The organism is Pseudomarimonas arenosa, assembly GCF_014841215.1.
GTDB classification, from domain to species: domain Bacteria; phylum Pseudomonadota; class Gammaproteobacteria; order Xanthomonadales; family Xanthomonadaceae; genus Pseudomarimonas; species Pseudomarimonas arenosa.
Genome location: NZ_JACYTR010000011.1, coordinates 1 through 57,671 on the forward strand (window position 1 = coordinate 1; position 57,671 = coordinate 57,671).

At 62.5% G+C, this 57,671-nt stretch carries 42 protein-coding genes and 1 riboswitch (1 of these 43 running past the window's edge); of the genes, 25 read left to right on the plus strand and 17 right to left on the minus strand.

What is annotated here, in order from left to right; translation table 11 throughout:
- Positions 1 to 821 precede the first annotated feature (821 nt).
- Positions 822 to 1,406 (plus strand): SDR family NAD(P)-dependent oxidoreductase, encoded by a 585-nt coding sequence (locus IFO71_RS07760; RefSeq protein WP_225444480.1) that lies wholly within the window; start codon positions 822 to 824, stop codon positions 1,404 to 1,406.
- 7 nt (positions 1,407 to 1,413) lie between these two features.
- Positions 1,414 to 2,433, plus strand: coding sequence for a helix-turn-helix transcriptional regulator (locus IFO71_RS07765; protein ID WP_192028986.1), 1,020 nt, complete (start codon positions 1,414 to 1,416; stop codon positions 2,431 to 2,433).
- A gap of 97 nt (positions 2,434 to 2,530) precedes the next feature.
- Here IFO71_RS07765 and IFO71_RS07770 read toward each other — a convergent pair whose 3' ends face one another.
- On the minus strand, positions 2,531 to 3,337 hold the full coding sequence (locus IFO71_RS07770; RefSeq protein ID WP_192028987.1) for a methyl-accepting chemotaxis protein: 807 nt from the start codon (positions 3,335 to 3,337) through the stop codon (positions 2,531 to 2,533).
- On the opposite strand from IFO71_RS07770, the gene IFO71_RS07775 reads away from it, so the two are divergent.
- On the plus strand, positions 3,327 to 4,121 hold the full coding sequence (locus tag IFO71_RS07775; protein WP_192028988.1) for a hypothetical protein: 795 nt from the start codon (positions 3,327 to 3,329) through the stop codon (positions 4,119 to 4,121). The two genes, IFO71_RS07770 and IFO71_RS07775, sit on opposite strands and share 11 nt — an antisense overlap.
- 26 nt (positions 4,122 to 4,147) lie before the next feature.
- Here the strand turns inward: IFO71_RS07775 and IFO71_RS07780 are convergent, their stop codons facing one another.
- Positions 4,148 to 4,762: a DUF998 domain-containing protein gene (locus IFO71_RS07780; RefSeq protein WP_192028989.1), complete on the minus strand. Its 615-nt coding sequence runs from the start codon at positions 4,760 to 4,762 to the stop codon at positions 4,148 to 4,150.
- A gap of 224 nt (positions 4,763 to 4,986) precedes the next feature.
- Between IFO71_RS07780 and IFO71_RS07785 the strand changes: the two genes are divergently transcribed.
- From IFO71_RS07785 to IFO71_RS07795, 3 genes are all read left to right on the plus strand, one after another.
- Complete coding sequence (locus IFO71_RS07785) at positions 4,987 to 8,367, plus strand: PQQ-binding-like beta-propeller repeat protein (protein ID WP_192028990.1); 3,381 nt, start codon at positions 4,987 to 4,989, stop codon at positions 8,365 to 8,367.
- 38 nt (positions 8,368 to 8,405) lie between these two features.
- On the plus strand, positions 8,406 to 11,807 hold the full coding sequence (locus IFO71_RS07790) for an outer membrane protein assembly factor BamB family protein (protein WP_192028991.1): 3,402 nt from the start codon (positions 8,406 to 8,408) through the stop codon (positions 11,805 to 11,807).
- A 230-nt stretch (positions 11,808 to 12,037) separates the two neighbouring features.
- Positions 12,038 to 12,775, plus strand: a complete 738-nt coding sequence (locus tag IFO71_RS07795) for a L,D-transpeptidase family protein (RefSeq protein ID WP_192028992.1) — start codon at positions 12,038 to 12,040, stop codon at positions 12,773 to 12,775.
- A gap of 175 nt (positions 12,776 to 12,950) precedes the next feature.
- Here the strand turns inward: IFO71_RS07795 and IFO71_RS07800 are convergent, their stop codons facing one another.
- On the minus strand, positions 12,951 to 14,075 hold the full coding sequence (locus tag IFO71_RS07800; RefSeq protein WP_192028993.1) for an ATP-binding protein: 1,125 nt from the start codon (positions 14,073 to 14,075) through the stop codon (positions 12,951 to 12,953).
- A gap of 91 nt (positions 14,076 to 14,166) precedes the next feature.
- Here IFO71_RS07800 and IFO71_RS07805 point away from each other — a divergent pair, with 91 nt between their 5' ends.
- Entirely contained in the window at positions 14,167 to 15,138 is a 972-nt protein-coding gene (locus IFO71_RS07805) for a GGDEF domain-containing response regulator (RefSeq protein ID WP_192028994.1), read from the plus strand.
- Between the two features lie 68 nt (positions 15,139 to 15,206).
- Here the strand turns inward: IFO71_RS07805 and IFO71_RS07810 are convergent, their stop codons facing one another.
- On the minus strand, positions 15,207 to 15,956 hold the full coding sequence (locus IFO71_RS07810) for a substrate-binding periplasmic protein (RefSeq protein ID WP_192028995.1): 750 nt from the start codon (positions 15,954 to 15,956) through the stop codon (positions 15,207 to 15,209).
- 409 nt (positions 15,957 to 16,365) lie between these two features.
- Between IFO71_RS07810 and IFO71_RS07815 the strand changes: the two genes are divergently transcribed.
- The gene (locus IFO71_RS07815; RefSeq protein ID WP_192028996.1) at positions 16,366 to 20,574 is read left to right on the plus strand and encodes an Ig-like domain-containing protein; all 4,209 of its coding nucleotides are present in this window, start codon (positions 16,366 to 16,368) and stop codon (positions 20,572 to 20,574) included.
- 616 nt (positions 20,575 to 21,190) lie between these two features.
- Here IFO71_RS07815 and IFO71_RS07820 read toward each other — a convergent pair.
- The gene (locus tag IFO71_RS07820; protein WP_192029076.1) at positions 21,191 to 21,862 is read right to left on the minus strand and encodes a Fe2+-dependent dioxygenase; all 672 of its coding nucleotides are present in this window, start codon (positions 21,860 to 21,862) and stop codon (positions 21,191 to 21,193) included.
- A gap of 264 nt (positions 21,863 to 22,126) precedes the next feature.
- Positions 22,127 to 24,274 (minus strand): TonB-dependent receptor, encoded by a 2,148-nt coding sequence (locus IFO71_RS07825; RefSeq protein ID WP_192028997.1) that lies wholly within the window; start codon positions 24,272 to 24,274, stop codon positions 22,127 to 22,129.
- 219 nt (positions 24,275 to 24,493) lie between these two features.
- Here IFO71_RS07825 and IFO71_RS07830 point away from each other — a divergent pair, with 219 nt between their 5' ends.
- From IFO71_RS07830 to IFO71_RS07845, 4 genes are all read left to right on the plus strand, one after another.
- Entirely contained in the window at positions 24,494 to 25,123 is a 630-nt protein-coding gene (locus tag IFO71_RS07830; RefSeq protein WP_192028998.1) for a PepSY-associated TM helix domain-containing protein, read from the plus strand.
- A 22-nt stretch (positions 25,124 to 25,145) separates the two neighbouring features.
- Complete coding sequence (locus IFO71_RS07835) at positions 25,146 to 25,688, plus strand: DUF2271 domain-containing protein (protein WP_425502881.1); 543 nt, start codon at positions 25,146 to 25,148, stop codon at positions 25,686 to 25,688.
- A gap of 153 nt (positions 25,689 to 25,841) precedes the next feature.
- The gene (locus IFO71_RS07840; RefSeq protein WP_192029000.1) at positions 25,842 to 26,648 is read left to right on the plus strand and encodes a DUF4198 domain-containing protein; all 807 of its coding nucleotides are present in this window, start codon (positions 25,842 to 25,844) and stop codon (positions 26,646 to 26,648) included.
- Positions 26,649 to 26,906: 258 nt separating this feature from the next.
- Entirely contained in the window at positions 26,907 to 28,496 is a 1,590-nt protein-coding gene (locus IFO71_RS07845) for a flavodoxin domain-containing protein (protein ID WP_192029001.1), read from the plus strand.
- A 27-nt stretch (positions 28,497 to 28,523) separates the two neighbouring features.
- Here IFO71_RS07845 and IFO71_RS07850 read toward each other — a convergent pair whose 3' ends face one another.
- From IFO71_RS07850 to IFO71_RS07860, 3 genes are all read right to left on the minus strand, one after another.
- Positions 28,524 to 29,195 (minus strand): MFS transporter permease, encoded by a 672-nt coding sequence (locus IFO71_RS07850; RefSeq protein ID WP_192029002.1) that lies wholly within the window; start codon positions 29,193 to 29,195, stop codon positions 28,524 to 28,526.
- 129 nt (positions 29,196 to 29,324) lie between these two features.
- Positions 29,325 to 30,305, minus strand: coding sequence for an aldo/keto reductase (locus IFO71_RS07855; RefSeq protein WP_225444482.1), 981 nt, complete (start codon positions 30,303 to 30,305; stop codon positions 29,325 to 29,327).
- 94 nt (positions 30,306 to 30,399) lie between these two features.
- Positions 30,400 to 30,813, minus strand: a complete 414-nt coding sequence (locus IFO71_RS07860) for a MerR family transcriptional regulator (protein WP_192029003.1) — start codon at positions 30,811 to 30,813, stop codon at positions 30,400 to 30,402.
- Positions 30,814 to 30,854: 41 nt separating this feature from the next.
- Here IFO71_RS07860 and IFO71_RS07865 point away from each other — a divergent pair, with 41 nt between their 5' ends.
- Positions 30,855 to 31,529 carry a cation efflux transmembrane domain-containing protein gene (locus IFO71_RS07865; RefSeq protein WP_192029004.1) on the plus strand — a complete coding sequence of 225 codons (675 nt, stop codon included), beginning with the start codon at positions 30,855 to 30,857 and terminating at the stop codon, positions 31,527 to 31,529.
- Positions 31,526 to 31,894: a DUF3703 domain-containing protein gene (locus IFO71_RS07870; protein ID WP_332309344.1), complete on the plus strand. Its 369-nt coding sequence runs from the start codon at positions 31,526 to 31,528 to the stop codon at positions 31,892 to 31,894. Before IFO71_RS07865 ends, IFO71_RS07870 begins: the two co-directional genes overlap by 4 nt.
- A gap of 20 nt (positions 31,895 to 31,914) precedes the next feature.
- Here IFO71_RS07870 and IFO71_RS07875 read toward each other — a convergent pair whose 3' ends face one another.
- The gene (locus tag IFO71_RS07875; RefSeq protein ID WP_192029005.1) at positions 31,915 to 33,054 is read right to left on the minus strand and encodes a tetratricopeptide repeat protein; all 1,140 of its coding nucleotides are present in this window, start codon (positions 33,052 to 33,054) and stop codon (positions 31,915 to 31,917) included.
- 126 nt (positions 33,055 to 33,180) lie between these two features.
- On the opposite strand from IFO71_RS07875, the gene IFO71_RS07880 reads away from it, so the two are divergent.
- The 3 genes from IFO71_RS07880 to IFO71_RS07890 all read left to right on the plus strand — a co-directional run bounded on the left by IFO71_RS07880 (position 33,181) and on the right by IFO71_RS07890 (position 34,293).
- A complete protein-coding gene (locus IFO71_RS07880) occupies positions 33,181 to 33,675 on the plus strand; it encodes an RDD family protein (protein ID WP_192029006.1) in 495 nt (164 codons plus the stop codon).
- 65 nt (positions 33,676 to 33,740) lie between these two features.
- Complete coding sequence (locus IFO71_RS07885; protein ID WP_192029007.1) at positions 33,741 to 33,944, plus strand: hypothetical protein; 204 nt, start codon at positions 33,741 to 33,743, stop codon at positions 33,942 to 33,944.
- Positions 33,945 to 33,954: 10 nt separating this feature from the next.
- A complete protein-coding gene (locus IFO71_RS07890) occupies positions 33,955 to 34,293 on the plus strand; it encodes a YbjQ family protein (RefSeq protein ID WP_192029008.1) in 339 nt (112 codons plus the stop codon).
- A 55-nt stretch (positions 34,294 to 34,348) separates the two neighbouring features.
- On the opposite strand, the gene IFO71_RS07895 is transcribed toward IFO71_RS07890, so the two are convergent.
- The 4 genes from IFO71_RS07895 to alc all read right to left on the minus strand — a co-directional run bounded on the left by IFO71_RS07895 (position 34,349) and on the right by alc (position 40,288).
- Positions 34,349 to 35,362, minus strand: coding sequence for a ribonucleotide-diphosphate reductase subunit beta (locus tag IFO71_RS07895; RefSeq protein ID WP_192029009.1), 1,014 nt, complete (start codon positions 35,360 to 35,362; stop codon positions 34,349 to 34,351).
- Positions 35,363 to 35,495: 133 nt separating this feature from the next.
- Positions 35,496 to 37,796 carry a ribonucleoside-diphosphate reductase subunit alpha gene (locus IFO71_RS07900; protein ID WP_192029079.1) on the minus strand — a complete coding sequence of 767 codons (2,301 nt, stop codon included), beginning with the start codon at positions 37,794 to 37,796 and terminating at the stop codon, positions 35,496 to 35,498.
- A 370-nt stretch (positions 37,797 to 38,166) separates the two neighbouring features.
- Positions 38,167 to 38,369: riboswitch (cobalamin riboswitch) on the minus strand.
- A 423-nt stretch (positions 38,370 to 38,792) separates the two neighbouring features.
- Positions 38,793 to 39,287, minus strand: a complete 495-nt coding sequence (locus IFO71_RS07905; protein ID WP_192029010.1) for an ureidoglycolate lyase — start codon at positions 39,285 to 39,287, stop codon at positions 38,793 to 38,795.
- Positions 39,284 to 40,288: an allantoicase gene (gene alc, locus IFO71_RS07910; RefSeq protein ID WP_192029011.1), complete on the minus strand. Its 1,005-nt coding sequence runs from the start codon at positions 40,286 to 40,288 to the stop codon at positions 39,284 to 39,286. The genes IFO71_RS07905 and alc overlap by 4 nt, the downstream gene beginning before the upstream one ends.
- 301 nt (positions 40,289 to 40,589) lie before the next feature.
- On the opposite strand from alc, the gene IFO71_RS07915 reads away from it, so the two are divergent.
- From IFO71_RS07915 to IFO71_RS07925, 3 genes are all read left to right on the plus strand, one after another.
- Positions 40,590 to 41,900 carry an autotransporter outer membrane beta-barrel domain-containing protein gene (locus tag IFO71_RS07915; RefSeq protein ID WP_192029012.1) on the plus strand — a complete coding sequence of 437 codons (1,311 nt, stop codon included), beginning with the start codon at positions 40,590 to 40,592 and terminating at the stop codon, positions 41,898 to 41,900.
- A gap of 960 nt (positions 41,901 to 42,860) precedes the next feature.
- A complete protein-coding gene (locus IFO71_RS07920; protein ID WP_192029013.1) occupies positions 42,861 to 43,469 on the plus strand; it encodes a DUF1287 domain-containing protein in 609 nt (202 codons plus the stop codon).
- A 289-nt stretch (positions 43,470 to 43,758) separates the two neighbouring features.
- Positions 43,759 to 45,543, plus strand: a complete 1,785-nt coding sequence (locus IFO71_RS07925) for a S8 family serine peptidase (protein ID WP_225444483.1) — start codon at positions 43,759 to 43,761, stop codon at positions 45,541 to 45,543.
- A gap of 70 nt (positions 45,544 to 45,613) precedes the next feature.
- On the opposite strand, the gene uraD is transcribed toward IFO71_RS07925, so the two are convergent.
- From uraD to IFO71_RS07940, 3 genes are read right to left on the minus strand one after another with little or no spacing between them, the layout of a single operon-like run.
- On the minus strand, positions 45,614 to 46,129 hold the full coding sequence (gene uraD, locus IFO71_RS07930) for a 2-oxo-4-hydroxy-4-carboxy-5-ureidoimidazoline decarboxylase (RefSeq protein WP_192029014.1): 516 nt from the start codon (positions 46,127 to 46,129) through the stop codon (positions 45,614 to 45,616).
- A 28-nt stretch (positions 46,130 to 46,157) separates the two neighbouring features.
- Entirely contained in the window at positions 46,158 to 47,114 is a 957-nt protein-coding gene (puuE, locus tag IFO71_RS07935; RefSeq protein ID WP_192029015.1) for an allantoinase PuuE, read from the minus strand.
- 3 nt (positions 47,115 to 47,117) lie between these two features.
- Positions 47,118 to 49,805 (minus strand): outer membrane protein assembly factor BamB family protein, encoded by a 2,688-nt coding sequence (locus IFO71_RS07940; protein WP_192029016.1) that lies wholly within the window; start codon positions 49,803 to 49,805, stop codon positions 47,118 to 47,120.
- 156 nt (positions 49,806 to 49,961) lie between these two features.
- On the opposite strand from IFO71_RS07940, the gene IFO71_RS07945 reads away from it, so the two are divergent.
- The 5 genes from IFO71_RS07945 to IFO71_RS07965 all read left to right on the plus strand — a co-directional run.
- The gene (locus IFO71_RS07945) at positions 49,962 to 51,725 is read left to right on the plus strand and encodes a tail fiber domain-containing protein (RefSeq protein ID WP_192029017.1); all 1,764 of its coding nucleotides are present in this window, start codon (positions 49,962 to 49,964) and stop codon (positions 51,723 to 51,725) included.
- Positions 51,726 to 52,085: 360 nt separating this feature from the next.
- Positions 52,086 to 53,801 carry a tail fiber domain-containing protein gene (locus IFO71_RS07950; RefSeq protein WP_192029018.1) on the plus strand — a complete coding sequence of 572 codons (1,716 nt, stop codon included), beginning with the start codon at positions 52,086 to 52,088 and terminating at the stop codon, positions 53,799 to 53,801.
- A 180-nt stretch (positions 53,802 to 53,981) separates the two neighbouring features.
- A complete protein-coding gene (locus IFO71_RS07955) occupies positions 53,982 to 55,709 on the plus strand; it encodes a hypothetical protein (protein ID WP_192029019.1) in 1,728 nt (575 codons plus the stop codon).
- Positions 55,664 to 56,422 carry a hypothetical protein gene (locus IFO71_RS07960; RefSeq protein WP_192029020.1) on the plus strand — a complete coding sequence of 253 codons (759 nt, stop codon included), beginning with the start codon at positions 55,664 to 55,666 and terminating at the stop codon, positions 56,420 to 56,422. Before IFO71_RS07955 ends, IFO71_RS07960 begins: the two co-directional genes overlap by 46 nt.
- A 30-nt stretch (positions 56,423 to 56,452) precedes the next feature.
- Positions 56,453 to 57,671, plus strand: the 5' portion of a protein-coding gene (locus tag IFO71_RS07965; protein WP_192029021.1) for a hypothetical protein. 200 nt of this gene lie beyond the right edge of the window; only the first 1,219 of its 1,419 coding nucleotides appear in the window; it begins with the start codon at positions 56,453 to 56,455; its stop codon lies beyond the right edge, outside the window.

Consider the following 57,671-nt stretch of genomic DNA (forward strand, 5'->3'; position numbering starts at 1 on the left):
GCTGCGCCGACCCAGTGCCCCGAACATTCACCTTGAACTTCGTCACCGGCACCCGACGCGCCGCCTCGATGACGAAGTTCACCAGATCATCTTCCGGCACCCACTCGCGCAAGTCGGGAGGTAGCAGTAACGCTTGCGCGTGGTCTACGACGATGAATTTGCTCATGGCAACTTTGTACCATGAGTGCTGATCAAGTCCGACAGGCTGTTAACGCAGCGATTAATCGAACGCGAAGTGTCGCGAGCGGTGGGCGGCACGCCCGCCACTTCAACGTCGCCCCGCAATTCGTAGGGTGGGACTGCGGCCCACCGGCGCAAGACCAAACGTCATCGCAAGAATCAAAGGCCGCGACGGTGGGACACGCCCACCCTACGATAACGCCCAACGTCAACGCCGAGTTCGCAGGGTGAGCCTGCGGCCCACCGGAACAAGACCAAACATCATCGCAAGAGTTGAAGGCCGCGACGGTGGGCGGCGCGCCCACCCTACGGCAACGCCCAACGTCAACGCCGAGTTCGTAGGGTGGGCCTGCGGCCCACCGGCACAAGACCAAACATCATCGCAAGAATCAAAGGCCGCGACGGTGGGCGACACGCCCACCCTACGGCAACGCCCAACGTCAACGCCGAGTTCGTAGGGTGGGCCTGTGGCCCACCGGTACAAGATCAAACATCATCGCAAGAGTTGAAGGCCGCGACGGTGGGCGACACGCCCACCCTACGATAACGCCCAACGTCAACGCCGAGTTCGCAGGGTGAGCCTGCGGCCCACCGGCGCAACATCAGTCAAGGCTCTGACTCACCGGGGGGGGAGCAACCTATTGCAGATCCTGCTAGGTTTGTACGGCGCGATGGAAGACATCGCCATTGACGACGCCCGCTACCAGTTCGAAGTGAATCTGTTCGGCCTGGCCCGCTTGACCCAGCTGCTGTTGCCGGCCATGCGCGCACGCGGTCGCGGCCGAATCATCAACATCTCCTCGATGGGCGGAAAGGTCTACATGCCGCTGGGTAGCTGGTACCACGCCAGCAAGCATGCACTGGAGGGCTGGTCGGACTGCCTGCGACTGGAACTGAAGGCGTTTGGCATTGATGTGGTGGTGATCGAACCCGGCGCCATCGCCACTGAGTTCGGCGATGTGATGGTCGGCCCGATGTTGCAGCGCTCGGGCGACGGTGCCTATGGCCGATTGGCAAACAAGCTGGCCACGGCTACTGGCGAAACCTATGCCAGCAGCAAAGCGTCGCGGCCGCAGGTGATTGTCGATCTGCTGCTGAAAGCGCTGCGTGCGCGACGTCCAGCCACCCGCTATGTCGGCGGCCTTTACGCCAGGCCGATGATATTCATCCGCAAATGGCTTGGCGATCGAATCTTCGACCGCGCAGTGATGTCTATGGTTAAGTAGCTCCACGATGAAGCGGGCTGACGCATTTGCAATTGAACCGGGCTGGCAGCTGCTCTTGCTTGATATCGGCCTGTCGCCGCAGCTGGTGCTCAAACATGCGCAGCTGCCGTCTGACCTGTTCGCTCGGCAGCAGGCCCAGCTCAGTATCGACGACTGTTTTCGCCTCTGGATCAGCGTGGAGACGCTGAGCGCCCAGCTGCCGCGCCCACTGCCACTGTTGATCGGCGACTCGCTCAGTTTCGAGATGTTTTCCCCGCCGCTGGTGGCAGCGGGCTGCAGCCCCAACCTTAACGTCGCCCTTGAGCGTATCGCCCAGTACAAGCGGCTGATCTGTCCGATGCGCATCGAAATTCAGCGCGATGAACAGGAGACCCGATTGCGTCTGCGCTGTGAGGGCTACGACCTTGCCATGCCTACGGTGTTCGTCGCCACCGAGCTGGTGTTCTTCACCCAGCTGGCACGCCTGGCCACGCGTCAGCCAATCGTACCGCGTCGACTATGCATGCCAGCGCTGCCAGACACCCTCGATCCCTACACCAGCTACTTCGGCAGGCGCATCGAACGCGGCGAGTTGCCCGAGCTGGCCTTTGCAGCCAGCGACGCGGCGCGACCGTTCCTCACTGAGAACCCGGCGCTTTGGGATTTCCTGGAGCCCAATCTCAACCAACGCCTTTCCGAACTGCAGCAGTCGGCCAGCTGGCAGCAAAAGGTGGAAAGCGTGCTGATCGAATTGCTGCCCAGCGGAGAGAGCAATGTGCAAAGCGTTGCCAATCGCCTCGCACTCAGCCCGCGCACCCTGCAGAGGCATCTGGCCGACGAAGGCCTGCGCTTTCAACACCTGCTCAATGCTACGCGGGAACGACTGGCTAAACGCTACCTGAGCCAATCGCCCCTGGCGCCAGGCGAGATCGCCTTTCTACTCGGTTTTCGCGACAGCAATTCGTTTCTGCGTGCATTCAAGACCTGGACCGGGGCAACGCCCGGTGAGTTTCGTCGACTCGACTCGAACAGAACCGGCGCCATCTGAATCGGCACTGGTGAATCATCCGACTCCCCGCACACTTTACGGCCACTTTCCGACGCTGGCGCTCACGCGTTGGCCGGGCAATCGGAGTCAGCCAAGCTCAGGTCTTGAATCGGTGAGCCTGATCAAGTAACTGCTGCGCCAGCTGCTGCAAGATCCTACTCGATGCAGCACTTTCTTCAACCAATGCGCTGTTCTGCTGTGTGAACTGATCCATCTGCGAGATGGCCCGATTGATTTCCTCTATCCCCGTTCGCTGCTCAAGACTGCTGGCAGTAATCTCAGCCACCAGCACGTCGACGCGTTCAATCGCCTTGAAGATCTGCTGAAGTTTGCTCTTGGCGAGCTCGGATCGCTCGACACCAGCGCCGACTCGACCATTCGATTCGTCGATCAAGCCGCGAATCTCCTTGGCACTATCGGCACTGCGTTTGGCCAGCGTGCGCACCTCTGCTGCCACCACAGCAAAGCCGCGCCCCTGATCGCCTGCGCGAGCCGCTTCAACTGCGGCGTTGAGTGCCAACAGATTGGTCTGAAACGCAATGCTATCTATCATGCCGATGATCTCGGCAATCCTCTTGCTGCTGTCGGCAATGGAGTGCATGGCCGAGACAACTTCGCCAACCACTTGTCCACCGAGGTGGGCCTCCTCTCGCACGCCACTTGATTGGCGTGAGGTGTCCTGCAGCTTTTCTGAGTTGCTTCGAATCGTCGATGTAACCTCTTCGATGCTGGCAGCAGACTCTTCCAACGAGGCGGCTTGCTGTTCAGTGCGCGAACTCAACTCATCGCTTCCAGAGGACACTTCAGTTGCGGACTCCAGCACACGCTCCGAGACGCTTTGGATGTCGCATACGATTGAGGCCATGGCACTGACTGATTGATTCAGCGCTTGCTTGATCCGCATCGGTGACGCCGTCACCTACCCGACACATCAGTTGGCCAAGCTGCTGGCGAGCAAGCGGCGCGCCGACATGCGCCAGTTACCTGAGGTTGCGCCCTTGTGTGAGGCGGCCCGGAGTCTCAACTATTCGGCCATTGCCGGATTGGTGGCCGATTCCCTCAAGAGGCGTTCGCCAGCCGAATTCTCCGACCATGTGGTACGCCCTTGCGTTATCGAGCTATTTTCCAACACTTGCTCGATGGAAATCAGAGTTCGCGAGCGCCTGTTTATGGCTGTACTCCAGCAAGAGCTTTCCAGCAGGATTGCACAGCCCAAACCGCCGATGGTGGAGCTGCGGGTGTTTGTCGCCACGTTGGCGCCCGAGCGACACAGCATCGGCGCACTGCTCGCACATTTCATCTCCTGTGCCTGTGGGGCAAACTCTCTCGGCTTGGGCGTCGAGCTGTCGATCGAGGATATCGCGCAGTTGAGTCAACGATCACGGCCCCGAGTCCTGGCCCTCAGTTTCGCGAGCGAAATCTCATCTCATCAGCTCTCGGCCGCCACGCATGCGTTGGCAAAGCAACTCCCGTCGGCCACCCGGATTGTCGTTGGCGGGCGCGGGCTCAGCCATCTTGGACCCGTGTCCCTGCCACCGCAGTGCGCTCGAGTGGATTCCTTTGCTGCCTACGCCGACCACCTGCTGCAGCTATTTGAGGCGCAGACTTGCGAGCCAGGTCGAACAGACCAGTGCGATAGGGGAATTCAATCCGAAGACGTTGCGCCGGCTCGACGGTTGCAGCTCTGATATCGAGTGATCGCGCAACCCATAGCTCATTGTTGCCAATTGCTAGCCCGCATCGGCAAGCTCCAGGCCATCCAGGCCAGACAGATCAGGTAGGCGGCAATGGCGATCTTTTGACCAAGGCCGCGCGGCAGGCCGGGCGCGAGTTGGCTGAGCGCCAGCAGGCCAAGGGTGATCATCGCCAAGGGCAGCAGCACTCGGCTGCCTTCGCGCCAGTCGAGTACGCCCTGCAGCAGCAGTCCCAGGCCGGTGGCATAGAACGCAGCACGCGCCGCCCAACCGTGCAGGCGATGCATGTCGGGCGAAACCACATGTTCCGGTGAGCCGCCCGGGAACAGAGCAGTAAGCACAAGACTGATGCTGCCGATCAGGAACAGCAAAGCGGCGACAGCATTTGCGCGATGCTGCCGGTTAAGGCGGGCACACTCCCAGCCCAGCCCGCCGATGGCCAAAGCCAGCAGGCCATAGGCGGTTTGTAGCCAGACCCCGTTCGGACCGGACAGATAGAAGCTCAACGGTGCCTGTAGCCAATCAAACCGTGGGTGCAGGGCCTGCACGAGGATCGCCGTGAGCAGATAGACGGCAGCCGCACTCAGGCCAAGACTGCGCAGCTGCCGCAACCGGCGCCCGGAGCTCGGCCTCATCGAAGCGACATTATTCACAAACTCTACCCATTGTTTGAACTTTTTCTTCACTGACCCGGTCATCCTAGGCAGGCCGACACGCAGTGACAACCAACAACAAGTCAGCTGATTACTAGAGGTCCGGCGAGTACGGGCCAGTACCGGGTTTGCGGGGCTTGCAGTTGGACAAGATGTTCAAGCACCAAGCATCCGGATCAATTTATCGGAGAAACGATATGCGCAACATGACAGCGCGACTCCTGGCAGTCGGCGTGAGCGGCCTCTTGTTGACCACGGCCAGCACAGCGGCCGAATGGAAGTTCCGTCCGCCGGCGGAAATGCTGGACTTCCCCGGCGTCGACCGGGTGCTGGCGCAGGAAGATGGCTATCTGCTAGCTATGCGCTCGCGCAATCTACCCTGGGTTGAACTCAGTCTGGCCGATCAGATCAAGGCCCAACACATCGTTCCGGCAATACTCAATCGGCCGCTGGAGGATGCCCTGATCAACCTCGGCGGAGGACATTTCGCCTATCCGGTGTATCTGGACGCCGATAGCGGCGATTGCCGACTTGACGTGGTGGATACGAGCGGTCGAGCCGTGCTGCAGTCGCGCTTTCCGGCCGACTCCGGTAACTGTCAGTTCGTGGTGGAGGGTGGCAGGCGCGATAGTGCTGGTGGCGTCTGGCTGGCCCGCACCAATACCCGGCAGGCCTGGCGCATACAGGCCGATGGCCGCGCCATCGCACTGCCGATGGTCGATGACAGCGCGCGCGTCTTCGACCTCGCTTCCGCTGCGCAGTCACCATCGGCTTATGCGCTATACCGGCACAGCGAAATCGACACCTTGGCGCGCCTGCAGGAAGGCCGTCTGCTGTGGTCTCAGCCAATCGCCGAGGGCGTGTCGATGCGGCAGGTGCTGAGCCTGCCCGACGATGATGCCATGCTGATCGGCATTCGGATTGGCCCCGATGGGTCGGGCCCCATTGTGCTGGCGCGATACGCCCCCGACGGCAGCCTGCGCTGGCAGCGCGAATACAGCGAAATCAGTTCGGCCGTGTCGGTGGAGCTGCGCGTGTTGAGCGAAGGCCGCTTACTGTTCCGAGCGCTGGAATCGCTCAACGGCCCCAGCCGGCTTGGCACTCTTGATGCCGAGGGCGAACTACTCTGGTCCGATCGAATCAGTGGCGGCGAGTTCCTGCGCTTCGTCGATGACGCCAGCAGCAACCCGCAACTGGCCAGCCCGACCTTTGCCTACGTGTTGCGACCGCCAACCAGCGGCGAGACGCTGCCACGCGATCGAATCCGCCTACTGGATAGTGGCGGTGAGTTGCTGCTCGACACCGATGTCGAGATCAATTCGGCCGCTCGCAGTGCTGTACTGAGAGATGGCTCACTGGTGGTGGCCGACTTCGAGCAAGCGGTCGGCGTACGCGTGCGACACTGGACAGCCCGCGGCGTGCTGATTTCCAACCAGTTGGCCGAAGACCTGTCCCCTTTCACCGAGTTCCACCACCTGCGCTCGGCACTGCTCGGCGATGACAGCCTGCGACTGAGCTACGGTCAGAACAACCTGCTGCTGCTGGAAGCCGTGGACGCCGATGGCAATCTGAAATGGAACGCCGATCTGCAGCCGGAATTCACTATCCGCAATCACCCCAGTTCGTTCTCACTGGCCTCGGAATCAAGCGTGCCATTGGCCAGCAATGCCAACCGCGTCTGCCTCGGCCCGATACGCTACGCCCAACCCTTCTTTCTCGGCGCCTATCCCACGCCGATCGCCATCGCTTGCTACGCGCGCCAGGACGGAGCATTGGCCTATCGCTACGACGAGCTGCCAGGAGTCGTGAGTTTGTATCTCACCCGCGGCCTGCATCTGTCTGCTGAAAATCAGGTTCGGCTGATTGAAAGTGAATGCGGTCAGCCCTGCGCCGACCCCAAACTCAACCTGATCACGATCAGCGCCGACGGAGGCGAAGTGGCCAAGCGCGTGTTGCAGTTTCCAGGCCTGACCAATACCTATCGCCAACCGTATGGTTATGAAGGTGACAATGTGCTGCCGGTGTTCGCCGCCGATGGCAGCTTTGTCATCCTGCTCGGTGCGGCCGGTGGGGCGCTGCAGTGGGCCTCTTTCGACCGCAACGGCCAGCTGATCGCCTCGCAGAACTTTGCTGTGCCTGCACAGAACTTGCTGCGCGCGCAGGCGATCGGGCCAGACAAGCTGGTGCTGCATAGCCTGCAGGGTGAACGCCATCGCCTGCTCGGCCTGGAGGGCCAACAGATTCGCTGGCAGCGTGAATGGTACGCACCTCTGGCGCTGGGCTCGCAGCAGTCAAGCGAGGGCTTTATTCCGGCTCTCCGCTTCGTCACTGCAGATAATCACATCCTGCTGCTGGAACAACGTGTGGAGGAGGGCCGAACCGTGGCTGTCACTTCCCTGCTTGATGCCAGCAGCGGTGCACCCCTGTGGCAGGTCGATGCATCGTTGCCCGAGGGCATGGGCGTGCGCAGTCTGGCTTTGGATGTCGCCGCCGGTCACGCCCTGATCAGCAGCGATCGTCCGGGCGGCAGTGTGCTGGAGCTGCGCTCATTGGCTGATGGCCGCTTGCTCGGCGCGCGCAGCCTCGATTGTCCGGGCAGCCAGGGCTGCGCCATCGAATCCACGTGGGTTGCCGACGACGGCAGTCTGCGGGTGATCGATCAGAGTGCCTGGCTGGCCCGCTACGAATTGGACGACAGTATCGAACCGGCGCGCACCGGGCAGCCGGCGCTGGCCGGCACCTGGTATGAACCGGGCAGCAATGGTCAGGGTCTGTTGGTGGACTACAACGCCAGCCAAGGACAGCTGCTCGGCGCCTGGTTCACCTACGCCGAAGCCGATCTGTTCGACGCCAGCGGCCTGCGCTGGTTTACCTTGCAGGGCAGCCTCGCTGCCAACGCCGGGCGTGCCGAACTTGAAATCTATCGCAATCGGTACGGCGCTTTCGATGACCAGCCGGTCACCCCTGCCGAGCGCGTGGGCAGTGCTGAATTGCAGTTGCGCAATTGCAGCCAGCTGATCCTTAGCTACCGGTTTGATGATGGGGAGTTGGCAGGTCAACGCGGCACCGTCCCGCTCACCCGACTCAGCCCCAATGTGTTCGACTGTGAGAACGCCGATGGCAGCGTAGTGTCGGCGCAACCGGCGTCACCCGCCGCCTCGAGCTTCCAGGCCGGCCAGACCGGCGCCTGGTACACGCCGGCCACCTCCGGCCAGGGCCTGTTGTTCGATATCCGCCCGCCCAGCGCCGATGGCAGCGATCCTGGCGTGTTGCTCGGCGGTTGGTTCACCTACGATGTCGAAGGCCTGGAAGATGACGAGACCGCCCAGCACTGGTTCCTGCTGCAGGGCGATCTGGCCGGCGCCGACAGCAACGGCGCCCAGGTGCCGATCTACCGTTCCACTGGCGGGCGCTTCGATCAACGCGCCACCTCCAATATTCATCGCGTTGGCATCGCCACAGTGCGATTGAACGGCTGCACCAGTGGCGAGCTTAGCTACCAGTTCGATGATAGCGATGTGGCCGGCGAATTCCGCCTGAGACAAGGACAGATGGGTTTGATCAAACTATTGGGTTGCGCTGAGTAATCGCAATGAGGTTGCCAGCCAACAGAATCGGAATAGCCATGAAAACCAGACAAAGAATGGGCGCCAAGAACAGCATGGGCGCGATTGCGTTGAGTTTGATCTACGCCAGTGCGCAGGCCACCGAATGGTCGGCCGCACCGGAGCCCAGCATCAACCATGTCCGCATCGAACGTGTACTGGGCACAGAGCAGGGCTATATCGCCGTACTCGGTGACCAATGGCTGCGCTTCGATCAGAACGATCAGCCACTCTCGCGCCACCGCCTGGCAGCGGATCCGCAGCGACCGGCGGCCTGGGAACTGGTCAATCTCGGCGGCAGCCGGTTTGCCTACCCGCCTTATGGCGGCGAGCAGAATCTTTGTCGCATCGATGTGCTTAACGAAGATGGACAGATCACGCTCGAGTCGGGCTTCAGCATCACCCGCGACCTGTGCTTTGCCGACTTGAATGGCGATGTGCTGGATGGCGGCCAAGGGCTGTATTTGAGCGGCAGTCACGCTGTGCGGGTACAACGCGATGGACGCTCAGCCGCCCTGCCCAGCCTCGATGCCAGCAGCTTGGTGTATGCCACGGCGGCGATGCCGGATTCAGCCTCGGCCTATGTGCTGTACCGCCACAATCGGGTCGACACCATCGCCCGTGTCGATCGCGAGCAGCTGGTGTGGAGCAAGACCTTCGAGGGTGATTCCACCTTCATGCTACGCGCCGTGGTCGCCGCCAATGGCGATGCCTTAGTGGCCGGCGTGCGCCTGGTCGATGGCCAATTCAGCTTTCAGGGCGTGCTGACCGTTGCCCGCTACAGCCCCGAGGGTGAGCTGCGTTGGCAACGCGAGTTTCCCGAACTGCCCTTGGTGACCGAACTGCAGATTCGCTTGCTGGCCGAGGATCGGTTGCTGTTCATGAGCCATGAGCCCTCGCTGCAGGCACCGCACGGCCCAACCACGTTCGGGGTATTGAATGGCGATGGCTCGCTGCGCTGGTCGCGCCTGGAACAATCAGGCATGGTGGCAGCGCTGGTAGACGACGCTGGCGGCAAGCCGCAAACGGCGGCGCCAAACTTTGCCTACTTGCTGTGGCCCAGTTTCGAACACTTCACCTATCCGGAGGTCGTCCGCCTGCTCGATTCGGATGGCAACCAGCTGCTCGAAACCGCCGCCAGTATCGACCCATTCACCCTCAGCACGGTACTGCCCGACGGGTCCTTGGTCATGGGGAGTGTCGACCACGACAGCCTATTCCGTGATATCAATCGCTGGGGCCCGGATGGCGTGTTGCGAAGCAAGTTCACCCTACAGTTGCCGACGCTCGAACGTGAGGAACCATTGACCGCAGCCAGCTTGGGCAACGACAGCGCCAGCGTCGCGCTAGGTGCAGGTCAGGTTGAGGTCAAACTGCTCAATGCCGAAGGCGACTTGCAATGGTCACGGAGCTATCAGCCCGAATCGGGCCATGTGCAAATCATCAGCTCGGCGTTCAGCAAGACGGCGGACTCACAAGCTCGGCTGCTGGGCAATCACGATCGCGTTTGCATCGGGCCGATGCGCTACAAGCGCATCCATGTCATCTTTTCCATCGATACCAGTTCGCATGTGCAGTGCTACTCGCGCGATGACGGCACGCCGGTAGTCGGCCTGAGCCCTGCCCTTCTAGCCGACGATGCCGCCGTGCCTGCCAGCGACTACGCTCTGCTATCCGACAATCGCGTGCTGGCGATCGAAACCGAATGCGCAGGTTGCAGCGAGGCCCAGCTCAAGCGGGTCGAGATCAGTGCCGATGGCCAGAGCGTGCAGCGCCGAACCCTGAGTTTCACTGGACTCGGCAAGCTGGCGCGCAGTGGCGAATTCGCCATCGAAGGGCCCAATGTGCTGGCGCAGTTCGGCAGTGGCGGCGAGATCACCCTGTATGCCGGATCGGTGAATGGCCAGTTGAAACTGGCGCATTACGATGCGCAGGGCGCCTTGCTCGGCCAATTCGCTAGCGGGCTTGCCAGTGGTGTACTGTTACGCAGTGAAACCCTGAGCGATGGCACGCAGCTGGTGCATAGCTGGCACAACCAGAGTCATCGCCTGGCTGCGTTTCACAACGGATCGTTGCGCTGGCTGCGCGAATTCAATGCGCCGCTGGCACATGATGTCCACCCGGCCTCGGGCGCGGTCGGCAACCCGGCATTCGCCTTTCACACCGACGGTGAGCAAATTGCCCTTTTCATCCAGGAGTCGCTGGACGGCGGATTGAGCAGCAGGCTTATGCGACTCGACGCCGGCAGCGGCGATACCCTGTGGCAACAGCAGGATCGCAATGCCGAGAACGCAGGAATGCGTACCCTGCGAGTGAGCCAGACCCTTAACAGCGTGTTGCTGGCTAGCGATCGGCCGCAGGGCGGCGTTCTGCGCGCCTTCTCTCTGCAAGACGGCAAACAGCTTGGCGCGCGCGGATTGGGCTGTGAGGGTCGCGACGACTGCAGAGCGCTACGCATGAGCCTCGCCGCCGACGCCAGCCTGCGCGTCTACGATGCCAGCGGCTGGCTGCTGCGCTACGAACTGGATGATGTGCTGCAACCGGCGGTCACCGCCCAGGCCGGTCTGAGCGGCACCTGGTATGAGCCCGCCACCAATGGTCAAGGCCTGTTGCTCGACTACAACGTCGAGCAGGCCCAACTATTGGCGGCCTGGTTTACCTACGCCGACCCGCTGAGCTTCGACCCCAGCGGATTGCGCTGGTATACCTTGCAGGGCGCCCTGCCCACCGCTGCAGGCAAGGCCGAACTGCAGATCTACCGCAATCAGCACGGTGCTTTCGACAGCGAGCCGATGACCCAGGCCGAACGGGTGGGCAGCGCCGAGCTGCAGCTTCGCCATTGCAGCGAGTTGCTGCTTAGCTATAGGTTTGATGGCGGCGAAGTGGCCGGCCTCAGTGGGGTGGTGCCACTCACCCGACTCAGCCCCAATGTGTTCGACTGTGAGAACGCCGATGGCAGCGTAGTGTCGGCGCAACCGGCGTCACCCGCCGCCTCGAGCTTCCAGGCCGGCCAGACCGGCGCCTGGTACACGCCGGCCACCTCCGGCCAGGGCCTGTTGTTCGATATCCGCCCGCCCAGCGCCGATGGCAGCGATCCTGGCGTGTTGCTCGGCGGTTGGTTCACCTACGATGTCGAAGGCCTGGAAGATGACGAGACCGCCCAGCACTGGTTCCTGCTGCAGGGCGATCTGGCCGGCGCCGACAGCAACGGCGCCCAGGTGCCGATCTACCGTTCCACTGGCGGGCGCTTCGATCAACGCGCCACCTCCAATATTCATCGCGTTGGCATCGCCACAGTGCGATTGAACGGCTGCACCAGTGGCGAGCTTAGCTACCAGTTCGATGATAGCGATGTGGCCGGTGAGTTCGCCGCCCGGCAAGGCAGCATGAGCCTGGTCAAATTGCTGGGTTGTGTGGACTAGCAGGCTGCTGAAAGACCTCCATCCAGCAGGTTTTCAGCGCGCGCCGTCCGTGGCGCGCAAAATCAGGCTGATGAAATGAGTCTCAGCAGCCTGCTAGGGTGGGCGTGTCGCCCACCGGGGCATGCTTCGATGATGCGACAGCGGTGGGCCACACTACGGTTCGGGTAATGGGTGGATAAGGCGCGCCTCCACCAGCTGACTCAGCGCAACGAGTGCGGGATGATGGGCCGATGCGGACGTTCAAACGCCAGCCCGCCCGGATATCCGGGCTGAGGATCGGGTTGCTGATCGGGCTGATCGCCGGGCTGGCGATGGCTGTCGGTGGCTGGTGGCCGGTTGAGGCGCGCGGCTTCACTGTCGAACAGCGGCTGGATCAGTTTGGCGCGGCGGCGCAGGAACGGTTGCAGGTTCACTATCGGGCGGCCGGTGTGCGTTGGCCGGGCGAGCGCGCTGCCCTGCTGGCCTTCAAGGATCAAGCATCGCTTGAACTCCATGTTCAGGATGAGCAGAACCGCTGGCAGTTCGTACGTCGCTATCCGATCCTTGCTGCCAGTGGCGGCCCTGGCCCCAAGCTGCGCGAGGGCGATTATCAGGTGCCAGAGGGCTTTTATCGGGTCAGCTTCCTGAATGCGAACAGTCGTTTCCACGTCTCGTTGCGGCTCGACTATCCCAATGCCTTCGACCGTCAAATGGCGGCGCGCGAAGGCCGCAGCGGCTTGGGCGGCGACATCATGATTCACGGCAGCCGGGTGTCGGTCGGCTGCCTGGCGATGGGCGACCCGACCGCCGAGGAGTTGTTCACCCTGGCGGCAAGCATCGGGATGGACAAACTCGAGGTGTTGATCGCGCCGCAGGATTTTCGCCAGACATCCCTGCCCAGCAGAACCTCACCGGTCTGGCTGCTTGCCCTGTATGAAGACTTACAGCGCTCACTGCAGCGGTTTTTCAGCCCCCCGTCGGAGCAATGAAAGGCCGGCTGCGATGTCGCTTCCAGGATGCTGAGACTCATTTCAGCATCCTTGATCAGCGTATTCGAGCGAAGCTCGACGTCGCCGCGGAGCGGCCGAAACGAGTTCGGACCGGTGCCGAACTCGGCGCGTCTTAAAAGTCCAGGATGGACTTGTTCAGACCTTCCTTAGTGGTTCAGTCGTTACGCACCAGGCTCGGAGGTTCGTCCGGGCATTGCGCAGGAAACTCGAGGTAGAAGGTGGCCCCCTTGTCGCTGGACTGAAATCCGATCTGCCCCGCCATGCCTTCGGTAATTTCTCTGGAAATGGCCAGACCCAGTCCGGAACCACCACGCATTCTCTCGTCCGAACTATCGGCTTGGGCGAACCTCTCGAACACGCGGGGCCGAAACTCCTCGGGAATGCCAGGCCCCTGATCGATCACCTCGATCCGCGCAGTGCCGGCATGCAGGGCTGTTCGGATCTGCACCACGCCGCCCTGCGGAGAAAACTTGGCGGCGTTCGACAACAGGTTGGACAGCACCTGCAGCAAACGCTGCGGGTCGACCTTGAGCAGGATCGGCGCACAGCGCTCCAATACTTCAAACTTCACCTGATAGCACTGGGCATAGCTGGCGTTGGCCTCCAGGGCCGTCCCAAGAAGAGTAGAGAGCTCAACGACCTGCCACTGATACTTGAGCTTGCCGGCCGAGATGCGATCGAGATCGAGCAGGTCATTGACCAGATGCAGCAGCCGCCGTGCATTTTGCCGGGCAATGGTCACCAGCTTTTCCATCGGCGGCGCCAGATCGCCGACCACACCGTTGCCAATCAGATCCAGCGACGCGCTCAGCGAGGTCAGCGGCGTGCGCAGCTCGTGGCTAACCGTGGAAATCAACTCGCGCTTGATCAGCTCGATTCGGTGGCGCTCGGTCTCATCGCGCGCCACCGCATACAGATCTCCTTGCTGATCAGCGCGGGCTCGCCATGACATCCACTTCCAGCTGCCATCCGCGCAGCGATATCGATTCTCGAAGTCGATGGTCAACTCGCCGGCATTCAGCCTCTTGACCTCATCCAAGGTGGCGGCGACATCTTCAGGATGAACAAAATCGATGAATGGCCGTGACAGCAGCTCGCGTTCCGAATAGCCCAGGGTTTCCATGAACGCTGGATTGATCCGCTTGAATCGTCCGTCGGCGCCAGCGACGCAGAGCAGATCAAGTGACAGAAGAAAAAACCGATCGGATTCGCTGCAAATCACCGGGCCTTCCACAACGGGTTGCGCGAGCGGCGGATAGGCATTGCTGGACTGATTCACGCCGCTTCCCTACCGGTCCGCGCCGCTCGGACGCTGAGCCGCCAACATGCGACGAAATCGGCCGTCACGCAAGCCTCACGGAGCGTGCATAATGCGTAGGCCCGCCAAATCGGACATCAACGTGGCCGAAGACCTGCAAGTCGTTGATTTTCCTTTTCCCGAATCGGAGCCTCGTTCGGGCCGAGTGCTGCTGGTTGACGATGACAGCCAACTCACCGAATTGCTGACCCGCATTCTGGGCACCCGTCATGAGGTGCTGATCGCCAGCCGCGGCGAGCAGGCCTTGCAGATGTGTCTACAGCATCGACCGGATCTGCTGTTGTTGGATCTCAGGCTGCCCGACATGGATGGCCTCAGCGTCTGTCGTCAGCTGCGAGCAGGCGAATTCGCTGCAACCCCGATCATCTTCATCACCGCCGGCAGCGAGGAGGAAACCGCCTGCTGGGAAGCCGGCGGCAGTGATTTCGTCTGCAAGCCGATCAATCCGCTGACCTTGATGCATCGAGTCAACGCCCATCTAGCCTTGAAGTTTCAGGCCGATTCGCTGCAGCACCTTGCTTACAAGGACAGCCTCACCGGCATCGCCAACCGACGCTACTTCATCGAGCGGATCGAAGCTGAGTGCGGCAGCGCCTGCCGCGACGGCGACCCTTTGAGTCTGCTGCTGATCGATCTCGACTGTTTCAAGCAGTACAACGATGGCTACGGCCACGTGGCCGGCGATCACAGTCTGGCCCGTACGGCCCGAGCACTGCATGCCTGTCTGAAGCGGCCCAGCGATTTCATCGCCCGTTTCGGCGGCGAGGAGTTCGCTTGCCTGTTGCCCGGCACGCCCGCTCCACAGGCCGAACGGGTCGCCGAACGCATGCAAGCCGCCATCTCGGCCCTGGCCATCGAGCACAAGTACTCAAGCGTCGCCCCCCAGCTCACCCTCAGCATTGGCCTGGCTCAGCTGCATGGGCTGTACGGGGAAACCTCGGTGGAGTTGCTGGAGCGAGCTGATCAAGCGCTGTATAGCGCCAAGGCCGAAGGGCGCAACCGCATAGCGAATGCTGAACGCTGAGACCGATTTCAGCAGCCTTCAAGGCCCCCCCTGCCTATCCACCTACTGGCCCCTTCGACACGCACCACTCAAGGCTTGGGATAGGCGTCGTACTCGTATTCCTGAAACAGCTTGTCCAGCTCGCCGCTAGCATGCAGTTCCGCCATCTTCTTGTCCCAGGCTTCGGCCAGGGCCTTGCCCTTGTCGGTAGGCGCGAAGCCGACGTACAGCGGTTCGATGCGAGCGAGCTTGTGGCGCTCGAAGGGTTCCGGGTCGGCCTTCAGATTTTCCAGCGCGGCATCGATATCCCACTCGTAGTCGAGCAGGAATTCAATCCGGTTCGATTGCAGCATCTTGATCCCGGTTTCGACATCATTGACCTCGGTCAATTTGACCTCGACCGGTAACCTCACCGCGAGGTTGTAGCCACGCACCCAGGCCACCGGCTTGCCGGCAAAGGTCTGCTCTTCATGCCATTCGTGCTTGGCGCTCTTCATCGACAACACGGTGATTTCATCGTGATCGACCGGCCAGGTGCCAAAGTGGTACTTATCCTTGGTCGAGGCGACGTTGTACTCGCCCATGATGGCGTCGGCGCGACCGCCCTGCACCATCGATTCGGCCCGGGTCCAGGGCATCTCGCTATGGGTCACCTGGTAGCCCTGGGCGGTGAAGACCTTGTGCAACAGATCCCAATACATGCCCGAGCCATCGGCTTCGAGCAGGTCTTCCCAGGCGGGGCCGGCCACCACGACGTTCTTGTCGTCCTGGGCCATGAGCTGCGAGGAGATCAGTAGGCAGAGACAGAACAGCAGCCGCGAGATCGGTGAGCGAGCCATGATCAGCTCCTTTCCTGGGGGGGCGTGTCTGCCTGCATTCTGGCAGGTTCATCGCTCAGAGCAAGCAAGTCATTCTGCTCAAGCTGCGGGCCGCAAATCAGCCCTTAACACTCTACTCAGCCACATCGCTGGCTGAGCCTGTCGAAGCCAGCCCGGCGTGCTACCCGCTCACAACCAGCGGCTCCACTGCAAGCCAGGGCGATCGCTCGACGAGCTAGCCCGCCAGATCACCAGGCTTGGCGCGCCGACACTCCCGCAAGATCATCGTAAGCGCAATCCATTGCGCTTTGTATTCCTTCTGTCGGCCCAAGCGCTGCGACCATCGCGACGCTGATGCAAGGCATTTCCAAGCGCAACATACTTCGGCGCCAGGCACTGGGGCCGAAGACATCGGGCGAGAATGGCAGGCATGCAGACCAAGAAAACGCGGTTCCTTGGACCCGCTGCGCTATCCCTATTCGCGTTGAGCGGTACTTGTCTGGCCCAAGTGCCGCCGGTGGCGCCGGGCTTTCCCAACGCACTGACCTGCACGCCGGGTCAGCTCCTGCATCGCGATATCGGCTACGACCGCACTACCAATATCATCTACCACAATGGCCGGCTGTACTCGAACGATGTCGGCGGCGGTGGACGACGCGAGTGGCTGTTCAGTAACCCCAACGACCCGACGTCCTTGAGCGTGGTATCGACCACCTTGCCGGGCATTGCCGATCACGGCAATCATGGCCATAGCAAGGTCGGCGACTACGCCGGCGGTGGGCAGTTTTACCTGCGCCGGGTGTCGCCGGGTGTGAATGCCAATTTTGATGCGCTGATCGAAACCTACGAATCGATCCAACTGCCGCCGCCCGGCGCATTTGGTCTGCATCACCTGTATTACCCCTGGGCGGTACCGTTCCATCCGATCAACTACTCGCCGTCAGCGGGAACTGCGCGGTTATGGCGTGCCGATCAACTGCTCGGCGAATGGGATGCCTTGGTGGAACAGGGTGTCGCCGGCAACGGCGTACTGATGGGCAATCTGCTGTTCATCGTCTCCGATCAGTCGATGCTCGGCATCTTGGCCTACGACATCGCGCCGATGTTCGAGAGCCCGCCGCGCGCGCCGCAACTACTGGATAAGTTGACTGGCGCCGTGGGTGGCTATCTGGGCCCGGCGATCTGGGAGAACTATCTGTTGATGGTCGGCGGACCGAATCAGGATGAGATGATCGTGGTCGACTACAGCGACCCGAGCAATCTGCGCCTCGCCGCGACCATTGATCTAACCGGCACGCCCGCACTCAATGCCGGTTCCAACGTGCCCTACCTGCAAACCCAGGATCAGTACGTCTTCACCCGGCGACACAAGATCGACATGGAGCAGTTGCGGCCGGTGCTGGAACTCGATGAGGTGGGTGCTGCACGCCCGGCTGGCAGCGTGGCCGGCCAGCTCGATGTCAGTCAGTACCTGCTGCCCTTGGGCAATCTGTTGATCAGTGGCGGCTACAGTTTTCCCGGCCGCGATGGCATCGGCGTGTGGTGTCATCAAGCCGGCCCGGATACGCGCAGCCCTTACGTCGGCTATCACGTGCCGCGGCCAGAGCAAACCAACTTTCCGCTCGGCGCGCCGATCAGCCTGTTCGTATCGGAAACCCTGGAATCATTCACCATCGTCAACGGCACCAGTATCATTCTGCGTCCGCTCGGTGGCGCCCCGGTCGATGCCTGGACCTCGTTCGCGCATGATCGCATCCTCACCCTGACGCCGCGCGAGTACCTGCAGCCGAACACAACCTATGAAGTGGTGGTGGCGGCCGGCGGCATCAAGGACGCTGCCGGCAATGGCATCGAGGGCTATTCGTTCCGTTTTTCCACCGGTGCCAGTGCCAGCGGCGGCAATGCAGCGCCGACCATTGCCAGCCTGAGTGCCGATGGCGGCCCGGTGTCGCCCGGTACGACGGTCAGCTTCAACGCCATGGCCAGCGATGCCGAGGGCGATAGCCTGCAGTATCGCTACACCTTTGGTGATGGCAGCCCGCCGACTGGCTGGCAGAGCGCGGCCGGCGCCAGTCATCAGTTCGACTCGGAAGGCCACTTCGAGGTCAAGCTGCAGGTGCGGGACCTGAAGCCAGACGGCACCCGCTCGGTGGTCGTCGACACCCTGGTGCTGACGGTGGCCGCCCTGCCCAGCGGAGCGCAGCCGACCCACTCCAGTTCGATCAGCCTCGATGAAAGCCGACGTTATGTATGGGCGGTGGACCCGGACAACGATGCCCTGATCCGCTACAACGCCGATACCGGCGCGGTGTCTCTGCACGCCGACCTGCGCGCCCTGACGGGAGCCACCGGCTCGGTGCATCCGCTATCGGTCGCTGTGGTGCAGAGCAGTGGTGAGGTTTGGGTGGCGGCGCGCGATCTTGATCGGGTGTTGGTGTTGAGCAGCGCGGGCAGCCTGCTTGCCTCGATCGATACCGGCTACGGCAGTGCGCCGCAGGCTGTCGCCATTCAGCGCGACGGCAGTCGGGCCTTTGTCAGTCTGGCCCGGCGTGGCACCGGCAATCGCGACAACGGGCAGTTGATCCGCTATTCCACCGCTACTCGAAGCGAAACCGGCCGGCTCGAGCTCGGCCCAACCGCCCGCGCCATCGCGCTCTCTGGCGATGGCAGCCGGGCCTTTGTCGGCCGATTGATCTCCGCTGAGCACTTCGGTGAGATCTGGGACATCAATACCAGCACCATGAGCCTGACCCGCACGATACGCCTGCGCCGCGATCGTGGCGTCGATGGCCTGGATGCCGGCGGTTCGGATGGCCCCGGAGTACCGAACTACCTCAGCAGCCTGGTGTTAAGTCCGCAACAGGATTGGCTGTGGTACACGGCGATCAAGGCCGATACCAATCGCGGTGAGTATTTCGATCTCGGCAGCGGCTTCAATGCCGCTGCCAGCCATGACACCACCACACGTCCGGTGCTGGGGCGGGTGCAGATCACCGGCACCGGGGCGCCGCGGGAACCGGGTGTGGAGTTGGACGGTGCCGGACGACCGCGGGTCGACATCGACAACAGCGACTCGCCCTCGGCCCTGGTATTCACCCCGCGTGGCGATTATGCCTTCGCAGCCTTGCAGGGCAATGACACCATCGCCGTGTTCGATGATCTGGCGATCCGCGCCGGTGCCGGGCGCAGCTCCGTATGGCGGCTGCCGACCGGAGCCGCCCCTCAGGGTCTGCTCTGGGATGCCAGCAATGACACTCTGTGGAGCCAGGACTTTCTTGGCCGGGGCGTGAGCCGATTCGCGCTCGGCGAGTTCCTTGCCGTCGGCCGGCGCGATGCAGCCCCGAGCAGCACGCCCAGCGGAGTCAGCGAACGTCTGGGTGCCGACATACTGGCCGGCAAGCGCCACTTCTACTTTGCCGGCAATGCGCTCGATGGCGCCAATCAGATGGGTTTCGAAGGTTATATCTCCTGCGCCAGCTGTCATCTCGATGGCGGCCACGATGGCCGCACCTGGGACTTCACCCAGCGCGGCGAAGGCCTGCGCAATACCACCAGTTTGCACGGTCGCGCCGGCATGGCACACGGCAATGTGCACTGGACGGCAAACTTTGACGAGATCCAGGATTTCGTCAACGACATCGTCCATCAGTTCCGCGGGCTCGGCTTTCTGGCAGAGGGCGAGTCACCGCATCCGCCGCTGGGCACCCCCAATGCCGGCCGTTCCACCGAACTCGACCAGCTGGCCGCCTATGTCAGCTCGCTCGATCATCGCCACCTGCCGAAGAGCCCCTGGCGTAGCGCCACTGGCGAGCTGACTGCGGCCGCCCAAGCTGGCGCGGCGGTGTTCCAGAGCAGCGGCTGCGCCAGTTGCCATCGGCCACAGCAGTTCTACACCGATTCCAGCCGCGGCACGGCCACCCTGCACGACGTCGGCACCCTGCGCGACAGCTCGGGCGGCCGGCTCGGCGCCAGTTTGACCGGGATCGACACCCCCAGCCTGCTCGGCGCCTGGGACACCGCACCCTACTTGCACGATGGCTCGGCCGCCGGACTGAACGAGGTGTTCACCGCGGCCGGCGGCCAGATCGTACAGGCCGAGACAGCGCAGCTGCTGGGCGGCGCCTTCATGGATGATTTTCCCCAGTTCAATTCCGACAGCAGCGCGCATGGCCGCTATGTGCAGGGCATCAGCAACCCGGGCGATGGTGTGCGCTTCAACAATGTCGACGGCGGCAGTGGCGGCAATGCTTCGCTGGAACTCCGTGTATTGCCGAGCATGGCCGGCACCCTGCGCCTGGTGGTCAATGGCAGCACCACCGTCGACCGCGTATTCACGCGTGAGCTGAGCTACCTCGAATGGACCCGGATGCGCTTCGACGATATTCCGCTGCTGGCCGGCGCCAGCAATACCGTCACCGTCACCCTGTTGCAGCGCACCGACTGGGGTGAGCTGGGGATCGACGAATTGACCGTCGGCACTTCGAACACCCTGAGCCGCGCCGCGCCGCACCGAATCGTCAACACACTCGGCTCAACCGAGCGCAGCCACCTGTTGGCCTTCCTGCGCGAACTGGACGGCCGCGATGCCAACGGCCAGTTGCAGAATCCGGTGCATGTGTTTGGCAATGGGTTTGAGTAGGACCCTGCGGCAGCTTGATTCACGCGAGCACTGATCCGCGCTCCTCACCGGATAGGCGCTCCACTGATCTTTCCGAATCGACAGACAGTTGCGCGAAACCGCAGGAACCTTGAACCGAAGCGATCTAAAGCCCCTCTCCCCCGGCCCCTCCCCCACCAGGGGGGAGGGGAGCAAAACGAGGCATGGGCGAATCAATGAGTTACGACATCGATTCATGGAGAGATCGATGTGCGCCGATTTTCGCTGCACCGGTTGATGCCCAGGAACTCCCTCCCCGATGTTCGCGGAGGGCTGGGGAGGGTTAGGGAGCCGATCTTTGACTGCCCAAGGGTGTCGCGTAGCGAGATTCTGGGTAGCCCCGAGTCTCGCTGCGCGAAACCGCAGGAACCTTGAACCGAAGCGATTCAAAGCCCCTCTCCCCCGGCGGGAGAGGGGTTGGGGAGAGGGGGATGCTGACCTTGTTCGCCCCCTCTCCCCCGGCCCCTCCCCCACCAGGGGGAGGGGAGCGAAACGAGGCATGGGCGAATCAATGAGTTACGACATCGATTCATGGAGAGATCGATGTGCGCCGATTTTCGCCGCACCGGTTGATGCCCCGGAACTTAGCGTCGGGCCACTACACCTCAGCCCACTGCCGCAGCAGGTTGTGATACACGCCGGAGAGTTGGATCAGCTCCGGCGCTTCACCAGCGCGGCGGCGCAGGCCCTGGATGGCGACGTCGAGATCGAGTAGTAAACGCCGCTGCTCATTGCTGCGGATCATGCTCTGGACCCAGAAGAACGAGGCCAGGCGTTGGCCGCGGGTCACCGGTGCCACTCGATGCAGGGTGGTGGCGGGGTACAGGATCATCGACCCAGCACGCAGTTTGATCGACTGGGTGCCGTGGTAATCCTCGATCAGTAGCTCGCCGCCGTCGTAGTCTTCCGGCCCGTTCAAGAACAAGGTGCAGGAGAGATCGGTGCGCAGGCGTTTGTCATCACCGCGAATGGCGTTGTCGATGTGGCTGCCGAAGTTCATCCCTTCGCGGTAGCAGTTGAACAGCGGCGGGAATACTTCATGCGGCAGGGCTGCGGTGATGAACAGCGGATGGGCCGACAAGCGATTGAGAATCAAGGCCCCCATCGCCTGAGCGGCTTCGCTGTCCTGCGGCAACTGCAGGTTTTGCTTGACCTGGGCCGACTGATGGCCGGCGGTGATCCGACCATCGGCCCACGGTGCATCGGCCAAGTGATGACGACAGAAGGCCAGGTCGTCCTGGCTGAGTACATCGGGAATCGGGAGCAGCATGGTCATGGGTGTGGGTGAATTTTGGCTTAACGCATTACTCCCCTCTGCCCTGGCGGCGTGAGGCGGGCTTTCGAGCAGCATTGCTGCGAGCCGCCGTTCGGGCGTCAGCCCATCGTAGCGACGAAGTCGCCGAGCGCCAACGTGCATGCAGGCACGTTGGCCGGGGTGTGGGCTGGGGGAGAGGGTCGGCGGGCTGAAGGCCCCCTCACCCCACCCCCTCTCCCTCCAGGGGAGAGGGGCTCTAAGTTGCTTCGGTTCAAGCAATCAAAACGCGTAACTGAACGACAGCCGCCAGGTCTGCGGTTCGCCCGGGGTGAGGAACTGCGAGTGGGCGTAGTCGAAGTACTTGCGATCGGTGAGGTTGTACACGTTCAGCGCCACCCGCCAATCGTCGGCACGGTAGCCGACATAGCCATCCCAGCGGGTGTAGCCGGGCACTTCGCGGGTGTTGCCGTCATTGGCAAAACGCTCGCTGACATGGAATGCGCCGCCGCCGATTTCCCAATTCTGGGCGAATTCGTACACCGTCCACAGGCTGGCGCTGCGCTCGGGGGCATTGGCCGGGGTGTTGCCTTCGATCGGCACGCCGCTATTGACCAGGTTGGAGTCGACGATTTCCGGGTCCATAAAGGCGGCGCCGGCAAACACATGCCAGTGCTCGGTAATGGCGCCGGACACACCAATCTCGATGCCGCGACTGCGTTCCTGACCGTCCAGGGTCTGCACGCCGGTGCCGTCGGGCTCGACGTCGCGGGCATTGAACTTATCTAGCGAGAACAGCGACACATCGATCAGCAGTTTGTCGCCGAACGGGGTGATTTTGACGCCGGCCTCGATATTGCGCGTTTCTTCCGGATCGAGTTCGGCCGAGGCGGCGTTCAGGCTGAAGGTCTCGGCCGACGGATTGTAGGCGTTGGAAATATTGGCGTACCAGCTATACATATCGTTTGGCTGGTATACCGTGCCCAGGCTGTAGGCGGTCATATCGTCTTCGCGCTCAAGCACCGTGCTGCTGAGGAAGTCGACGACTTCGGCTTCGAATTGATCGTGACGCAGGCCCGCCAACACGCTCCATTGATCATTGAACTGAATGCGATCCTGCAGGTAAATGCCTACCGTATCGGCATAGGTCTTGCGATAGGTCGACAGTTCGCCGCCAGCAAACGAGGTCGGCAACGGGATATCGATGACCACCGACTGCGGATCAAACAGCGATGCGGGCGGCGGAGCGACCAGGCCGGCCAGACCGCGGGTGCGGAAATCTTCCCGTCCGATTTCCAGCCCGGCGGCGAAGTTGTGGCTGATGCTGCCGGATTCGACGTACCAGTTGAAATCGGTCTGGTTGTACAAATTGTTCTGCGTCGCTTCGGTGAGCTGGTGATCGCGGGTCACCGTGGTGCTGGCATCCGGGGTGGCGGTCATCACATTGCCCGGACGCACGCGGCGGTGCAGACGTTCGACGTCGGTGAAGCTCACGGTGTTGCGCAGTTCGAGCCCGGAGTCGAAGCCGTGGCTCAAGGCAACGCGGCCGCTCAGCACATCGAAATTGGCGAACGAATCGCGGCCCAGGCTGTAGTGATTGCTTACTGGCACATCGGCCGGCTGGTTGGTGACGCCATTCCAGGGAATGCCGTAGTCGGAAACGCCCTCTTCCTTCTGGTACAGGGCCGAGGCTTCCAGCATGGTCTGCTCGCTGAGGTTGAGCTTCAGGCTGGGCGCGATACCGCTGCGCTCCAGGGTGACTTCATCACGGAAGCTGTCGGCGTCGTGGTACAGGGCGGCAACGCGCAGAGCGGCAGCATCGTTGACGTGCTCGTTGTGATCGATCACCACGCGCTGCAAATCGTGCTCACCGAACACCAGGTCGAATCGAGTGCGGTCGCTGCCAAACGGACGCTTGGAGACACTGTTCACCACGCCGCCGGAAGCGCCACGGCCAAACTGCATGGCAGCAGCGCCCTTCAGCACCTCGACCTGCTCGATGGCAAAGGTATCGCGGCTGTACTGACCGTTGTCGCGCACGCCGTCGAGATAGATGTCGGTACGCGCAGCGAAGCCGCGCAGGCTGATGTTATCGCCGCGGAAGCCGCCCTCACCCGAGGCCAGGGTCAGTCCGGCCACATTGCGCAGCGCATCGGCCAGGTTCAGCGCGCCCTGCGACTCGATTACGCCCTGCGGCACCACGCTGACCGCACGCGGCGCATCGCGCAGCGGTTCGGGCAACTTCAGGCCGCCGGCTTCGGCCTTGTAGCGGCCGGGGGCCTGGCCATTCACTTCGATTTCGTCCAGCTGCTCGGCACGAGCCAGCGCACCGTCCGGCAGTTGGATTTGCATTTGGGCCGCCCACAGCGTGGGACTTCCGGCGGCCAGAACAGCCAGGGACAAGGCGGATAACTGGGGAAAGGCTTTCATCATCAACTCCATGGATGCTTGGGTTCTTCCGTGCACCGATGACCTTTGCAGGGCCACTCGGCACAGCCGACCGAAGCTGCGTGGACTCACCGCAGCAGGTCATTCGAGGTCGGCTGAAGGTGTTCCGCCGTGCTGGCGCCACCCTTGGCTGCGCGAATGGTAGACACAAATACGACTGATTCGCAATACTATCTGCTGATCAGGATAGCTCGCCGTTAGATGACCGAATACCTCGCCCCTGCCGGCCGCCGCGCCAAGCTCAACAAGACCCTGGTTCGCTGGCACTGGATCAGCGCGGCAGTGAGCCTGATCGGCATGCTGTTGTTCTCGATCACCGGCATCACCCTGAACCACGCCAGTCAGATCGGAAGCGACACCCGGGTGCACACCCACGAGTTGGTGCTGCCAGAGGCTGTACTGCAGCCGCTGCGCGCAGCGGCACAACAGAAGTCGACCGAGCTGCCGGTCACCGCAAGGCGCTGGCTGGAACAACGCATTGATATCGCGGTGCGCAACGATCAGGCCGAATGGAGCGAGAACGAGCTATACCTGTCGATGCCGCGCCCGGGCGGTGATGCCTGGATCAGTATCGATCTTCACAGTGGCGAACTGCTGGCCGAACACAGCGATCGCGGCTGGTTGGCCTATTTCAATGATTTGCACAAGGGCCGCCATACCGGCGCTGCCTGGCGTTGGTTTATCGACCTGTTCGCCATCGCCTGCCTGGTGTTCTGTCTCACCGGCCTGTGGTTGCTGGCCCTGCAAGCACAACGCCGGGTTTCGACCTGGCCCCTGGTGGCCCTGGGCCTGGTTGTACCTGCCCTAATCGCTCTATTGCTTATTCACTGAAGCTCAAAGGATGCCCTCCATGCTGCGCTTCCCCCTGCTCGCTGCGCTTCTCGCCCTCACCGCCTCACCTGTGCTGGCGGGCGACCTGCACCTTAGCATTGCCATTCCCCGCCTTGATGTGGCCGAGTATCACCGGCCCTACCTGGCGGCCTGGATCGAGCGCGAAGACAATACGGTCGCCGGCCAGCTGCTGGTCTGGTATCAGCTCGACAAGCCGAAGGCGCGCAAGGGCGAAAAAACCGCACCGAGCGAAGACGGCCGCAAATGGCTGCCAGATCTACGCCAATGGTGGCGGCGGGTCGGTCGGCAGATCGAAACCCCGCCAGATAGCATCGCTGGTGCCACCCGCCCACCTGCCACCCATACACTGCGTTTCGCCCGCAGCCATGCCGCCCTGGCCGAGCTGCCGGCTGGCAATTACCGCCTGGTGGTGGAAGCGGCGCGCGAAGTGGGTGGGCGTGAGCTGGTGAAGATTCCTTTCCAATGGCCTGCGGCCAGTGTCAGTGAAGCCAGTGCCGAGGGCACATCGGAACTCGGCAAGGTTGAACTGAAGATTTCGCCCTAAGGAATCTCTGAGCAAGTTCAGAGTTTCCCGCGGTGCCAGGATGCACCGCCGTCCAAGACGCCGTCATAGGGTGCGTCTTGGACGCAGCATTGCTGATGCTCCACACAACCTCTCACTCCACCTCATTCCTTACTTCCTCCGGAGAAGCCCACGATGAAACTTCGCGCCACACTTGGCCTCAGCGCCGGCCTGCTGCTGGCCGCCTCGACCGCCTCCGCCCACAAGCTCTGGATGCTGCCCTCGGCCACCGTCGCCACCCAAGGCCAGTGGGTGACCGTGGATGCAGCGGTGTCGAATGATCTGTTCTATTTCAACCATCGTCCGCTGGCCCTGGATGGCCTGCAGATCACCGCGCCGGATGGCAGCAAGCTCAGCCCGCAGTCAGTTCACACCGGCCACTTCCGCAGCGTGTTCGATCTGCCACTGGAGCAGAAGGGCAGCTACCGCCTGGCCTTGGTGATGGATGGGCTGTTGGCGAGCTGGGAAGCAGGCGGCGAAAGCAAACGCATGCGCGGCAGCCAGGCCGAAATCGAGGCCGCCGTGCCGAAGGACGCCAAGAACCTGCGCATCACCCACTCGACCTCGCGGGTCGAGACCTTCGTCACCGCCGGCGCACCGGATACCAAGGCACTGCAGCCAACCGGCCATGGCATCGAGTTGAAGCCGGTGACCCATCCCAACGATCTGTATGCCGGTGAAACTGCCAGCTTTGTCCTGCTGATCGACGGCCAGCCGGCAGCCAACCAGCCGCTTACCCTTACCCCGGGCGCCACCCGCTACCGCAACAGCCAGGATGAGCAAAAGCTCAATACCAATGACTGGGGCGAGTTCAGCATTACCTGGCCGGCCCCGGGCATGTACTGGCTTAACACCAGCGTCGAGCAGGACAAGAACGTGAGCCCGCCGGCGACGATGCGGCGTTTGGGTTATGCAGCGACTTTGGAGGTGTTGGCGCCTTGAGGGGTGAAGCGAAGGGCCTCGGCCGCGCGAGAAGGGCGGGCCGTTCGACAGGCTCACGACAAGCCTGTGGCCCACCGTTGACGCGACGATGGTGGGCGGCACGCCCACCCTACACCTCTCGAATCGACAACGTTCGTAGGGTGGGCCGTTCGACAGGCTCACGACAAGCCTGTGGCCCACCGTTGACGCAACTCCTACCGCCCCCTCACCCCAACCCCTCTCCCGCCGGGGGAGAGGGGCTAGAAGCCGAATCCGCTCGTGATCCAAGCTCTGCTGCTACTTCTGCTGCTGGCCCTGGCAGTCATCGCCGCCCTGATTCAGGTCGAGGCCCTGCCCGAGCTGAGCCGCGCCGCCACGCGCTGGTGGGCGGCGGCGGGAATGCTACTGACCTATCTCACATGGTGTTTCTTACTGCTAAGTAAGCGACGACGAAGTCAGCGTGGCGAGCACGCAAGTCCTGAACCTGCTGGTACAACTTGGCTGCTGGCCTACGCCAGCCAAACCGGCACCGCGGTCGAAATTGCCCAGCGCAGTGCGGCGGCGCTGCGCGGTGCCGGCCAGGCGGTGGATCTGCGCGACCTTGGCAGCGTGAATACCGATGATTTGCGGCGTGCGTCGCGGGCGCTGTTTGTGGTAGCCACCACTGGCGAGGGTGAAGCACCGGAATCGGCGCAGGCCTTTGTTCACCGGGTGATGGCCCAGGCCCAGCCGCTGCCTCAGCTGCGCTCAGCAGTGCTGGCGCTGGGCGATCGCGAGTACCCGCAGTTCTGTGCGTTCGGCCACGCCCTGCAGGCCTGGTTGCAACAGGCCGGCAGTCAGGTCTTGCAGCCGCTGATCGAGGTCGATGCCGGCGAACCGGTTGCGCTGGCACGCTGGCATACTCTGTTGCAATCCTTGGCCGGCAAGCAAGCGATCGAGCTGGTCGCCACACCCCGCTTCGAGCGCTGGACGCTGGAACAACGGGTGGTGATGAATCCAGGCAGCCTAGGCCTACCGATCCATCTGCTGCGCCTGCGGCCGACCTCGGCGATAGCGCCCTGGCAGCCAGGCGCTATCGCTACGATCAAGCTACAGCAGGATCGTGCTCGGGTTCGCGCCTGGTTGGAGGCGCTAGTCGCGCAAGGCGCCGACTACTCGGCCGATCAGTGGCAGATGCTGCAACGTCAGGCTCAGCTGTGCCGCCTGCCCTCGACCGCCAGTTGCCGCGGCCTGCCGTTTGCTGACTTGATCGTGCTGCTGCTGCCATTACCGCAGCGCAACTATTCGATTGCCTCCACCGCCGCCGATGGCGTGATCGATCTGCTGCTGCGCGAAACCCGCACGCCGCAGGGTGAACTCGGGCTCGGCGCCGCCTGGCTGTGTCAGGCCTGCGCCATCGGCGAGACAGTGGATCTGCATGTTCGAGAGAACCGGCAGTTCGGCCTACCCCCCGATTCGGCACCCTTGATCCTGATTGGCGCCGGCACCGGCATAGCCGGTCTGCGCGCCCTGCTGCGTGGCCGGATGCAGCGCGGCAGTCGGCCGAACTGGCTGATCTTCGGTGAACGTCAACGTAGTAGGGACGCTCTGTTCGATACCGAGCTGCAAGCGGCCCTGCAGTCGGGTGGCTTGCAACACCTCGACCAGGTGTACTCGCGCGATGGCGGAGAGATTCGCCACGTGCAGGATCTGCTGGCAGCGCAAGCCCAACGCCTATGTCAATGGATAGAACAAGGCGCCCATCTGCGCATCTGCGGCAGCGCCGACACCATGGGCAAGGCCGTCGATCAGCAGTTGCAGGCCCTGCTCGGCAGCGCCGCCCTGGCCGCACTGACCGCCGAGGGGCGTTGTCGAAAGGATGTGTATTGAAGTGGAGCCGCCGCTTTGTCGGCACGATCAGCGCCCGACCAATCGTCCCACGGGTTCGACCCGCCACACTGCCCATAAGCACACTGCTAGCGCACCCAACATCATGAGCCACTCCTTGCTGGCCAGCGTCCACAGCGTAGCGGCACTGAACAGCCCCCACGCCAGGGGCACGGGCAGCAACAGCCAGCGCCAGCGGCTGGCCAGACAGGCGGGAATCACCAGGGTGCAAAGCAGGGTGAGATCGGGCGTCAAGCCGAGAAACTCGATCTGGTTCCATTGCCGTCCGAGCAGCACGCCAGCCAGCGGGTAGCCAATGGCCAGGGCAAGGATCAGCCAAGCGGCACGCGGATTGACCCGATGCGGCCGACGCAGCAGGGTGTCGCCGATCACGAAGCAGATCAGCAACGCATGGGTCGCAATCGCCCAGGCGAAATTCGGCATCGCCCAGTGAATGCTGCCCAGGCGTTGCACCACGAAGGTCCAGGCCACCCACAGACAGGCGCCCGCCAGCAAGGCGCTGCCCCCCGCCCAGCGCTGAGCGGTGAGTGGACGGCGGCTGATCCATGGGGCCAGCAGCAGGGCCAACAGCGGCCACATGGCATAGCGATGCGCGCCCAGCTGCTGCTCGAACAGCCGCCAGTAGGCGCGCGGCGAGAACATCAGGAAATCGCTTAGCGAGTAAGTCCACCATTCGCTCATGACTGGGGCTTCCGCTGGATGGTCGGACAATGCAGATAGCGGAACTTCGGGCCAACCAGCAGAGGGCAGGGCAAGAACATGCCCGCCTCGGCAGACTCATTGAGCATCTGCGCAATCTGAAGACCGTGACTACAGCGCATCGACATACTCAACTAATTGCTTGCGCTGACTCTCATCAGGAAGCACGCCGCGGGCCGCCTGCATGTTTTCCCGCAGATGAGCCACCTGGCTGGTGGCGGGAATCGCGCAGGTCAGCGCTGGATGACTGACGATGAACTTGAGCAACAATTGCGACCAGGCATTGCATTGCCACTCGCCGGCCCAGGGCGGCAGCGGATGGCGCTTGAGCCGGTCGATCAATACGCCTTGCTGGAACGGCCGGTTGGCGATCACCGCGATGCCACGCTCCTGCGCCAGGGGCAGCAGGCGCTGTTCGGCCTGACGATTGACCAGGTTGTAGCTGAGCTGGATGAAATCCAGCGGCTGCCGGCGCATTACCCGCTCGAATTCCTCGTGGCGCCGGCCTTCCGAGGTGGTGATGCCCACATAACGCAGCTTTCCATCGGCTTTCATCTGCAGCAAGGTGTCGAGATGCGCCTCCCAGCTGAGCAGATTGTGTACCTGCATCAGGTCGAAGCGGGTCACAGCCCAATGCCGGCGCGACTGTTCGATTTGCGAGCGGCCCTCGGCCGGGTCGGAGATCCACACCTTGTCGGCCGAAAACACCTGGTCGGGGCGGCCCATGCTTTGCAGGGCCGCCCCAATCACCGACTGCGAGCTGCCGTACATGGGCGAAGAATCGATCAGCCGGCCTCCTTCGGCGAAGAAGGCTTCGATCACCGCGGCGCACTCGGCACGCAACTCAGCATCGTCGCCGACATTGAAGGTGATCCAGCTGCCAAGACCGATCAAGGGCAACAGCTCGCCCGAGCTTGGAATGGGCCGTTGGATCAGCGTGTCAGCCCAGGCACGCTCAGTCACCCCCGAGGCCAAACTCAAGGCTAAGGCAGCCTGCAACAGGGTGCGCCGAGTCGGACCGTTGGCAGCCCGCATGGGCGCCGACGTCGATCGCTGGCTGAAGGCCAGGGCCCCGTGCCGACGCGCGCTCATCTGCACTCTCCGCTGTTCGCTCTGACCACCCTGACACTTTTCAGGCCAGAGTGCTTCGACAGAATTGCGGCTGCGGCCGCAGCGTTGCGGCTCATCACGCCGCCCCTCGAGGCGGATGCTTCAGCGCTTCGAGTATGGTGCATTCGGCACGTTGGCCGCCGTGGCAGGCGGCAATGGTGCGCTGCAGTTCGTCCGCCATGCGCTGCAGGTCACTCAGTTTGGCCTTGATATCGGCCAAATGCTGGCGGGCCAGAGTGTCGACATCGACACAGGAAAGTCCTGGATCTTCTGCCAGCTGCAGCAGACTGCGGATCTCATCCAGACTGAAGCCCAGCTCGCGGCCGCGAGCAATGAAGCGCAAACGCTCGACGTCCTGCAATTGATAATGGCGATAGCCCGAGGCGCTGCGCGCCGGCGCGGGAAGCAGACCGATCCGCTCGTAGTAGCGGATGGTCTCGATGTGGCAGCCACTGGCTCTTGCCACGCCGCCGATGGTGAGCGAAGTCATGCTTGACTCTGTAGTCGCTACAGGCCTGATCATTGTGCGCCATGAATGCAAAAGCCTCCACCTGCCACGGCTGCCAGGACAATGCTGACCGCCTGAATCGCCCCGAACAGCCGGCGTTGCGACGCGTGCTGTGGGCCGTGCTGCTGATCAATCTCAGCTTATTCGTTGGCGAGTTCAGCGCGGGCTGGCTGGCCGCCTCGACCGCACTGCAGGCTGACTCCTTGGATGCGCTCGGCGATGCCGGTGTGTATGCGCTCAGCCTGTTAGTGGTCGGGCGAAGTCTGCGCTGGCGCGCCGGTGCCGCATTGGTCAAAGGAGTGGTGCAAGGGGTATTCGGTCTAATGGTAGCGGTGGAAGTGATTCGACGCTGGTTTGGCGATAGCACACCGGCGGCCCCCCTGATGGTGATCACTGCCTGCGTGGCGATGCTGCTCAATCTCAGTTGCTTCCTGCTGCTCAACCGCTTTCGACATCACGACATCAATATGCGATCTGTATGGCTATGCTCACGCAATGACGTGTTGAGTAATCTTGGCGTAATCGTCGCCGCGGGCGCGGTCGCCTGGTGGCAAAGTTCGATTCCGGATCTGGTGGTGGGCGGCTTGATCGCCTCGTTGTTCTTGCACACATCCTGGTCCGTATTGCACGACGCCTGGCGAGACTGGCGATTGCCGGAACAACCCTGTGCTTCCGCAACAGACGCGGGCACCCCGTGATCAGCGCCCGCCAAGCCTTCGAAGCAGAGTGGCAGCAAGCCCGGACTGCCTGGCGAACCGGCGACCTGAACCTGGCGTTCCACCACCTGGAGCGGTCGCATATACTCGGTCAGCGCCACACCTGGCTGCACGTCAGAAGTCATCTTGGCATGGGCTGGGTCGGCTGGCTTCGCAGTGATGCCGGAGAACTACTGGGTCAAGCCATGCGAGTACTGGCGGCCTTGTTGTTCTCATCAATCTGGGTGCCGGCAGGGAACACTGGCGGCGCCAACGTCAACCCGTTCAAGCCGATGTCGATTCCGCCGGATCTGGCCGACATTCTGCGCGCCGAGGAATTCAGGCGAGCCACACAACGAAATCGCTAACGGGCTGCGACTCGCGCCGGCTACTCACCTTGCTCGGCCTTGAACGCGGCGTATTCGGTCGAGGCCAGCAGGCTCTGAAACACCGGCTCCTGGCGCATCGCCGCTTCCTCGAAATGGATTCCCAAGTCGGCCGCCTTGCGCAATGACGCCACCGCCGCTTCGTGTTGCCCCGTCTCGGCCAGATAAGCGACCAGTTCGACATGCGTCTCGGTCCGCTCCGGCGCCAGCGCGACCAGAGACTGAAGGGCCTCGGTGGCCTGCTGCGTACGTCCGAGCAGCTTCAACAGGCCGGCCACCAGCAACTGATTCTCCTCGTCCTTCCCCACCTGTCGTTGCATGCGCTCCACCGCCCGCAGTCCGCGCGCATAGTCTTCGATGAAGTAGTAGTGGTCGACCAGGATGAACTGGGTTCGCGGATCATCACCAAATCGCTCGGCCAGGTCACTCAGGGCCTGGCGATATTCGGGTGCATCGGGGCTGAAGGCCAGCAGACCCACTCGCAGCATGCTGAGTTCATACGAGCTCTTAGCCAGCTCTTTCATGCCAGCCAGCGCCTGCAACGCGGTTTCGCGATCGCCTTTGACCATGGCCGCCGCCAAGGTTCTGGTTTTCTCCAACTGGGCACGATCGATCCGCTGCAGTCCGAACAGCTGGCCGATCAGTCCGTCATCCATGCGCATCAATACGATGTTCTGCCGCATCGCAGCGCTGGCTGAACTGCCCATCATCAGCGAGGTCCAATCGACCACACATCCCGCAGGGCTCAGTTCAAACTCGATGTAATCAACGCCACTGCCAATTTCAGCCCCTTGCTTGCGCAACAAAGTCTTGCCGGCGGGCGCATTGGCCTGCCGCACGACCTGCATGCCGGAGTTCTTCAGACTTTGCAGCAGCCCGTTGGCCATATCGGAGGCATTGGCGGCCAGCGCTGCCGGCAAACCGTCGCGAAGCGGATCATTGGCCGGGAGGTCGCGCATCACCCGCGTGGCCAGCCCCGAGGTATCGAGCAGTCGAGTCAGCCCCTGGGCGTCGTAATTGAGCACCGCGTTCAGTACCGCCTCGGCGCCACGCTGCTCGGCCGGGCATTCGGCCTGCGCCACCGAGGCAGATACCGCAGTGAGGGCCAAGGCCAGGGCAACCCATCGCGAAACTGAAGACATCGGCCTGTACTCCTGATTGCTCGTGGTCTGGTGGCGCATTGTAGCCCTGACGCCGGCGGCAACTTGCGTCCACTCCAACGGCAAGCCAAGATTCAGCGCGGTTGTCCATTCAATGGGGGGATGAGGATGAGTGACGATATTTACGCAGCACCCAAGGCTTCGCTGGAACTCGCCGACGGTACCGAGGAACTTGCCTCACGCTGGGCACGGCTGGGCGCGTCGATCATCGATACGTTGATACTGCTGGTCGTCGTCATACCCCTGCAGTGGGCGTCGGGGGTGTTTGACTATGTGATGCGGGGAGAGCAGCCGCCCATGCTGTATTCGATTGGCTTTCTGCTGCTTGGCCTGGTGGTGTTCGCCCTGCTGCACGGCAAGTTTCTGCTCAGCGATGGGCAGACCATCGGCAAGAAGGTGCTGTCGATCAAGATCGTCGACACGGCCGGCCAGGTGCCTGTCCTGCCGACCTATCTGAAGCGCTACGGCGTGTATTTCCTGCCCGGCAACATCCCGATCATCGGCGGCATTCTGAGCCTGATCAACATCCTGTTCATCTTCGGCGAGAAGCGCACCTGCGTGCATGACATCGTGGCCGGCACCCGTGTGGTGGTGGCGCGCTAGCACACAGCTATCCCGGTCACAACCGGAGCCCGGTGACGTCTGGTGGACAAAGCGGGAGTGAAATAATGGAAAAGCTTGCCTATGTGCTGTTGGGAATCGTCGCCGGGTTCTGGCTGCTTGGCTTGTTGTTCGGCCTGATTGCAGCCTTTCCAATCGGCCTGATCGGGCTACTGGGCGTGATCGGCATCGGCTTGTTGTTGATCAAGGTGTTCAAGGAACGCCTCGGCAACAGCGAGGACGATCACTACGACCGCAACGTCGACCAATAAGGAGCCGCGCATGTTGATCACCACCCAGGATCGCTTGGACGATCGAGACATCGAACGCACGATCGGCCTTGTACGCGGCAATACGATTCGTGCCCGCCATGTCGGCAAGGACATCCTGGCCGGCCTGCGCGCCATCGTCGGCGGCGAGATCATCGAGTACACCAAGATGTTGGCCGAAGCTCGCGAACAGGCGATCGACCGGATGAAGAAAGAGGCGCGGCTTCGCGGCGCGGATGCCATCGTCGGTGTGCGCTTCACCACCTCGGCGGTGATGGCCGGCGCATCTGAGCTGCTGGCCTATGGCACCGCAGTGAAATTGCGCCCCTCCGACGCAACCAATACCGGGTAGGCGACGGTCGAGCGCTTGCAGGGTGCGTCCGCGGCGCACCCAACGAATCGCTCAATCAGAACGCGTGGTCGAAAGCGACTTCGCCGCTGACCCCGACCTGATAGGCACTGACCCGGCGCTCGAAGAAATTGGTCAGCTCCTGCACATCCTGTAGCGCCATGAACGGGAACGGGTTGCTGGCGCCAAACTCGATCGGCAAGCCCAACGCGATCAGGCGCTGATCGGCGACGTACTCCAGGTACTGGCGCATTTCCTTGAGCGACAGGCCGGCGACACCGCCGGACAATACGTCTTCGGCGAACTGGGTTTCGCAGTCGACCGCTTCGCGCAGCATGGCGCGTACCTGGTCGCGCATGCTCTGATCGAACAGGCCAGGCTCCTCCTCGCGAGCGGTGCGGATCACCTCGAATGCAAAGCCCATGTGCATCGACTCGTCGCGAAACACCCAGCTGGTGCCGGCAGCAAGCCCCGGCAACATGCCACGCGAACGCAAGAAATACACGTAGGCAAAGGCGGCAAAGAAAAACAGCCCCTCGATGCAGGCGGCGAAGCCGATCAGGTTGAGCAAGAAGCGGCGCCGATCCTCGGCGGTTTCCAGCCTATCCAGACTGGCGATGGAATCGATCCAACGTGCGCAGAAATCGGCCTTGCGGGCGATCGAGGGAATCGTATGTACAGCAGAGAAGAAAGCGGCACGACGCTCGGGCTGGGGAATATAGGTGTCGAGCAAGGTGAGGTAGAACTGCACATGCAAGGCCTCCTCGTACAACTGGCGCGACAGATACATGCGCGCTTCCGGAGCATTGATATGGCGGTACAGGTTCAGCACCAAGTTATTGGCGACGATCGAATCGCCGGTGGCGAAGAACGCTACCAGCCGTTCCACCAAGTGACGCTCGGCCGGCGATAACCTGTCGCGCAGATCATTGACGTCGATATTGAAATCGACCTCGTCCACCGTCCAAGTATTGCGGATTGCGGCCCGGTACATGTCGTAGAACGACGGATAGCGCATCGGCCGCAGGGTGAGTTCGAAGCCGGGATCGAGGAGTAAAGATGACTTGCTCATGGGGGATTCCTGAGAGCTCAATGGTGCATCGAACTCGTAGGGTGGGCCTGTGGCCCACCGTCGTCGCGGAGATGGTGGGCCACAGGCCCACCCTACGAGCGTCGGAGGGGAGCGATGTGCTAAGAGGATCGGGCTACTGGCACGCCTCACAACTCTCCGGGTTCTCCAGTGAGCAGGCGACGGCTTGGGTGGGGGTGGCGACCGTGGTTTTGGCGATCTTGGTGGCGGGCCGCGAGCGCAGGTAATAGGTCGTCTTCAACCCTCGCTTCCAGGCGTACATGTACATCGACGACAGCGCGCCGACGCTGGGGTTTTCGATAAACAGATTCAGACTCTGGCTTTGATCGATAAAGGCGCCGCGATCGGCGGCGAGATCGATCAGGGCTCGCTGCGGCAGCTCCCAGGCGGTGCGGTAGATCTGCTTCAGCTGATCGGGAATCACTGCCACATTCTGGATCGAGCCTTCGCCCTCGCGGATGGCATCGCGAATTTCGGGAATCCACAAACCCAAACGTTTGAGTTCCGCGACCAGGTAACGATTCACCTGCAGGAAGTCACCGGACAGGGTTTCGCGCTTGAACAGGTTCGACACCATCGGCTCGATGCATTCGTAACAGCCGGCGATGGACGCGATGGTGGCGGTCGGTGCGATGGCAATCAGCAGGCTGTTGCGCAGCCCATGTTCGGCGATCCGCGCTTTCAGCGCTTCCCAGCGTGCGGGCTTGGCCGGCGCCCGCTGCCACAGGTCGAACTGCAGCCGGCCCTGGGCGGCATGGGTATCACCATAACCCGGATGCGCGCCGCGTTCGGCGGCGAGATCGCAGCTGGTATCGAGGGCGTGGAAATAGATCGTCTCGGCAATTTCGGTCGATAGCTGACGCGCCGCTTCGCTATCGAACGGCAGGCGCAACCGGAACAGCACATCCTGCAGGCCCATCACCCCAAGGCCGACCGGTCGCCAGCGCTGGTTGGAACGACGGGTAGTTTCGATCGGATAGAAATTGAGATCGATCACCCGGTCGAGCTGCCGGATCACAATACGCACGGTTTCACCGAGCTTGTCAAAATCGAATTGACCGTCGCGCAGATGACGGGCCAGATTGATCGAACCCAGGTTGCAGACCGCGGTTTCCTCACCCGAAGTGACCTCCAGAATCTCGGTGCAGAGATTGGAGAGATGCACCACATTGCGTGGGTCGGCGGCCTGGTTGCAGCTGCGATTGGCGGCGTCCTTGAAGGTCATCCAGCCATTGCCGGTTTCGCCCAGGGTGCGCATCATCCGCGCGTACAGGCTGCGCGCCGGCAGGGCTTTCTTCGCCACGCCGGCCTGTTCGGCTCGGCGATAAGCCTGTTCAAAGCGCTCACCCCAAAGATCGGTCAGCTCGGGCACATCGGCCGGATCGAACAGCGACCAATCGGCGCCCTGCTCGACCCGCTGCATGAATAGATCGGGCACCCAGTTGGCCAGGTTGAGATGGTGGGTGCGGCGGCCTTCGTCGCCGGTGTTATCACGCAGTTCGAGGAATTCTTCGATGTCGGCATGCCAGGTTTCGAGATACACACAGGCCGCGCCCTTGCGCTTGCCACCCTGATTCACCGCCGCCACTGAGGCATCCAGGGTTTTCAGCCAGGGCACGATGCCATTGCTTTGGCCATTGGTGGAACGAATCAGGCTGCCGCGCGAGCGCACCCGGGTATAGCTCTGACCAATGCCGCCGGAAAACTTCGACAGCTGGGCCACGTCGGCATATTTCTGATAGATGTCGGCCAGGCTGTCGCGCGGCGAATCGAGCAAAAAGCAGGACGACAGCTGCTCGTGCCGGGTACCGGCATTGAACAGGGTCGGCGAACTTGGCAGATAGTCGAGCGCACTGAACACATCGTATAGCTCGATGGCATCGGCCGGCGACTCAGACAACGCCACCGCGATACGCATAAAAAACTGCTGCGGCGTTTCGATCACCGTGCGGCGTTGCGGGTGACGCAGCAGGTAGCGGTCGTACACCGTACGCAGGCCAAAGTACTCGAAGCGCTTGTTGCGCTCGGCATCCAGGGCGTCGTTGAACTTGCGCGCATGCGCTTCAACCGCGTGCAGCAGCCGATCATTGATCAATCCAAGCTGGTGTCCGAGGGCCACCGACTGCGAGAACGAGTACACGCCCAGACCCTGCACTTCCTTGTCGATCACAGCGCTGAGCAGGCGCGCTGCCAGCAGGCCGTATTCGGGTTCGTCGGCCACCAGGGCCGCTGCAGTGCGGATCGACAACTCATCGAGTTCGCGCGTGCTGGCGCCGTCATACACGCCGCCAATGGTCTTGATCGCCACCTGCATCGGATCGACATCGTCGAGGCCATCGGCGCAGCGTTGAATGGCGCGCACGATCTTGCTCAGGTCGACCGCCTCGCGCTGACCATTGCGCTTGGTCACGCGCATCGCCGCGGCCTGGTGCGGTGGGGTCAGGGCGAAGCTGGCTTGTGCGGCCTCGCTCGGTTTGGGCGACAGTTCGATCGTGTCGAACTCAGGGGGTGAAACGATCTGTTCGGTAATCATGTCGCTGCTCCTCGTTGTGGCCGATGGAGCAGGTATCGGACGGGCGGAGCCCTGCCTCGATCCTGCGCTCCCGCGAGCGCCGACGCGACGCGCGGAAAGGCAAGACGAAGCCACCAGTGTGCACCGATGACCACTGAACGACGACGGGAATCCGCCCACGCGAAGTCTGCGCGCGCACCAGCGACTCCAGCCGCCGGGCAGCTCGTCAAACACCCTCCCGCGAGGCGCGACAGCAACACCGATTCGGCGGCGGACCGGATCGGTGAACCTGGCAGGTATTCGGGCTCAGGGACACACCTAGCACGAGGCTAGCTTCCTACTTCGTCGGCTTCCCAGGCGGACCCAGTGCCTTGATGACGGTTCGTTTCCCAATACCGCTGCGGGGCAGCTCCGGATTCACACCGGATTCCCTGACACCACCTGTTGGGGGTGTCGACCAGGATGGGCACAAGATATAGGGGTGGCCGGAGGATGGCAAGGGCCTTTGCTGTGCTCCCCTGCCCAGGGCCTCGCGTAGCGAGGTTGCTGGGTAGTCCCGAGTTTCTCTCCGACAAACCGCACACCCACCTTGAACCCAAGCCGTTGCTAGCCCCTCTCCCCTCGAGGGAGAGGGGTTGGGGTGAGGGGGAATGTCCGGCACCCCCTCACCCCCGCCCCACCCCCCTGCACGGGAGAGACCGGAGCGCGTCGATTTCGCCAGACCGGCTTGCGCCCGGGAACTCGCTCCCCAAAGTTCGGGGACGGTAGGGGTGGGGTTAGGGAGCCGATCTTTGCCTGCCCAGGGGCCTCGCATAGCGAGGTTCCTGGGTAGGGGAACAAAGCGCGAGCTCGGCGAATCAACAAGTCATTGCGCCGGTTCCAGGGTAGGGGAACAGAGCGCTACATCCGCTCCAGCCACCAACTCCCCCACGCCCGCTCGTCACAATTCTCCCCGCTACCCCCACGATCAACGACCAGAAAGTCGCCGCCTTGGTCCAGTGCGAGCAGCGGGTGATGCCAGACGCCTTTGGCAAAATTGACGCCCTGCCCTTGCGCCGCAAGAAACGCCCGCGGTGTGGCATCGGCATGTTCAGCGACCACAACGATGTAGCGTAACGCTGGGCTAAGGGGCACAAAGGCCTGACTGCCGAGCGGGTGACGTTCCAGCATACGTACTTCGAAGGGCAGCTGGCGCGGCTCGGCGCGGAAGATGCTGATCAGCGGCCGACCGCCCTGGTCGCCGACATCGACCTTGGCCAGGTCGTGGTAGCGCATTGAGGTACCCTGGTTGATCGGATAGGTCTGCCGGGCCTGCTCGGGCGCAATCACATCGCCGAACGCAGCAAAGGCCTCAGCACTCAGCGTCTCCACCGCAAGTTTGCGCGCGGCACTCAAGCCGTGCGCCCCCACAGCCGCAGGCGTGAGACGCCGCCATCGGGGTGAATATTGAAGCGCACATGGCTGATCGCCTGATGGGCGAGAATCTCGCTCTGGTAGTAGTGCTGGTGATCCATCTGCAGGGACTGCGCCGGTAGCAGCTCGGCCCAGAACATCGACTGGGTGACCAGGGATTCATCGGTGCCACCGGCTACCAGGGCGCCCTGCAGTGAGCAGCGATCGGGGAAATTGCCCCTGAAGTGGCAGGTATCAACCTCGATCCGCTCGATCACGCCGGGCTGGGCCAGGGCAATCACGCACCAGTCATTGCCAGGCTCGCGTCGGCGCCGGGTTTCCCAACCATCGCCCATGTTAAGTCCGCGACCGGGCAGCAATAGGCTACTGGCCAAACCAAAGTGCTGGTTATTGGCGGCAACGATGCGGCCCCCATTCAGCGCAGCGGCGAGATCGATGCAGCCATCGGCATCCGGCTGCACCGCGGCCGGATCGGGCAAACCGTAAAGACGCAGCCGGGCCAAACCACCATCGGGATACAGATTCACCCGCACATGGCTGATCAGCCGATCAGCGGACAGGTCAAAGTAATGGTGCTGATTACCGGCCAGATTCACACTGGGAAGCAGTGGCTGCCAATGGCTGTCTTCGATCTGATCGGTTTCCGAGTAGCAGGCCTCCAGTGCAGCCGCCGGAGGGAAGTTGCCGGTGAAGTAGCTGGTGTCGAGGTCGGCACCGACCAGGCGCCCCGGTCGCGCCAGGCGCACGATGCACCAGTCGTGTCCGGGGCCGCGCTTGCGCCGGCTTTCCCAGCCATCCATCCACTTGCCGTGCTCATCGTACTTGCCGGGGATGAAGATCGCCGGCTCGGGGTTCAGCATGCGCTCCTTGGCGGCGAAGAAATCATCGCTGCAACTCAAGGCCTCCGCCCCCAGGCGGGCGTCGGCGAGATTGACCAGACGGGTGAAACTGCGGGCCTGGGGATCGAGTTGCGGCAAGGCCATGAGGCACTCCGATAGCAATGGATGGCACAGTCTAATCAATGCACGCTGCGGGCGCGGAGCGTATGATCGACGCTGGGAAGTGTGCAGCTGAATCGGGGGCTGAGTCCGCTGTGCATAGACACCCACGTTTGCAAGCCATGAGGCCCCAGGCGGCAGCTGCGTGGATGCGCTGCCGACGCGATCGCAGCTCACGGCTGACCCGCACCCAATGCAGTCGGCTGGTGAAATGCGACTCCCGTGTCCGCCCGGCTCCGGATGAGTCGCTGCGGATGCTGCACTGCAGCCTGACAGGGGGAACATCATGCGTTCATTTGTCTTGGCATCCGTCGTCATCCTGCTGCTCGGCACTGCGCGCGACAGCGCAGCGCAGGACAGCAACCCCGCCATTGATGCCTTGCGGCCATTCGCCAATGGCTCTTCACAGCGCGAGTTGATTCGCGCGATCGGAACACTGTGCTTCGCCGGCAATCGCTTGAGCGACCGGCTGCAACAGGATTGCAACGCCCTGGTCGGCGGCGCGTTCGGCAGCGACAGCAATGTGCGCGGCGCGCTGGCACAGATCGTTGCCGACAATGTCAATCAGACCACCGATCGCACGCAGTTTGTCGGCACTGACCTGCTACTGATGCAAGTCGGCGTGGTCAGCAGCCGTGGCCCCGGAGGCGGCGGCTTTCTACCCGCGGCGAACGGTGGGGTGACAGCGGCCAGCGAAGACTTCGATGCCTGGTCGCTGCATGCCGCCGTGGACCTGCGCCATCGAGACCGCGAGCGATCGGTCAATGAAGATGGCTTCGACAGTGACCACGTGGGCCTGTTGCTGGGCCTCGATCGCCGCTTCACGCCGCAGCTCAATGCCGGCGTCGCGGTGGGATTCGGCCAGGGCGATGTCGAGTTTGGTGGTGGCTCCGGTGATCAGGACATCGATGAGCACAAGCTGTTGCTGTATGCCAACTGGTCCGGTGACAGCGGGCTATACCTGGATGTGCTCGCCAGCTGGCAGCGCCGGGATATCGAACAATCCCGGCGCGTGGCCTATGCCCTGGCTGGCGGCACCGGGGTGGATCAGCGCTTCAGCGCAAATTTCGATGCCGACGCCACGGCGCTGGCCGCCACCCTGGGCTATCACTGGCAGCATGGAAACATGGGCCTGGATGGCTTCATCAATATTGAAAGCACCTCGATCGAGGTCGACGGCTACAGCGAAACAGCAAGTTCAGCCGACGGCAATGGCGCCGGCTGGGCCATTGCCGTGCCCGACAGCGATAGCGATATCACCACCGCAGAACTCGGCTGGCGCGCCAGCTGGTCGATCAGTGGCAAGCGCAGCGTCTGGCTGCCGCAGCTGGAAGTCGCCTACGTCAAGGTAATCGATCAGGATGAATCGGCCACGGCGGTGCAGTTCCTCGGCGACCGCAGCGGCAGTGTCGGACTTTCCAATCTGATCTTCGCGTTAAGCAACGATGAAGAGGACGACGACTACTTTCGCCTTGGTGCCGGTCTGGTGGCGCAGTGGGCCGAGGGGCGCTCTGGCTTTATCAACGTCAGCACCCACCTCGGCGAGTCGCGCTACGATGCCACCAGCTTGACGCTCGGGGCGCGATTCGAGTTCTAGTCCCTGAGCTTGTCGAAGGGCGGTCCCTGAGCTTGTCGAAGGGCGCCTGAAGGTGCCAGTGAGTCGAAGCTTGGCTCCGACTCAGCTGGCTTCGACAGGCTCAGCCAGCTCGGTGTCGATGGATTCTTAACTTGTTGGTCAGCCGCAAGACGGCAGCCTACTGTGAACTCGCCGGAAGGCGGCCCCTGAGCTTGTCGAAGGGCGGTCCCTGAGCTCGACGAAGGGCGGTCCCTGAGCTTGTCGAAGGGCGGTCCCTGAGCTTGTCGAAGGGCGGTCCCTGAGCTTGTCGAAGGGCGCCTGAAGGTGCCAGTGAGTCGAAGCTTGGCTCCGACTCAGCTGGCTTCGACAGGCTCAGCCAGCGCGGTGTCGATGGATTCTTAACCTGTTGGTCAGCCGCAAGACGGCAGCCTACTATGAACTCGCCGAAGGGCGGTCCCTGAGCTTGCCGAAGGGCGGTCCATGAGCTTGTCGAAGGGCGCCTGAAGGGGCCAGCGAATCGAAGCTTGGCTCCGACTCAGCTGGCTTCGACAGGCTCAGCCAGCGCGGTGTCGATGGATTCTAAACCTGTTGGTCAGCCGCAGGATGGCAGCCTACTATGAACTCGCCGGAAGGCGGTCCCTGAGCTTGTCGAAGGGCGGTCCCTGAGCTTGTCGAAGGGCGCCTAAAGGGGCCAGTGAGTCGAAGCTTGGCTCCGACTCAGCTGGCTTCGACAGGCTCAGCCAGCGCGGTGTCGATGGATTCTTAACTTGTTGGTCAGCCGCAAGACGGCAGCCTACTGTGAACTCGCCGGAAGGCGGCCCCTGAGCTTGTCGAAGGGCGGTCCCTGAGCTTGTCGAAGGGCGGTCCTTGAGCTCGACGAAGGGCGGTCCCTGAGCTTGTCGAAGGGCAGTGCACCGCCCGAATTGTGCCGACATTCAGTCCGACGGAGGAAGATGGAGTCGGGCCACCCCGTTGCCGACGATGCATCTTTTCCTCCATTCGTGCCTGGCGCTCTTGCTTTTGGTACCGGCGCTGGCCTTGGCCGATTCGGCGCAACTAGTCGCCGCGGCCGAGGCTCAGCTTGGTGTGACCACATCGTACGATCCCAGCTATCGACGACTCGACTACCCGATGGGCGATGTGCCCATGCACACCGGGGTCTGTACCGATGTGGTGATCCGCGCCTATCGTGAGTTGGGCATCGATCTGCAGCGGCGCGTGCATGAGGACATGCGGGCGGCCTTTGATGACTATCCCAGGCTGTGGGGGCTGCACAAGCCGGATCGCAATATCGATCACCGTCGCGTACCCAATCTGCAGACTTTCTTTCGCAGGCACGCAGCGGAACTCACGGTGACCCAGCAACCAGCGAGCTATTTGCCGGGCGACCTGGTGACCTGGCGTCTGCCCGGCAATCTGCCGCATATCGGCATCGTCAGCGCCGAGCGCACTGCCGATGGCGAACCACTGATCCTGCACAACATTGGGTTTGGGGTACGGAAGGAGGCGATCCTATTCGCCTATCCAATTACCGGGCACTACCGGTTCTATCCACAGCCTGCAGGCCCGACGCCAGCAATCAGCGACTGACCCGCACAAGTCCCGGTACGTGAACCAGAATCGGGCGTGCTGTGCCGAAAAAGTCGAGCAATTCGACAAGATAGAGCGCAATTAGATCTCGCTTCCATGGCGAATCGATGGGATGTCTCGGTCACTGTCGGCACCCTGTCCGGGCACTCACGACACCGGCTTTGGTGATCGGTGAGGCCCAGGGCTGAGTCTGTCGACATTGAGCCGGTAGCGCCGCCCTGCAGACCTGAGAGGCCCAGCCTTTCGCTTTCCAGCGGCGTTGCCGCATTCGGCACCAAGAGGATTACCCATGACCGTTTCAAGCATGGCCCCATCAGGCCACCGTTGTTCCCCCTTGATCGTCGGTAGCACGCGCCTGGCGCTGGCTGTCGGCCTAAGTCTGTCGCTGTGGGGTGTGGCAAATGCCGCGGTTGAAGTCGGCCCCGACATTCTGGTCGACAGCTTGCGCAGCGGCGAGACCTATGAGGGCATCATCGTCAAGTTTCGCGATCAATCGTCCAAGGCGAAACGAGGTGATGAAGGCCGCGCAGCACGTTCCGAACGCATCGCGCGTCTGGCCAAATCGAGTGGACTGCCGCTGATCGAAGCGCGCCAACTGGCGGTCGGCGCGGTGCTGATCCAGCATCCGGCCAAGTCGCTGAATGCCGAGCAGGCCCTGCAGCTGCTGGAGGCCCTGGCCAACGATCCGGAGATCGAATACGCCGAACCCAACACACGCATGTACGCCCAGTTCACACCGAACGACCCGGACTACATGAAGCAATGGCACTACCACAACAGCCTCGCGGGTCTGCGCCTGCCCAAGGCCTGGGATTGGTCAACCGGCAACGGCGTCACCGTGGCGGTGCTGGACAGCGGCATTACTGATCATCCCGACCTCAATGGCAACCTGGTACCGGGCTACGACTTCATCAGCGATTCCGCAGCCGCGCGCGATGGTGATGGCCGCGACGACAATCCCCAGGATGAGGGTGACTGGTTTGCCGTCGGGGACTGCCCTGCACCCATTGACAAGGATTGGCGGAACTCCAGCTGGCACGGCACCCACGTCGCCGGCACGGTGGCCGCCAGGACACACAACGCCAGCGGAGTGGCCGGTGTCGCCTTCAACGCCAACATTCAGCCGGTGCGGGTGCTGGGGCGTTGCGGTGGAACGACCGCCGATATCGTGGATGCGATTGTCTGGGCGGCCGGCGGTGAGGTGGACGGCGTGCCCAAGAACCCCACGCCTGCACGCGTCATCAATATGAGCCTGGGGGGCATGGGCTCATGCGGAAGCGCGACCCGCGATGCCATCAATTTCGCTGTCCTTCAGGCCGGCGCAGCCGTGGTGGTGGCAGCGGGCAACGACAATGTCAGCGTGACGCAGGCCACCCCGGCAAACTGCAAGAATGTGTTGAACGTGGCCGCTCTGGCACCGAACGGCGATCGCGCCTATTACTCCAACCACGGCCCCTGGGTGGACGTCGCAGCACCCGGAGGCAGCGGCAAGCTGCCCCTGAGTGACAATATCTATTCCACCTGGAACGCCGGCACCACGGTGCCCGGCATGCCGTCATACAAGTGGTCGACCGGCACCTCGATGGCGGCCCCGCACGTGGCGGGTCTGGCGGCCATGGTGTTCAGCGCCTCACCGGGTATCTCGGGGCCGGAAGTGGAGACCATAATCAAGTCCACTGCACGACCCATTCCCGGCAACTGTCCGGAAAAATGCGGCAAGGGGCTGGCTGATGCGAGTGCCGCACTTAACCCGTTGTTCAAGAAGCCATCACTGGCCAATGGCAAGGGCAAGTGGATCGCCGGCAATCTGAGCGAGAAGCACCTCCTGATCGTCGTGCCCGATCTCAGCAAGAAACTTCGTGTTGAGGTCCGGGGCAGCCATGTTGATCTGTATCTGCAGGAAGGCAGCGAGCCCAGCACGCGACGCTATCAATGTCGAACCTATGCCGCCCGCGGCGTCAACTACTGTGAGATTGACGCGCCCGCAGAAGGGCTCTATCACCTGATGGCCGTGCCGCAACGCGGATTCACCGGCGCCACCCTGCTGTCGACCTACGAGCGCGATCTGGACTAGGCACGCTCAAGGCGCGATGCAATGCCCGCTCGGTCCTGTGCAAGCACGCCAGGACCGGGCGAGCGCGCACTCACCCATCCGAATGCCCCAGCAATGCGTGCAGCCTTAGCAGGGCGATGCGCTCGATCTGCCGCAGGGCCTCAACGAACTCATCTTCGACTTGATTGACCAGGCGCCGTTCCATTTCGGCGATCACAGACTCGCGGGTGTGGCCACGCACCGCGAGGATAAAAGGAAAGCCAAACTTGGCGTTATAGGCGGCGTTGAGTTCATTGAGATGAGCAAACTGCTCGGGCGTGCACTCGGTCAGGCCAGCACCACTTTGCTCCTGATTGGATGCCGCAGTCAGCTCGCCGCGCACCGCGGCTTTGCTGGCCAGCTGTGGGTGGGCACGAATCAGGGCTAGCCGTTGGTCGGCCGGCGCATCCAGCACGACGCCGCACATCGCATCGTGCAGGGCATCCACCGAAGGGAACGGGCGCTGTTCAAACACCGCCGCAGCCACCCACGGCGAGTGTTCGAAGATGCCGCCGAGGCTTTTCAGCCATTCTGGGCGTTCCAGCGTGTTCAGTTCGCTCAGCTTCATGGTGCACTCCAGCAAGTAGGCGGGGCAATCAGCTGAGCTGATCGGAGCGACGTCGGTGCGGTTGATAGGGATGAGTCTGCTTCCAGTGTCGCGCAATATCGATGCGTCGGCATACCCAGACCCGGTCATGCCTGGCCACATGATCGAGGAAGCGCTGCAGGGCAATGAACCGCCCCGGCCGCCCCAGCAGCCGACCGTGCATGCCGATCGACATCATTCTCGGAGTGTCAACGCCTTCGGCGTACAGCACATCGAAGCTGTCGCGAAGATACTCATAGAACTGTGTGGCGCAGTTGAATCCCTGCGCGGTGGCAAAGCGCATGTCGTTGGTATCAAGCGTATACGGCACAATCAGATGCGGCTTTTGCTCACCGCTGTCCAAGGTGACCTCGGTCCAGAACGGCAGCTCATCGCCGTAGTAGTCGGCGTCGTACTCGAAGCCGCCATGCTCCACCACCAGTTTGCGCGTATTGGGACTATCGCGGCCGGTATACCAGCCCAGAGGCCGCTGGCCAGTCAGCGCATGGTGAATTGCCACCGCTCTTTCGAGATGATGGCGCTCGATATCGATCGGCATGTGCTGGTAATGAATCCAGCGCCAGCCATGCGATGCGATTTCGTGCCCAGCCTCCAGGGCCGCGGCGATCAGGTCCGGCGTGCGCTGCATCGCCATGGCGACGCCGAACACGGTGAGCGGCAACTGGCGGCGTTCGAACTCACGCAGAATTCGCCAGCTTCCTACCCGCGAGCCGTACTCATAGATCGACTCCATGCTCATATGCCGATCGGGATAGCTCGCCGCCCCGATAATCTCGGAGAGAAACTGCTCACTGCCCTGATCGCCGTGCAGCACGCAGTTTTCTCCACCTTCCTCGATGTTAAGTACGAACTGCAGGGCAATGCGTGCCTGGCCGGGCCACTGGGCCTGCGGCGGACGGCGGCCGTAGCCGATCAGATCGCGAGGATAGTCTGCCGTCTGGTTCATCGATCAGGGCTCGTCCGGAGTGGACATAGTCTCCAGGCGCTCGGCCGGCGCTGGCAAGCCTTCCGGTTCGATCATCGTGCGCAGCAGATGCAGGGTCTGATCGGCACTGCCCACGGCGATGTAGGGTGGCGCGGCGGCTGGATTGAGCACGGCGCCGCCAGCCCGCATGCGCCACTGCAAGGATCCATTCAAGGGATCGAGGCTGTATAGATAGCCTTCCGGACTACCGGCCAGCAACCGCCCACCGGCCAGGGCCAGGCGTCCTTCGGCCTGCGGACCGATGCGCTGCCGCCAGCGCTCGCGGCCGGTACCCAGATCAACGGCATACACATGACCATCGCCGCTGGCGAAGAAGATTCGCTGACCATCGGACACCAGGCCGAACCAGATCCAGCCGCCGCTGGCGAATCGCCAGTGCTCACTACCATTGCTCGGGTCGAAGGCTCTCAAAGTGCCGTCGGATACCGGAACAAACAAGGTGTTACGTTGCCACAAGGGTGCCGCCACGATCCATTCGCGCACCGATTGCCGCCACAACAGCGCCCCATCAGCCAGCGACAGCGCGTACAGATGCTGATCGCCGCTGCCGGCAAACACCTTGCCGTCGGCAACCGCCACTTCGGCATGCACCGGCCCTTCGGTAGCGAAGCGCCAACGCAGCCTGCCGTCGACCATATCCAGACAATAGATGTGCTTGTCGACGCCACCGAACACCACCTGGCGTTCCACCACGACCGGGGCGGAGCGAACCTTGTCGCCGGTGGCAAACTGCCAGCGCAATCGACCACTGTCGGCCTCGACGGCATATAGTCGACCATCATTGCCACCGAACAGGATCAGGTCGCCGGCCTGACGGAACTGGGTACCCGGCGCTTGCTGCAGAGCGAAGTGCCAGCGCCGCTGACCGTCCAGGCCGAGCCGATACACGCCGCTGGCATCGCCGACGACCAGGTCGCCGTCGATGAAATTGAGATCCTGCGCATTGCCCGAGGTCTTGACCGTCCACAACGGCTCAACCTGTTCGGATGACTGTGCCCGCTCGATCACTGGATCCTCGGTGCCACCTGACCACGGCTGAACCTCACCGCTGGCCAGCAATTGCCAGTCCCCGGTGCGACTGGGCAAGGGCAGATCGAGGAAACGCACGTCTCCGTTGAGCCCGGCCAGGGCCAATTCTTGATCGAGCGGCTGCAGCCAGTCGATCGGGCCCGGCGTGTGCACGCGATGGATCAACTTGCCAGAGTCCGTATCGAGCAAGCCGAGCTGCGCGCCGGCCAGACTCACCGCAATGCCCTGTTCAGTGCCGATCGGCTGCTGGCTGCCGGAAATCTTCAGTCGCTGACGCCAGACCGACTCACCGCTGGCGAGGTCGATCAGGCGCGCCTGGCCCTGCCGCGTCAGCACGAAGGCGCGCGTGCCGACGAACCAGGGTGCGCCCATGGCATCGCCCAGCTCAATCTCCCAACGTACGGTTTGACTGGCGGCCTCGATACGCATCAAGCGACCGGCTTCGCTGGCCAGCAGCAGATCACCGGCCATGGCGGCATCGACTGCACCCAAACCCCGTAACCAGTTGATTGGCGCACCAAGCTCCCGCTGCCAGCGCAGCTCGCCATGATCCAATGACAAGGCATTGAGCTGACCTTCGACATTGCCTACCAGCACTACCCCTTGTTCAACCACCACAGCGCCGCGCATGCGACCACCTACGCGTTGCCGCCAGATTACCCGGCGATCGGCCAAGGACAGGCGCAGCACCTCGCCGTGGTCATCGGCCAGCACTGCGCTGTCGTCCAACAAGGCAGGCTGCGCGCGCAGTCGACTGCCCGCCATGAAACGCCAAAGCTCGGTGCCGCTGCGGCTATCCAGGGCATAGAGAAACTGATCATCACTGGCAACGTACAAGCGATCGTCGACCTCGAGCGTGGGCACAGTGGAGGGCGCGCCCAACCGCAGTCGCCAGTCGGGCTGGCTGCGCTGGGGCGACCAGGCGATCAATTCGGCGCCGCGCGTGGCCATCAGCAAGCGACCATCGGCCAGGCGGTCAAAGCGGGTCAATCGATCGCCCAGACGCCAAACGCTGGCGGCGACTTCATCAGACGATTCTCGCCCGCTATACCAGCTCAACCAACCGATACCGGCGACGGCCAGCACGATCAGCAGCAGATCGAACAGCGGCCAGCGGGCGGAACTGGCCGGCACTGCCGAAGTGCCAGCGATCGAATTGCTACCTGGTTCGTCGAGCGGCTGGGCGATGGGCCGCGCCGGAATGTCTGCTACCGGCTCAGCCTGCGAACTCGAGGCGCCATCCTGCGGCGACGCGTCGCCCGCATCCATCTCGCCAGGTGTGGTCGATGGCCCAAGCGCAGCAGGCTCGGCCAGCTCCACGGCGGCCACCATCAACCGATAGCCGCGCCGCGGCACGGTCTGGATATAGCGCGGACGCTTGGCATCATCACCCAGCGCCTTGCGCAGCACCCAGACGGCATGGTTCAGAGCCTCATCGCCCACCAGTGGATCGGCCCAGACTCGGCGCAACAGCTCGGCCTTGCTGACCAAATCGTCGCCTTCCTCAGCCAGCACGACCAGCACGTCGATGAATTTGGACGGCAGTCGCTCAACCCGTCCATCGATATGGATCTCATTGAGCGCCGGGAACACCTCGGCTTCTAGAAGTCGGAACGCCTTCATCCGCGTGGCGCTTTACTCGCCCCGCCTGACAGGCCATCGCTAAACCATTGATTCATAGAGAAATTAGAGAATTCTTAGAGAGTTCTTCGATGGTGATCGGAAGACCAAGGACCTAGGTTATCCGCCTCACACCTTCTTCACTAGAGCACATCTGCCATGCGTTCAGCGTTTCGACCCGCACCCGCCTTGCTCCCCCTGGCGGCGGCCTTGCTCAGCCTCAGTGTCGCTGCGGCTGCCGCCGAGCTGCAACTCGAGGCCGAATTGCTGCAGGACGGGGTTCCCGCCGAGGCCGATTACGAGATTCGCCTTCAGGTCGATCGTGGCCAGCCCTGGATCAAGCAGACCTTGGCGCTCGGGGTGATACGGGTTGAAGACGGACGACTGCTGGCACCCGTGCAGCTGGACGATCGACTGCTCAGTGAGGCCAAGAGTTTCGCGCTGGAAGCGCGGCTGGCCGGCAGCGCCGACGCGTTTGTGCCGTTGGCCAGCGTGGCGGCCAAGGGCAGCTGTGCGCTGTCGCCCTGGGCACTCACCGGCAACGGCGATGCGACTGAGCAGAGTTTCATCGGCACCACCAATAACCAGCCGTTGCGCTTGCGGGCGAACAACCAGCAGGTGGGAATACTGACCCACGATAGCTCGACCGTGCCCGGATCAGAGTTCGAAGCGGTCAACGTGCAGCTTGGCTGGCCGGGCAATCACATCGGCAACTTTTCCGATGGCGTTGTAGTCATGGGTGGCGGGACCATTGCCGGAACACCGTTGCCGAATCAGGTCGACAACAATGCCGACTGGGCAACCATATCCGGCGGATACGACAACCGGGCGATGTCCAGACTAGGTTCTATCGGCGGCGGAAGCGGAAACCGAGTCGGCGGGTTGGCAACGGTTGCAGGGGGCGCCGACAACCAGGCCACGGAAGCCTACAGCACCGTGGGCGGCGGTCTGGGCAACACTGCCGCTGGCCTGTTGAGCAGCGTCGCCGGCGGCTATCACAACCAGGCAACGGGCGATCGGGCCACAGTTCCGGGCGGCGGCTCAAATAGCGCCCTGGGAGATTTCAGTCTTGCCGCAGGATCCTGGGGCACGGCGCAACATCTGCTGAGCTTCGTCTGGTCGCAAGCAGACGGCACCTACAGCACCTCCAGTAGCGCCGCGCGACAAGTGATTTTCGAAGCTCGCGGCGGCTTTGGTATCAACAGTTCCGCCGGCCCCATTCCGAACACCCCGCTTAACGCTGAACTCACCGTACGCACCACGGGCACACCTGACAACAACGTCGACTTGATGTTGCTCAATCACGAGAACAATGCCTCGAATTTCCGCGGCTTTTCGCTGGCCTCGGTTCCCAATGGTCAGTTCTACCTGACCAGCCTTTACAACAATGGCGGCACTCTGCGCTACGACCCGTTACTGGGTGTTACCGCGCTGTCCACAGGCACTTCGGTGGTTTCAGTCAACCGTGGCAGCTCTCTGCCTCAGGCCGGTGCCGTGCTGCAAGTCGGCGACGGTGGCAACGATGGCAACGGTGCGCATCTCAGCAGCGGCGGCACTTGGACCAATGCCTCCAGCCGCGAATTCAAGACCGCGTTCTCGGCCATCGACCCGGAACTGATTCTCGACCGCCTGCTTAGCCTGCCGTTGAGCTCATGGACTTACAAGGACTCTACCGAAGGCCGCCACCTGGGCCCGGTGGCGGAAGAGTTTGCCGCCGCCTTTTCGCTTGGTAATGACCCGCAACGCATCAGCACCGTGGATGCGGACGGCGTCAACATGGCGGCGATCCAAGGCCTTAGCTCACGTCTTGATCGAGAGAACGCCGAGACCAGGCGCCGGCTGGCGCAGGAAAACGCAGAGTTGCGCCAGCGCCTTGACCGACTGGAACGCCGTTTGAGGAAGATTGAGCGGGGTCAGCCATGAGCCGGCGCCTGTGGCACTGGGCCCTGCTCACGATGCTGGTGCCGTTTGTAGCACAGGCAACGGACCCGCCACCAACGAGATCCGGCCTATCCGTCAGCGGGTTCAAACTCACGGTTAAGATGCCCGAGTCGAATTCCGATGTTGCGCTTGTGCTGCGTTCGCCCAGCGAGTTGCGGGGTAGTCACCAGCCAATGCAGGCCAATGCCGTGCGTTTGTCCGGCGCTAAGCTCGGCAAGAGCTGCGCACCACCTGACACGCTGTTTCACGATGGCTATGAGCCCGACCAGCCCTGACTGAGCGCCGTCGGCCGAGACCGCAGCCAAGCTTTGCGCTGCACTCCCCCGCATACCGAGTTCCGCCATGACCAAACTTCGCATCTACCCCCAGCTTCTTCCATTGACCCTCGTCCTGTTGGCGAGCAGCGCTGCCGCTACCGACCTGCAACTGGAAGCAGAACTGCTGCAGGACGGCAAACCCGCCGAGGCCGACTTTGAAGTTCGAGTCCTGATCGATCGCGGTCAGCCCTGGCTACGGCACATCGAGTCACTGGGCGTCCATCGTGTGGAACAGGGCCGACTGAACACCGCGGTACACCTGAACGAACAACTGCTGCAGCAAGCAGAGAGTTTCGAACTGCAGGCACGGCCGGCCGGTAGCCAGGAGTCCTTTTCCTCGCTGGCCAGCGTGCCGGCCAAAGGAAGCTGCGCCCTGTCACCCTGGACCTTGACCGGTAACGGCGACGCGACGCTCTCAAGCTTTATTGGCACCACCAATACCGAGCCCCTGCGTCTACGCGCACAGAACCAACAGGTGGGCCACATCGATGTCGAAACCGCAGTTGTGTCTGGACAAGCCTATGAGAGCGTGAATCTCATCCTGGGTTGGTCAGGCAACTTCATCGGCAGCAATGCCTACGGCAACACGGTGCTCGGCGGCGCACTATCTCACGGCGCATCAAAGCCGCAGCTGGTTGCCAACGGCGCCTCGCACACCACCATTTCCGGTGGCTACGGCAACGAAGCCAAGGGAACGAATGCCACCATTGGCGGCGGCAACAACAACGTGGCGGCGAGTGGATCGACGATCTCCGGCGGCGTCTTGAACAGTGCACACTTCAACAGCGTGATTGGAGGAGGCGCGCGAAACAGGGCCGAGGGGAACTACGGCACCATCGCGGGCGGCGACACCAACTCGGTTGAGAACTTCTGGTCTACCGTACCCGGCGGCCTGGGCAACCAGGCGCTTGGCGAGTTGAGTTTCGCCGCCGGCTCATTCGCCAATGCACTGCACACGGGCACCTTTGTCTGGTCGCAATCGGCAGACGCTGGATTCTCCAGCAGCGCCGATCGCCAAGTCCTTTTTCAAGCCCGCGGCGGCTTCGGCATCAATGGCGCAACCGGACCGATCCCCGGCACGCCACTGAACGCCGAGTTGACCCTGCGCACCACTGGCTCGCCCGACAACAATGTCGATCTGATGCTGCTGAACCGCGAAAGCGATACCTCGAACTTCCGCGGTTTCTCGCTGGCCTCAGTACCCAATGGGCAGTTCTTCCTGACCAGCCTGTACAACAACGGCGGCACTCTGCGCTACGACCCGCTGCTCGGGGTCTTCGCGCTGTCCGACGGCATCTCGGTGGTTTCGATCAATCGCGGCAACGCATTCCCACAAGCCGGTGCCGTGCTGCAAATTGGCAACGGTGGCAATGACGGTAATGGTGCCTACTTGAGCGGCGGAGGCACCTGGACCAATGCTTCCAGCCGCGAATTCAAGACCGCGTTCTCGTCGATTGATCCGGAACTGATTCTCGAACGCCTGCTTGGCCTGCCGTTGAGCTCATGGGCCTACAAGGACTCGGTCGAAGGCCGACACCTCGGCCCGGTGGCAGAAGAGTTCGCTGCCGCTTTCTCGCTGGGCAGCGATCCGCAACGGATCAGCACGGTCGATGCCGATGGCGTGAGCATGGCGGCGATTCAGGGTCTGAACACTCGCCTTGAGCGCCAGAATGCCGCACTGCTGAAGCGAATCGAAACACTGGAGAAGCGATTGGGCCGGTTGGAACAAGGGACACCCTGAACATGGACGTTCACCACCCTCTCTGCCTGGCCCGGACAAGCCCGTCCACGCCGCCCCGCCCCGCACCGCACCGCAGTCATCTATACACCTGTTCAGCGATCCGCTGAGTCAGTCCTGCGCCTGTTTTCAACGCAGCCCTGCTGCGCCCTCGCACACGATCAATCTTGAGTAATGCCGACAATGCTGCCTCCTCGACTACGCCGCACCTACCATCTCACACTGACCACCTTGGGCACGGTGGCTGCCGTCCTGGCCGCTTCACTTTGTTCGGCTCAATCGGTGTACCACAACGGCTTTGAACCGACCGCTGCGTCGACCTGTGTTGAAAAAAGCATCCGCCGAGTGGGCGGTGACCGACTGGGATTTGCCTTTCCCACTGCCAACGGCGCGGTACCGGGCAGCTCGGTGGATTCAACCTGCATTCGCCTCACAGGCATCGAATCCAGCGTCAATTTCACCGCCAATCGCGGCGCCCTGGTGTCGGTGAATGGCGGCCCGTTTCAGAGCCCGCCGGTCAGCCTGGTGGAAAATGACGAAGTCAGACTAAGGCTGACTGCCCCAACTATCGCCGATGCCGAGGAAACCAGCTTCGTGCAGATCGATGGCGAATTCCTGGCCGATTTCACCGTGCGGGCGGCGAACCAAGCGCGGGCGCCGCAAGTGTTTGAGGTTGGGCCGGGCAAACCGTTTCGTGAGCTGGGTGAGATCGCCAATCAATTGGTCGCTGGCGATGTGGTGGAACTCAGCCGCGATGCCGTCTACCAGCCGGTAGAGTTTCGCCGCGCCGGACTGCCGCACGCACCGATCACCCTTCGCGCCGCCGAGGGTGGCATCGCCCGCCCGCTCATCCAGGGCGGCAGCACCACCGTGTCCCTCCGCGGCGCTCACCACTATCGGCTGCAGGGAATTGAGATCACTGGCGGCAGCCAGATCTGCTTGCGGCATGAGGCCAATGACACCTGGCTGGAGCGCAGCCATGTGTACGGCTGCGAGCGCCACGGCATACTCGGCGCCGACCTCTACACCGGTTCACTGAAGATCACCGCCACCGAGGTGAACGATGTTGGCGGTCAACCGCCCGGCGAAAACCTCAAGCATCCGATCTATGTCGCCACCGATCGCGACCGCTATCCGGGCTCGGTGCTGCGCGTAGAGCGCAGCCATATCCACGACTTCGGCGGCAATGGCATCAAGAGCCGTGCCGAGCGCGCAGAGATTCATCAGAACTGGATCATCGCCAGCAGCCGCGGCATCTACAGCATCGAACTCAATGGCTATGAGGAATATCTCACGGAACCTGGTCTCACTGCGGACGTGTTCGGCAATGTATTGGAACATCACCACGTGTTTGGACTGCGGATGGGTGGCGACGGAACCGGTGCACATCGTGGTCGGGTGCGAATCGCTCACAACACGATACTGCAAGGCTCAGGATTCACCCAGTTCACTCCTGTACTGCGCTTCTTCCACGAGCTGGAAGCAGTGAGCGTTCGCAACAACGTGTTCGCTCGCTTCGCCGACAGTGCCGCTAATCTTCCTTTGCGCCTGGTACGCGACGATGCCACCTGGACTCAAGGCGCGCGCCTGCTGGATGGCGAAAGCAATTGGGTGCCAAATGGCAGCGACAGCATCGCTGCCGGCTATCTGCCGGCGGAATGGAACGGCACGACGTTTGGAACTACCCCGGGCTATGCCGATCTGGACCCGCAAGGCGTATCCCTTAGCATGCTGTTCCCTGCCGAGATAGTCGGCATTCCAGTTGCGCCGGCAGCGACTGGCGCGTTCGACATTGGAAATCCACTACAGCAACCAGAATTCGGCATTCCCCGCGCAAGACCCCAGCCCGGCAACCTGATCCCGCAATGGGCAGGGCCGCCACAAACGCCGATTTTGATCGGGGTGCACTAAGCAAGGACGATCCTGCGCTGATAGGCGCGAGCAGCGTACGAACACGCTGCCTGACTCAACCACCTCTCATCAATCCAGCGGCCAATGACCGCGCAAGACAACAAAGGCAACCCATGCTTGTTCGCTCCATCCTGTGCCTCAGCTTGGCACTGCTTTCCTGCCCTATTGCAGCCACCAACGCCTTCGACGCGGCCAGCCTGCGTCTGCAGACTGGCGCGCTGAAACTCGAGGATAGGGATACACGTACGATCTATCGTGCCTCGGCCCTCCTGCCCCTGGGCTTCGGTTACGTACGCGCCGAGACCGCGCATGCCAGCGGGGCGGCGCTCAGTTTTGATCGCAGCCAGTTGCTGCTCGGCATCCATCACGAGCTGTTTGATCGGGCGCACGCATTCGCGGCCGTGGGCATTGAGCGTCTGCGCAGCCGGGCTACGATCGAATTGACTGATAGCACAACGCGTAGATTGAGCCAAGACGATTACTCAGCCGGCCTCGAACTTGGTCTGAGCTGGCATCTACACAATCGCTGGACTATGCAACTAAGCCTCGCGCACTTCGATCGCAAGCAGTCGAGCCTGCGGGCGAGCTTGCCTGCAAGCTTTGCCCGACTGTCCAATGAATGGCGCATTGGCAAGCGCGTATCGTTAGTTGCAGATATCGTCACAGGCGAAGACTATCGCGAGTACCTGCTTGGTCCAGAGTGGAACTTCTAGATCAGGCGATAACCAGAGAGAACGAGAACAATGCCCCTGCTAAAGAAATCCCTGCTGTGTGCGCTAGCGCTTTCCACACCCGCCGCCTGGGCGGTATCACCCGCGGACGGTGAGCCCGGACAAGTGCTGATCTTTCCCTACTACAATGCGCACGATGGCCGCGACTCGCTGATCAGCATCACCAACACCCGTTCCGACGTCAGTGTGGCCCTGGCTATCAGCACGTCGGGCATCGAGGCCGATCAGCCGACAAACTTCGTCGTATACCTACCGCCATCGGCGACCTGGAGTGCGGCGATCACGGCCGAATCCGAGGACCAAGCCGTCCTGGTCAGCAACGATTCCAGCTGCCGCTACCCAGCACAAGATTTTCAGCAGTTGCCCAGGATTCCGCTCAGTGGTTTTGTGACAGCCTATGAACTCGGCGTACTGCAGCCGCAGACCGAACTTGGCGCCGCCGTTCTGCCGACAGCGCGCGCCTGGGGCGATAGCACCGAGTCCCAGCGGCAGGCCCGCGCAGACTGCACGCAGATCTCTGCCGCCTGGGCCGAGGGCGGAGTCTGGACCAGCAATCCGGACCGCGACATCGAAGCGCCGCGAAACTCACTGACCGGACATTTGCAGGTCATCGATCAAACCCGTGGACTTGGCTTTCGGGTGGAACCGTATGTTTTGCAGGATTTCAGCGAACTTGCATTGCATCGCGACCCGAGAACAGATCCAGCCAACCTGGACAAGGCCAGTCCGGCGGTCAGTCAGGTCGAGTTGGCGGGCGAGACGCTGACCTCGCAATGGACACGCGGCGTCGATGCGGTGAGCGCTGTGCTGATGAGCCGCAGAGCCAGTAGCGACGTCTGGCTGCTGCCCGAGGTGGTGGCGCACACCGACCTGATTCTGACCTTCCCGACTCTTGAGTTCTACTCGACCGAGCAGCCCGGCCCATTCGCCACCAACGGACTGCTGGACAACGGCCTGTACCTCAACTTCGACGTGCGCGATCGCAATGGCCTGCCTCAGCAGTCAAGTCTTGGCCCGATCATCTGCGATCCCCCGCCGCCGCCGCAGGATCGTCGAATCCGCCTCGAAAGCAGCGTGATGGGTTTCTCCAGCTCCACCGTCGACCCATTGCAGCCCGACGCCCACCCGCTCAGCTACACCGGTGCCGCGCCGGGCTGCGGCGGTATCTATTCGGCCGCCTTGCCGGAGAGCTTCAGCGGCCGGCTCAGCGCGTTTAGCCCCTTGATCGACG

Excerpts from the sequence above, each read along its gene's own strand:
- IFO71_RS07765 (WP_192028986.1), top strand. The coding sequence starts at position 1,414 with ATGAAGCGGGCTGACGCATTTGCAATTGAACCGGGCTGGCAGCTGCTC.
- IFO71_RS07770 (WP_192028987.1), bottom strand. The coding sequence starts at position 3,337 with ATGCGGATCAAGCAAGCGCTGAATCAATCAGTCAGTGCCATGGCCTCA.
- IFO71_RS07780 (WP_192028989.1), bottom strand. The coding sequence starts at position 4,762 with ATGAGGCCGAGCTCCGGGCGCCGGTTGCGGCAGCTGCGCAGTCTTGGC.
- IFO71_RS07785 (WP_192028990.1), top strand. The coding sequence starts at position 4,987 with ATGACAGCGCGACTCCTGGCAGTCGGCGTGAGCGGCCTCTTGTTGACC.
- IFO71_RS07790 (WP_192028991.1), top strand. The coding sequence starts at position 8,406 with ATGAAAACCAGACAAAGAATGGGCGCCAAGAACAGCATGGGCGCGATT.
- IFO71_RS07795 (WP_192028992.1), top strand. The coding sequence starts at position 12,038 with ATGCGGACGTTCAAACGCCAGCCCGCCCGGATATCCGGGCTGAGGATC.
- IFO71_RS07805 (WP_192028994.1), top strand. The coding sequence starts at position 14,167 with ATGCGTAGGCCCGCCAAATCGGACATCAACGTGGCCGAAGACCTGCAA.
- IFO71_RS07810 (WP_192028995.1), bottom strand. The coding sequence starts at position 15,956 with ATGGCTCGCTCACCGATCTCGCGGCTGCTGTTCTGTCTCTGCCTACTG.
- IFO71_RS07815 (WP_192028996.1), top strand. The coding sequence starts at position 16,366 with ATGCAGACCAAGAAAACGCGGTTCCTTGGACCCGCTGCGCTATCCCTA.
- IFO71_RS07820 (WP_192029076.1), bottom strand. The coding sequence starts at position 21,862 with ATGCTGCTCCCGATTCCCGATGTACTCAGCCAGGACGACCTGGCCTTC.
- IFO71_RS07825 (WP_192028997.1), bottom strand. The coding sequence starts at position 24,274 with ATGAAAGCCTTTCCCCAGTTATCCGCCTTGTCCCTGGCTGTTCTGGCC.
- IFO71_RS07830 (WP_192028998.1), top strand. The coding sequence starts at position 24,494 with ATGACCGAATACCTCGCCCCTGCCGGCCGCCGCGCCAAGCTCAACAAG.
- IFO71_RS07840 (WP_192029000.1), top strand. The coding sequence starts at position 25,842 with ATGAAACTTCGCGCCACACTTGGCCTCAGCGCCGGCCTGCTGCTGGCC.
- IFO71_RS07850 (WP_192029002.1), bottom strand. The coding sequence starts at position 29,195 with ATGAGCGAATGGTGGACTTACTCGCTAAGCGATTTCCTGATGTTCTCG.
- IFO71_RS07855 (WP_225444482.1), bottom strand. The coding sequence starts at position 30,305 with ATGAGCGCGCGTCGGCACGGGGCCCTGGCCTTCAGCCAGCGATCGACG.
- IFO71_RS07860 (WP_192029003.1), bottom strand. The coding sequence starts at position 30,813 with ATGACTTCGCTCACCATCGGCGGCGTGGCAAGAGCCAGTGGCTGCCAC.
- IFO71_RS07865 (WP_192029004.1), top strand. The coding sequence starts at position 30,855 with ATGAATGCAAAAGCCTCCACCTGCCACGGCTGCCAGGACAATGCTGAC.
- IFO71_RS07875 (WP_192029005.1), bottom strand. The coding sequence starts at position 33,054 with ATGTCTTCAGTTTCGCGATGGGTTGCCCTGGCCTTGGCCCTCACTGCG.
- IFO71_RS07880 (WP_192029006.1), top strand. The coding sequence starts at position 33,181 with ATGAGTGACGATATTTACGCAGCACCCAAGGCTTCGCTGGAACTCGCC.
- IFO71_RS07885 (WP_192029007.1), top strand. The coding sequence starts at position 33,741 with ATGGAAAAGCTTGCCTATGTGCTGTTGGGAATCGTCGCCGGGTTCTGG.
- IFO71_RS07890 (WP_192029008.1), top strand. The coding sequence starts at position 33,955 with ATGTTGATCACCACCCAGGATCGCTTGGACGATCGAGACATCGAACGC.
- IFO71_RS07895 (WP_192029009.1), bottom strand. The coding sequence starts at position 35,362 with ATGAGCAAGTCATCTTTACTCCTCGATCCCGGCTTCGAACTCACCCTG.
- IFO71_RS07900 (WP_192029079.1), bottom strand. The coding sequence starts at position 37,796 with ATGCGCGTGACCAAGCGCAATGGTCAGCGCGAGGCGGTCGACCTGAGC.
- alc (WP_192029011.1), bottom strand. The coding sequence starts at position 40,288 with ATGGCCTTGCCGCAACTCGATCCCCAGGCCCGCAGTTTCACCCGTCTG.
- IFO71_RS07915 (WP_192029012.1), top strand. The coding sequence starts at position 40,590 with ATGCGTTCATTTGTCTTGGCATCCGTCGTCATCCTGCTGCTCGGCACT.
- IFO71_RS07920 (WP_192029013.1), top strand. The coding sequence starts at position 42,861 with ATGCATCTTTTCCTCCATTCGTGCCTGGCGCTCTTGCTTTTGGTACCG.
- IFO71_RS07925 (WP_225444483.1), top strand. The coding sequence starts at position 43,759 with ATGACCGTTTCAAGCATGGCCCCATCAGGCCACCGTTGTTCCCCCTTG.
- uraD (WP_192029014.1), bottom strand. The coding sequence starts at position 46,129 with ATGAAGCTGAGCGAACTGAACACGCTGGAACGCCCAGAATGGCTGAAA.
- puuE (WP_192029015.1), bottom strand. The coding sequence starts at position 47,114 with ATGAACCAGACGGCAGACTATCCTCGCGATCTGATCGGCTACGGCCGC.
- IFO71_RS07940 (WP_192029016.1), bottom strand. The coding sequence starts at position 49,805 with ATGAAGGCGTTCCGACTTCTAGAAGCCGAGGTGTTCCCGGCGCTCAAT.
- IFO71_RS07945 (WP_192029017.1), top strand. The coding sequence starts at position 49,962 with ATGCGTTCAGCGTTTCGACCCGCACCCGCCTTGCTCCCCCTGGCGGCG.
- IFO71_RS07950 (WP_192029018.1), top strand. The coding sequence starts at position 52,086 with ATGACCAAACTTCGCATCTACCCCCAGCTTCTTCCATTGACCCTCGTC.
- IFO71_RS07955 (WP_192029019.1), top strand. The coding sequence starts at position 53,982 with ATGCTGCCTCCTCGACTACGCCGCACCTACCATCTCACACTGACCACC.
- IFO71_RS07960 (WP_192029020.1), top strand. The coding sequence starts at position 55,664 with ATGGGCAGGGCCGCCACAAACGCCGATTTTGATCGGGGTGCACTAAGC.